The following is a 42706-nucleotide window of genomic DNA, read 5'->3' as shown; positions in this document are numbered from 1 at the left end:
AATAGCTCAGTTGGTAGAGCACGACCTTGCCAAGGTCGGGGTCGCGAGTTCGAGTCTCGTTTCCCGCTCCAAATTTTTAAGTTACGTAGATTCAAAGATTTAAGCCGTAAAAAGCAGTGCCATGCGACGCGGGAATAGCTCAGTTGGTAGAGCACGACCTTGCCAAGGTCGGGGTCGCGAGTTCGAGTCTCGTTTCCCGCTCCAGTTTTCTTCTTCAGTTCAAAATCATTTCTTAACGCTTTCTTCCTGCATTTTCTGTGCATAAATGACGTGATCATTACACGATTTGTAGTAATGTTTTAAACAGACTTATCCACAGGTTTAGTTGTTTTTTTACACTGTCTGTTTTTTGCGCCCGCCATATTGCCAAAATATAACTTGTTGATTTAAATCAATATAAATTTATAAAGAAACGTTATGACGATCACTTGCTCTTTTTTTTGCACTTGATTGGCAAAGCATTTTTATTTTTATGCACAGAAAATATCGCTTTTCTCATGCATTGCTTTGGGGAATGGTTATGCATCCCTTGGCAAACCCTTTTCCACTGCGCGGATCAGGCGTTTTTGCTGTGAAGTTTGCACTTCTATCCGATGTTCATTCCTTCTTTCTGTCTGCTGTGCGATTGCCCAATTGATATGTTCATCCAGCAACGCATTTTCCCCTTCCCGCGACTGTAAGGCATTAAGCACGTCTTCCGAATAGGGCGCATTGCCCAGCGCCACTGCAATATTGCGCAGCCAGCGCAGATGTCCGATACGCCGGATCGGCGAACCTTCCGTGATACGCAAAAATTTTTCTTCCGCCCAGCTAAACAATTCAATCAGCTCTGGTGCATGCAGCGCGGCGCGCGGGCTGAAATCTTCTTCATCCGTCAGTTGCGAATAGCGATTCCAGGGGCAAATCAGCTGGCAATCATCGCAGCCGTAGATACGGTTACCCATCAGCGCGCGGAATTCTTCCGGTATTGCGCCTTCCAGCTCAATGGTCAGATAGGAAATACAGCGGCGGGCATCGACGGTATAAGGCGCAACAATGGCACCGGTCGGGCAAGTGGTGATGCAGGCCACGCACTTTCCGCATTTCTCTTCCTGCGGCTGATCGACAGGCAGGGGCAAATCAATCAGTAGTTCGCCAAGAAAGAACCATGAACCGGATTCACGGTTAAGAATGAGTGAGTGTTTACCAACCCAGCCAAGACCGGCTTTCGCCGCCAGCGGGCGTTCCATCACGGGGGCGGAATCGACAAAAGGGCGAAAGGTGACGGTCTGATCAGCGTGTTCAGTACAATGCGCCTGAATCATATCGCCAAGTTTTTTCAGGCGCTGGCGCAAGACTTTGTGATAGTCACGTCCAAGGGCATAGCGGCTGACGTAGCCGAGTTGAGGATTATTCAGGATTTTGGCAAAGGCTGCTTTGGCGGGTAAATAATTCATGCGCACGCTGATCACCCGCAATGTGCCGGGCAGAAGTTCATGCGGCCGTGCGCGTAACATGCCGTGGCGCGCCATCCATTCCATCTCGCCATGATATTGTTTATCAAGCCAGTCTTGCAGTTTAGGCTCTTCGGCAGATAAGTCTGTATCGCAGATGCCAACCTGCTGGAAGCCTAGCGATTGGCCCCATTGCTTGATATGTTGAGCCAGTTGAACGAGATCGAGAGGGAGTGTCATGACGAACCAACGTGAAAAACGAAACGAGGCGAGTTTACCACATTCTGTGTTTTCTGCTGACTGGCTGCGACAGGCTGAACGCCAGGCGGCGCAGGAAACGGGGATTTCTCTGTTTACACTGATGCAACGTGCGGCAAAAGCCGCTTTTTTACTGGCGCAGCGTGAGTTTCCGCAAACCCGCCACTGGCTGATTTTGTGTGGCCACGGTAATAACGGTGGCGACGGTTTTGAAGTTGCGCGTCTGGCGAAAACTGCAGGCATAAGCGTGACGCTGCTGGCCGTGGCAGGCAGCAAGCCGCTGCCAGAAGAGGCAGAAACAGCGCGGCAGGATTGGCTGAAAAGCGGCGGCACGGTTAACCCTGCGGACTTTGCATGGCCGCAGGACGCTGATCTGATTATCGATGGTTTGCTTGGCACCGGTTTATCTTCCGCGCCGCGAGCACCTTATGACGGGCTGATTGAAGCCATTAACTCGGCGTCTTTGCCTGTCATCTCTTTAGATATCCCTTCCGGTCTTGATGCGCAAACAGGTCAGACTGCGGGGAAGGCGGTTCACGCCACGCATACGATCAGTTTCATCGCCCTGAAACCCGGTTTACTGACCGGGCAGGCGCGCGACTACACCGGCAAATTACACTGCGATGCGCTGGGGCTGGAAAGCTGGCTGGGCGGGCATCTTGCTCCCTTACAACGGTTGGATGCGTCACAATTAGGCGCATGGCTGCACCCGCGTCGCCCTTGTTCTCACAAGGGCGAACACGGGCGTTTGCTGGTAGTGGGCGGCGATACCGGTTTTGCGGGGGCGATCCGCATGGCTTCGGAAGCCGCGTTGCGAAGCGGGGCCGGACTGGTGCGAGTACTCACTCACAAAGAAAATACCGGACCGTTACTGACCGCGAGACCTGAGCTGATGGTGGAAGAACTCACCGCAGAGTCGCTCGATGAAGGGCTTGAATGGGCGGATGTGTTAGTTATCGGCCCCGGTCTGGGTCAGAAAGAATGGGGCAAACAGGCGGTAGAACGCGCAGAAAATTGGGATAAACCGGCCTTATGGGACGCTGATGCGCTTAACCTGCTGGCAATCAATCCGCGGAAACGGCAAAATCGTGTGCTGACGCCCCATCCGGGCGAAGCGGCACGTTTGCTAGGTTGCAGCGTGAACGAAATTGAAAGTGACCGCTTACTTTCAGCGAAGAAACTCACGGAGCGATATGGCGGCGTGGTGGTGCTCAAAGGTGCCGGCACTCTGATTGCCAGTGAGCGTGGCGAGATGGCGGTCGCGGATGTCGGCAATGCCGGTATGGCATCCGGCGGCATGGGCGACGTACTTTCTGGTATTATCGGCGGCCTGCTGGCTCAGAAACTAAATAGTTATGATGCGGCCTGCGCGGGCTCAGTAGTGCATGGTGCTGCCGCAGACGAAATTGCCCACCGGCAGGGAACGCGCGGTATGCTGGCAACTGATCTTTTAGCGGTGATTGCCCCGTTAGTTAATCCAGACCTGAAGAAATAGATATCACTGAATGAATCAACTTAATATCTCTTTACCCGACGAAGCGGCAACGTTGCAACTAGGTGCTTCCCTGGCGAAAGCCTGTGAAGGTTCAACGGTTATCCATCTTTATGGCGATCTGGGAGCCGGTAAAACAACCTTTAGCCGGGGATTTCTTCAGGCATTAGGGCATCAGGGCAATGTGAAAAGCCCGACCTACACGCTGGTTGAGCCTTATCAGCTGGAAAAGATTGCCGTGTATCATTTTGATTTATATCGCCTTGCTGATCCGGAAGAACTGGAGTTTATGGGGATCCGCGATTATTTCGCACAGGACGCTATTTGTCTGGTGGAATGGCCACAGCAGGGGGCAGGTGTGTTGCCAGAACCGGATATTGAACTGACGCTGGATTATTCCCTGACCGGTCGCACCGCGAAGCTGGTGGCGGTTTCTGAATCTGGCATAAAATTGCTGCATCGTGTTCAACAGCAAGGATGATCACGCGATGAACTCACGTTTTACCTCTCTTTATATTTCAGCCGCGATGTTGTTATCGACGCTGATATTGTTTGCTGTGCTCGCCTCACCGGTTCTTGCAGCAGGCATGAAAAACATCAATGTTTCCAACGGTGCCACGCAATCTACCGTTACGATTACATTTGATGGCTCACCGGATTACTCTTTTTTCCCTCTGCACAACCCTGAACGCGTAGTGATGGATATCCGTCAGGACGGCGTGATGAAAGGCTTGCCGTTGAATTTCAACGGTCAGAATCTGGTGACGCGTGTGCGTGCCAGTACGCCGCCCAATGCGCAGAGTCAGCGTCTGGTATTTGAACTGAATCAGAAAGTCAGAACCAACGCCACCAAACAAAAAGACGGCAGCCAGTATACCGTGGTGCTGACCATGAACGCCTCTGCTCCGGCACGTCAGCGTGCACCGGTTGCCGTGGCGACCAACACGCCATCGCCAAATGCGGGCAAAATGATTACGCCTTCCGAAAAATCAAACCCGTTTACCAATGATCAGACTAAAGTCGTAGCTACTACGGTGGCGCCGGATAACTCACGCTCTTCTACCGTGTCGACCAGTGACAGCAGGATAATTGTCGCGATTGACGCCGGTCATGGCGGGCAGGATCCGGGCGCAATTGGCGCGGGCGGGCTGAAAGAAAAAAATGTCACCATCTCTATCGCCCGTAAATTACAGGCGATTCTGAATGCCGACCCGATGTTCCAGCCGGTCTTGACCCGCGACGGTGATTACTTTATTTCCGTCATGGGACGTTCCGATGTGGCGCGTAAGAAAAACGCTAATGTGCTGGTTTCCATTCACGCAGATGCCGCGCCAAGCCGCAGCGCACGTGGTGCATCAGTCTGGGTGCTGTCGAACCGTCGTGCTAACAGCGAAATGGGTAACTGGCTGGAGCAGCACGAGAAACAATCAGAACTGCTCGGCGGCGCCGGGGATGTGCTGGCGAATACCGCTTCAGACCCGTATCTCAGTCAGGCAGTGCTGGATTTACAGTTCGGTCATTCACAACGTGTGGGTTATGACGTCGCGACCCGTGTTCTGCGCGAACTGCGATCCGTTGGCTCTTTGCATAAAGCGAAGCCTGAGCACGCCAGTTTAGGCGTGTTGCGTTCGCCGGATATTCCTTCACTGCTGGTGGAAACCGGCTTTATCAGTAATTCAACTGAGGAGCGGCTGCTGGGCAGCAGCGCGTACCAGGATAAAATTGCGAGGGCTATCCACATCGGCCTGCGTAATTATTTCCAGTCGCATCCGATACAAAACGGCCCAAAGGTCGAAAACCGTCCGCTGCTGGCCTCATCAGCAGCAGCGGCGGCAGACAGTAGTGCGACAACCCGCTCTGCCGTGAGTCAACCGGGTCCGATTGAAGTGACTGCCGGGGCAGCCGGTGCCACGCAGATCCATAAAGTGACACGGGGTGAAACCCTGACCGGGATCGCGAACAGCTATGGCACGACAAATGCGGCACTGCGCGACCTCAATAAGTTGAAAAAAGACGGCGTCTGGGTCGGCCAGCGATTGAAAGTCCCTGCGGGAACCCGCACATCTTCAATAGCCGCAGCACCGGATTCGACAGCAAAAACGGCGAAGAAACCCGCGAAACATAAAGTGAAACGCGGCGATACGCTGTCGGCGATCGCCAGTAAATATGGTGTCAGCATGAACGACATCAGAACCGCAAATCATATGAAGTCTGGCGAGGTACAGCTCGGCCAAACCTTAACTATTCCACAGTCATAGGCGGGAATAACCGTCTGCCACAGGAGCCGCTATGCCGATCAAGGTACTGCCGCCGCAACTTGCTAACCAGATAGCAGCGGGCGAAGTTGTCGAAAGACCGGCTTCCGTGGTGAAGGAACTGGTGGAAAACAGCCTTGATGCGGGCGCGACGCGTATTGATATTGATATCGATCGCGGTGGCGCCAAGCTTATCCGCATTCGCGACAACGGCTGCGGGATTGGCAAAGACGATCTGGCGCTGGCGCTGGCACGTCATGCCACCAGTAAAATCACCTGTCTTGATGATCTGGAAGCGATCCTGAGCCTCGGATTTCGTGGCGAAGCGCTGGCCAGTATCAGCTCGGTATCGCGCCTGATTTTGACATCGCGCACCGCAGAGCAGAATGAAGCCTGGCAGGCCTATGCCGAAGGACGGGATATGGCGGTGACGATCAAACCGGCGGCGCATCCGCAAGGCTCGACGGTTGAAGTGCTGGATCTGTTTTACAATACGCCCGCCCGCCGTAAATTCATGCGCACTGAGAAAACCGAATTCACCCATATCGATGAAGTTGTCCGGCGAATTGCGCTGGCGCGCTTTGACGTGTCCGTCAATCTCAGCCACAACGGCAAACTCATCCGTCAGTATCGCGCGGTGAAAGACCGTTCACAGTTCTCCCGCCGTCTGGCCAGTATTTGTAGCCCGGCGTTTGTCGAGCACGCACTGGAAGTGGAATGGAGCCACGGTGATCTGGCGATCCGTGGCTGGGTCGCCGATCCGGCGGGTTCGCGCAGTCTGACAGATATGCAGTATTGCTATGTGAACAACCGCATGATGAAAGATCGCCTGATTAATCACGCGATCCGTCAGGCGTATCAGGATCAGCTCAAAGATGATCAGCAGCCCGCGTATGTGCTTTATCTGGATGTCGATCCGCATCAGGTGGATGTGAATGTGCATCCGGCAAAACACGAGGTGCGTTTCCATCAGTCGCGGCTGGTACATGATTTTATTTATCAGGCGGTGATGTCCGTATTGCAGCAGGCCGGGGCACCCGTTCTTGACGAGCCACAGCTTCAGGAAGATACGCCGCGATGGCAGCAGGAAAATCGTCAGGCGGCGGGTGGCAATCATTTCTCGCAGCCGGCAGAACGCAAAGTGCCGGCATCGCGGGAAAACAATTCCCCGCGCGAAAATGTGTTTCCTGAAACTGCCCGCGCCAGCCAGCCACGTGAATCTGCTTATCGCAGCACGGAACCTGCTTACAATCCTTCAGAAAGCAAAGCTTACGGACGTTTGCTGCAGCCCGCGCCGGAGTCGTTTTCCTTACAGGAACCGGCACCTGCTGTGGCACAGCCCGCTAAGCCCGCCGTTTCAGTGGCCCGTACACTGACGGAACCGGCGCTGGAATCGCACAGCCAGAGTTTCGGGCGCGTGCTGACGGTATGTTCCGCGGAATATGCGTTACTTGAGCGCGGCAAACAACTGGTGTTGCTGGCGTTACCGGTGGCCGATCGCTGGCTGAAATGGGCGCAGCTGACACCACCCGAAGAAGGATTGCGGCCGCAGCCGTTATTAATTCCGCTGAAGCTGACAATGCAGAAAGAAGAGACCGCCGTGCTGGCGCGCCATCAGGCGTTATTACAGCATTTTGGTTTAGAAATGCTCAGTGAGTCACAGCGTGTGACGGTTCGCGCGGTACCTTTACCATTACGCCAACAAAATTTACAAAAGTTGATACCTGATCTGTTAGGTTACCTTGCTGTTCAGCAGGAGGTGACTTCTGATGCGGTAGCTATGTGGTTTGCCCGCCACTGCGGCTGCGAGCATGAGGTCTGGACGATTTCGCAAGCCATACAATTACTCACGGATGTTGAGCGTCTTTGCCCGCAATTGGTGAAATCGCCCCCGTCCGGCCTTCTGCAACCTCTTGATTTACAGTCCGCGCTGGCGGCTTTTAAGCATGACTGATTCTGAAAACAACGCACTTCCCCCGGCAATCTTTATTATGGGGCCGACTGCCTCCGGTAAAACAGCATTGGCGATGTCGCTGCTGAAACACCTGCCTGTCGAGCTTATCAGTGTCGATTCCGCCCTGATTTATCGCGGGATGGATATTGGCACGGCGAAACCCACGGCAGAAGAGCTGGCTGAAGCACCGCACCGGTTGATTAATATTCTTGACCCGACGGTGGCTTATTCGGCGGCTGACTTTCGTCGAGACGCATTACGCGAAATGGCAGAAATAACCTCGCGCAATAAGATCCCGTTATTGGTAGGTGGGACTATGCTTTATTTCAAGGCATTGCTTGAAGGTCTTTCCCCTTTGCCACCTGCTGATCCTGTCGTGCGCGAGCGTATCGAAAAGCAGGCTGCAGAACAGGGTTGGGAGGCGTTACATGACCAGTTGCGCAAAATAGATCCCGTTGCGGCTATGCGAATTCATCCGAATGATCCGCAGAGACTGTCCAGAGCACTGGAAGTTTTTTTTATTTCGGGTAAAACTTTAACGGAACTGACTAAAATTTCGGGTGAAACATTACCCTATCGCGTACATCAGTTTGCGATTGCGCCGACCCGCCGGGAATTATTACATGCGCGGATCGAGGAACGTTTTAGTCAGATGTTGTCCAATGGTTTTGAAGACGAAGTCAGAACGCTGATAGCCCGGGGCGATTTGCATACAGATTTGCCTTCCATTCGTTGTGTGGGTTATCGCCAGATGTGGTCATATTTGTCTGGTGAATTCGATTACGATGAAATGGTTTATCGTGGTGTTTGCGCGACACGACAGCTGGCCAAACGTCAGATGACCTGGTTGCGAGGTTGGGAGAGTGTCGAATGGCTCGATTCTGAGAAGCCAGAAGAGGCCTTAAACCGTGTAATTCAGGTTGTTAGTGCATAGGTTGGGTGATTGTGTACAATTGATCAGTACTCAGCGCGCAAATTTTTTATGTGATTTATTTTCGAGCCGATAGGCTCAAAGTTACAAACAACAAACTAATAAGGAAAAGATAGAATGGCTAAGGGGCAATCTTTGCAAGATCCGTTCCTGAACGCATTGCGTCGTGAACGTGTTCCGGTTTCTATTTACTTGGTGAATGGTATTAAGCTGCAAGGCCAGATTGAGTCTTTTGACCAGTTTGTCATTCTGTTAAAAAATACGGTTAGCCAGATGGTGTATAAACACGCTATCTCCACCGTAGTGCCTTCCCGCCCGGTGTCACACCATAGCAATAATCCAGGTTCGGGCAGCACCAACAATTATCACCAAGGTAGCACTCCGTCTGCGCAACAGCCGCAGCAGGAAAACGATGACGCTGAATAAAGCGCAACGTTGGTCAACCACGAAGGGGTTCATAAGTATTCCGATTATGCTTATGCACCCCCGGCTGGCGAATTTTTCCCAAATGAGAGGTCGCAAGCTTGTTTGACCGTTATGAAGCCGGTGAGCAGGCCGTACTGGTTCATATCTATTTCTCGCAGGACAAAGACACGGAAGACCTGAGCGAATTTGAATCGCTGGTATCTTCTGCAGGTGTAGAGGCGTTGCAAGTCGTCACCGGGAGCCGCAAGGCACCGCACCCAAAATACTTTGTCGGTGAAGGAAAGGCCCAAGAAATCGCAGATGCCGTCAAAGCAACGGGCGCCTCTGTCATCCTGTTTGATCACGCCTTGTCTCCCGGCCAGGAAAGAAACCTGGAAGCCTTATGCGAATGTCGAGTTGTCGACCGCACCGGATTGATATTAGATATTTTTGCCCAGCGGGCCCGAACACATGAAGGTAAGTTACAAGTAGAACTGGCGCAATTACGCCACATTGCTACCCGACTGGTTCGCGGCTGGACGCACCTTGAGCGGCAGGGCGGCGGCATTGGCGCGCGTGGCCCAGGTGAAACCCAGCTCGAAACTGACCGCCGTTTGTTGCGGGACAGAATCACTTTGATCCTCAGCCGTCTTGAAAAAGTGGCTAAGCAGCGTGAACAGGGGCGTCGTTCACGCGTTCGTGCGGATATTCCGACGGTGTCTTTGGTTGGGTATACCAACGCCGGGAAATCCACACTCTTTAACCGTATTACTCAGGCCGATGTCTACGTGGCCAATCAGTTGTTTGCTACGCTGGATCCTACGCTGCGCCGTATTATAGTGGCAGATGTCGGGGAGACGGTTTTGGCGGACACCGTAGGGTTTATTCGTCACCTGCCCCATGATTTGGTTGCGGCTTTTAAAGCAACGTTGCAGGAAACCCGACAGGCATCTCTGTTACTCCATGTGATTGATGCAGCGGACATCCGTGTTCAGGAAAATATTGACGCGGTGAATACGGTGCTGGCAGAGATCGAAGCAGATGAAATTCCTGCGCTGTTAGTGATGAACAAAATAGATATGCTGGATGACTTTGTTCCGCGTATCGACCGCAACGAGGAGAATTTGCCGGTCAGGGTCTGGCTCTCAGCCGTGACAGGTGAAGGTATTCCGTTGCTTTTCCAGGCATTAACGGAGCGACTCTCTGGCGAGATTGCGCAGCATGAATTGTGCTTACCGCCGGAAGCAGGCCGACTTCGTAGCCGTTTTTACCAGCTTCAGGCCATTGAAAAAGAATGGATTGAAGAGGATGGCAGTATTGGTCTGATGGTGCGAATGCCCATCGTTGACTGGCGTCGCCTCTGCAAACAAGAGCAGGAACTGGAAAGCTATGTCCGCAACCAGAGTCTGTCTGATTTGGCCTGAAGAACACCAATCATAGAATAATGGAGCTATAACATGGCGTGGAATCAGCCCGGTAATAACGGACAGGACCGCGACCCCTGGGGCAGCAGCAATAATAATAGCGGCAACTCTGGTGGAAATTCTGGTGGAAATAACGACAACAAAGGCGGCCGCAATCAGGGGCCACCTGATCTGGATGATATCTTCCGTAAGCTCAGCAAAAAGCTGGGGGGCTTCGGTGGAAAAGGTTCAGGCAACAACAATAACAGCAACAATGGCGCACCAACGGGTTCCGGTCATGGGATGAGTGGTGGCCGGATTGTTGGCATCGCGGTCGCAGCGGTGGTGGTGATCTGGGCAGCAACGGGTTTCTATACCATTAAAGAAGCCGAGCGTGGCGTTGTGACCCGTTTTGGTAAGTTCAGCCATCTGGTTGAGCCTGGCCTGAACTGGAAACCGACCTTCATCGATCAAGTTCGTGCAGTAAACGTAGAATCGGTACGTGAACTTGCTGCGTCTGGTGTAATGCTGACGTCTGATGAGAACGTTGTGCGCGTTGAAATGAACGTGCAGTATCGCGTGACGGATCCTGAAGCTTATCTGTTCAGCGTCGCCAACCCTGACGACAGCCTGAGCCAGGCGACTGACAGCGCATTACGTGGCGTTATCGGCAAATACACGATGGATAAAATCCTGACGGAAGGCCGTACTACCGTGCGTAGCGATACCCAGCGTGTACTGGAAGAAACTATTCGTCCGTACAAAATGGGTATTACCATTCAGGACGTCAACTTCCAGACCGCGCGTCCGCCGGAAGAAGTGAAAGCTTCCTTCGATAACGCGATCGCCGCCCGTGAAAGAGAACAACAGTCTATTCGTGAAGCAGAAGCTTACGCGAACCAGATTCAGCCTCTGGCAAACGGTGAAGCACAGCGCTTACTGGAAGATGCTAAAGCCTATAAAGATCGTACGGTTCTGGAAGCGCAGGGTGAAGTGGCCCGTTTCTCCAAACTGTTACCTGAATATAAAGCCGCGCCGGAAATTACCCGCGAGCGTCTGTATATCGAAACCATGGAAAAAGTCCTCAGCCACACCCGTAAAGTGCTGGTGAGTGATAAAGGGAATAACCTGATGGTCTTGCCGCTGGATCAAATGCTGCGTGGAAATAACGCAGCAGCCAACGACACCAGCAAAAATGATGAAACAGGTTTGTTGCCTTCCGTTCCAGGTTTAACCAGCAGTAACAGTAAAAGCAGTGCCGATAACAGCAGTTCCCGTTCGTCTGGCAGTGTCATGGACCAGCGCCGTGCAAATGCACAGCGTGACGATACACTTCGCGTAGGGAGAGAATAACAATGCGTAAGTCATTTTTACTTATCGTCGTTGTGGTGCTGGTGGCGCTTTATGCTTCACTGTTTGTTGTTCAGGAAGGTCAGCGCGGTATTGTGCTGCGCTTTGGTAAAGTCCTGCGTGACAGCGATAATAAACCGCTGGTGTATGCGCCGGGCCTGCATTTTAAAGTTCCATTCGTGGAATCCATTAAAATGCTCGACGCGCGTATCCAGACCATGGATAACCAGGCTGACCGCTTCGTCACCAGCGAGAAGAAAGACTTAATCGTCGATTCTTACCTGAAATGGCGTATCAGTGATTTCAGCCGCTACTACCTGGCAACAGGCGGTGGTGATGTATCTCAGGCAGAAATTCTGCTGAAACGTAAATTCAGTGACCGTCTGCGTTCTGAAATTGGTCGTCTTGATGTGAAAGATATCGTGACCGATTCCCGTGGCCGTCTGACGCTGGATGTGCGTGATGCCCTGAACACCGGTAGCGTAGGCGATGAGCCTGAAGCGACCACCGAAGCCGATGATGCGATTGCCTCTGCAGCAAAACGTGTTGAGCAGGAAACCAAAGGTAAACAACCTGCGGTGAACCCGAACAGCATGGCGGCATTGGGGATCGAAGTGGTGGATGTACGTCTGAAACAAATCAACTTGCCGGAAGAAGTGTCCAGCGCGATTTACGATCGTATGCGTGCTGAGCGTAATGCGGTGGCATTGCGTCACATCTCTCAGGGTAAAGAAGAGGCGACCAAAATTCAGGCTGCTGCGGATTACGAAAGAACCCGTACTGTTGCTGAAGCAGAGCGTACTGCCCGTATCACCCGCGGTGAAGGAGATGCCGAAGCGGCGAAACTGTTTGCTGATGCGTTCAGCCAGGATCCTGACTTCTACGCATTCATCCGTAGCCTGCGTGCTTACGAGGCCAGCTTTAAGAGCGGCAACGACGTCATGGTGTTAAGCCCTGACAGCGATTTCTTCCGCTTTATGAAGTCACCTGAAAAAAATAAATAATTGCTTCTGCAATTTCCAAAAGGCCCTTCAGGGGCCTTTTGTCTTTTCTGAAATCCTTCTTTCTTTTAGGGAAGGGGTGCAATGAGAACGATTCATCATGAATGCGACAATCTGGCTGGCGCTGGCATTAGTTTTGGTTCTTGAAGGCCTAGGGCCGATGCTTTATCCAAAAACATGGCGAAAAATGATCCTCTCGCTGGCGAATCTTCCGGACACGGTTTTACGCCGTTTTGGTGGGGGTCTTGTGGTCGCAGGCTTCGTAATTTACTACATGTTGCGTAGTCGTCTGGGTGGATGAGGGTTTGTTACGCCGGGCTTGTCACGTCTCGCTGAGACCGGTAGCACGCAATTAAAATTTTTCCCGCAAACGTGTGCTAAAAGTGCTGGAAAGCACAGAATGAGATGTTAGAATCCTTTTTTAAGCAACCTGGTGATTCTTGAGATGGGTAAGAACGTCGTCGTACTCGGCACTCAATGGGGTGATGAAGGAAAAGGCAAGGTCGTAGACCTGCTTACTGAACGGGCTAAATATGTTGTGCGCTATCAGGGCGGTCACAACGCCGGTCACACTCTGGTTATCAACGGTGAAAAAACCGTTCTTCATTTAATTCCTTCTGGCATTCTGCGTGAAAACGTGACCAGCATCATCGGCAACGGTGTTGTACTGGCGCCTGACGCGTTGATGAAAGAAATGGGCGAACTTGAAGCTCGTGGCATCCCTGTACGCGAACGTCTGTTACTGTCTGAAGCTTGCCCGCTGATCCTGCCTTATCATGTCGCACTCGACATGGCGCGCGAAAAAGCGCGTGGCGATAAAGCGATCGGCACCACCGGTCGTGGCATCGGTCCGGCTTATGAAGATAAAGTAGCCCGTCGCGGTCTGCGCGTAGGCGATCTCTTCAACAAAGAAACTTTCGCTATCAAGCTGAAAGAAATCATCGAATACCATAACTTCCAGCTGGTGAACTACTACAAAGTAGAAGCCGTTGATTTCCAGAAAACGTTGGATGATGTGATGGCGATTGCCGACATCCTGACCGCAATGGTTGTTGACGTCTCTGAGCTGCTGGATGGCGCGCGTAAGCGTGGCGATCTGATCATGTTCGAAGGCGCGCAAGGTACGCTTCTGGACATCGACCACGGGACTTATCCGTACGTAACCTCTTCCAACACCACTGCTGGCGGCGTTGCTACCGGTTCAGGTATTGGTCCACGTTATGTTGATTATGTGCTCGGCATCGTGAAAGCCTACTCTACCCGCGTGGGTGCAGGTCCGTTCCCGACTGAACTGTTTGATGAAACCGGCGAGTTCCTGCGCAAGCAAGGTAACGAGTTTGGCGCGACCACTGGCCGTAGCCGTCGTTGTGGCTGGCTGGACATCGTGGCGGTTCGCCGCTCTGTGCAGATCAACTCCCTGTCTGGTTTTTGTCTGACTAAACTGGATGTGCTGGACGGTCTGAAAGAAGTGAAGCTGTGTGTCGGTTACCGCATGCCTGATGGCCGTGAAATGACGACTACACCGCTGGCTGCTGAAGGCTGGGAAGGTATCGAGCCAATCTACGAAATCATGCCCGGCTGGACCGAAACCACCTTTGGGGTGAAAGAAGTCGAAAACCTGCCGCAGGCAGCGCTTAACTATATCAAGCGTATCGAAGAGCTGACTGAAGTGCCGGTTGATATTATCTCTACTGGCCCGGATCGTAGCGAAACGATGATTCTGCGTGACCCGTTTGATGCATAACAGTCAGAGCTGATTGTGTAAAAACGTCATAACCGGGCAAAATTGCCCGGTTTATTTTTTTCTGAATCCCTTCACTTGTTTACTTTCCATAAACCATCCACTATCTAAATGATTAGCTGCAAAGTTCGCGGCTGGTTTATCATCAAAGTGTCATAATAAACAATCATCTTCACCCTGTTGTCATTGCTGGTGTGGAAAGACCGGGTAATAGCTACCCAGAGGTATGTGTGCAGTTAACGAGTTTTACTGATTATGGTTTGAGAGCGTTGATTTATATGGCTTCGTTGCCTGACGATCAGATGACCAACATTTCGCAGGTCACCGAGGTTTACGGTGTATCGCGCAACCACATGGTGAAAATCATTAATCAGTTGAGCCGTGCTGGTCTGGTCACTGCCGTTCGCGGAAAGAACGGAGGTATTAAACTGGGCAAGCCCGCAGAGACCATTCGCATTGGCGACGTGGTGCGCGAACTGGAACCTCTTTCGCTGGTCAATTGCGCCAGCGACTTTTGTCACATCACGCCTGCATGCCGACTAAAACAAGTCCTGCACACTGCTGTAGAACATTTTCTTGATGAGCTGAATCAGTACACTCTGGCCGATATGGTCAAAGACAACTCAACGCTCTATAAATTATTGCTTGTTGAATGAAAGACTTTCAACAAACTGCTGATGACAACGGAGGAACCGCTATGTCACAAGATCCATTCCTGGAACGAGAAGCAGAAAAATATGAATCACCTATTCCCAGCCGTGAATTTATTCTGGAACATCTCGCGAAACGTGAAACCCCAGCCAGCCGGGAAGAAATTGGTAACGAACTGAATCTTTCCGGAGAAGAAGCGCTGGAAGCCCTGCGTCGCCGTTTACGCGCCATGGAGCGTGACGGCCAGTTAGTCTTTACCCGCCGCCAGTGCTACGCGCTGCCGGAGCGTCTGGACTTGCTGAAAGGCACGGTTATCGGCCATCGTGATGGTTACGGTTTCCTGCGCCTGGAAGGCGTGAAGAAAGACGATGTGTATTTGTCTGCTGAACAAATGAAAATGTGCATCCACGGTGACGTGGTCCTGGCACAACCAGTTGGAACCGACCGTAAAGGCCGCCGTGAAGCGCGCATCGTGCGTGTTCTGGTGCCTAAAATGAGCCAGATTGTGGGCCGTTACTTTACCGATGCGGGTGCCGGTTTTGTGGTACCCGACGACAGTCGTCTGAGCTTTGATATTCTGATCCCGGCCGATGCCATTAACGGCGCACGCATGGGATATATGGTGGTGGTCGAGCTGACACAGCGTCCGACCCGCCGTACCAAAGCGGTCGGTAAAATCGTTGAAGTCCTCGGCGATAAAATGGGCACCAGCATGGCGGTAGATATCGCCCTGCGCACCCATGAAATCCCGCATGTCTGGCCGCCACAGGTTCTCAAACAGGTCGAAGACCTGAGCGAACAGGTGCCGGAAGAAGCGAAAAAAGGTCGCGTGGATTTACGCAGTCTGCCGCTGGTCACCATTGATGGTGAAGATGCCCGTGACTTCGATGACGCCGTGTACTGTGAGAAAAAACGTGGTGGTGGCTGGCGCCTGTGGGTGGCAATCGCCGACGTGAGCTATTACGTCCGTCACGGCACCGCGCTGGACGATGAAGCCCGCAGCCGCGCTACGTCGGTGTATTTCCCGTCACAGGTTGTGCCGATGCTGCCGGAAGTGCTGTCTAATGGCCTGTGTTCGCTGAACCCACAGGTAGACCGCCTGTGTATGGTCTGTGAGATGACTATCTCCGCGCAGGGCAAACTGACCAGCTCTAAATTCTACGAAGCCGTGATGAGCTCTCACGCGCGTCTGACATACAACAAAGTCTGGCGCATCATCGAAGGCGATCCGGAACTGCGCGAGCAATATTCGCCGCTGGTTAAGCATCTGCTTGAACTGCACACCATGTACAAAGTGCTGGATCAGGCGCGTGCAGAACGTGGCGGTATCGCGTTCGAAACCGAAGAAGCGAAATTTATCTTCAATGCTGAGCGTCGTATCGAGCGTGTCGAACCGACCGTACGTAACGATGCCCACAAACTGATCGAAGAGTGCATGATCATGGCGAACATTGCTGCGGCGCGTTTTGTTGAAAAACATAACGAACCGGCGCTGTTCCGCGTGCATGACCGTCCAAGCGATGACCATATCTCCGCGCTGAAAAGCGTGCTGGGTGAATTGGGTCTGGTGATGGGCGGCGGCATGAAACCTGAGCCAAAAGATTATGCTCAGATCATGGATGAACTGGCCGATCGTCCTGACCGCGAAATGCTGCAAACTATGTTACTGCGTTCAATGAAACAGGCGATTTACGATCCGGAAAATCGTGGCCACTTTGGTCTGGCATTGCCTTCTTACGGGCACTTTACGTCGCCAATCCGTCGTTATCCGGATCTGGCATTGCACCGCGCGATCAAGTATCTGCTGGCGAAAGAGCACGGCACGTTGAAAGATCGCTGGACGCCAACCGGCGGCTGGCACAGTGATTACGAAGATATGTTGCAGCTCGGCGAGCATTGTTCGATGGCAGAACGCCGCGCGGACGAAGCCACCCGCAACGTGGCGGACTGGCTGAAGTGCGACTTCATGCAGGATCATGTGGGTGAAGTCTTCACCGGCATTATCGCCAGTGTCACCGGCTTCGGCTTCTTCGTACGCCTCAACGATCTGTTCATCGACGGCCTGGTGCACGTGTCATCGCTCGACAACGATTATTACCGTTACGATAACATCGGTCAGCGTCTGGTGGGTGAATCCTCCGGTGCGGTTTATCGCCTGGGCGATACGGTAGAAATTCGTGTTGAAGCCGTGCATATGGACGAGCGTAAAATCGATTTCGCGCTGGTTTCCAGCACCCGCAAAGCACGGGGTGAAGGCAAAACCGCGCGTGACCGCGCCAAAAAAGGTGGCGAACGTACCATGCGTTCTGCCGCGCCAGCTAATGCTGGCCGTCGGCGTACCGCTAAGAAAAACGTGAATTTTGAGCCGGACAGCGCGTTCCGCAAAGATGACGCAAAACCAGCCAAACCGAAGAAAGAGAAAGCGGTCAGTGCTGTGGGTAAAGACGGTAAACCGAAGAAAGCCAAAAAGCCTTCTGACAAAACTGCAAAAATTGCGGCGGCCACCAGAGCCAAACGCGCGAAGAAAAAGCAGTCTGACAGCTAGTCCTTTCTGACGATTCTTCTATGATAGAATCGTCTGTAACCTTACTAAATTGCGGACAGCTTGCTGTCCGCAAGTCTATTTTAAAGAGCATCATGAGCGAAATTATCTACGGTATTCACTCCGTTAAAGCCTTACTCGACAACGATCCGCAACGCTTTCTGGAAGTCTTTATCCTGAAAGGCCGTGACGATAAACGCCTGAAGCCGCTGATCGACGAGCTGGAAGCCAGCGGTATCGTGATCCAGGTGGCGAGCCGCCAGTGGCTGGATGAGAAATCCGAAGGTGCTGTGCATCAGGGGATTATTGCGCGTGTGCGCGAAGGCCGCCAGTATCAGGAAAATGACCTGCCTGCGTTGCTGGAAAGCCTCGATTGTCCGTTCCTGCTGGTGCTGGATGGCGTAACGGATCCACATAACCTGGGTGCCTGTCTGCGTACCGCGGATGCGGCGGGTGTTCACGCGGTGATTGTTCCGCGCGACCGTTCCGCGAAACTGAACGCCACCGCCAAAAAAGTTGCCAGCGGCGCCGCTGAAAACGTGCCGTTGATCAACGTGACCAATCTGGCGCGTACGTTGCGCGTATTGCAGGAACATAATGTCTGGATCGTCGGCACGGCCGGTGAAGCGGATCATGACCTGTTCCAGAGTAAAATGACCGGCCCGATGGCGCTGGTGATGGGCGCAGAAGGCGAAGGTATGCGCCGTCTGACCCGCGAACATTGCGACGAACTGATCAGCATCCCGATGGCGGGGAGCGTCTCTTCCCTGAATGTTTCCGTAGCCACCGGTGTTTGCCTGTTCGAAGCGGTACGTCAGCGCGGCCTGAAGAAAAGCTGATTGTCGTTTATTGATCCGCTGATTAAACGGGAGCCTCAGGGCTCCCGTTTGCATTTCTGCCTTTGTGATCTGTCCGCCTGTTAATTCCCCGTTTTTTACCATACTTACGCCATATCCTTTTAACAGGGAGCAGGCGATGGACTGGGAAACACACCGGGTTTTCAATCAACCCAAACCACTGAGTAACAGCAATTTATTCCTTTCCGACACCCCGTTGCGCGAAGCGGTTTCCCGCCAGCAGGCGGGCTGGGATGCCGATGTCCTGGCGTCCCTCGGGCAGCAGTTAGGCTCTGCAGAATCGCTGGAGCTGGGAAGGCTGGCGAATACCAATCCGCCCGATCTTTTGCGTTATGACACCACCGGTGAACGTCTTGATGACGTGCGTTTCCATCCTGCGTGGCATCTGCTGATGCAAGGGTTGATCGCCAACCGCGTGCACAATTTACCCTGGCAGGAAGATGCGCGTATCGGTTCGGTGGTGGCGCGTGCGGCGCGTTTTATTCTTCACGGTCAGGTTGAAGCGGGGACGTTATGCCCGGTGACGATGACATTTGGCGCGATCCCGTTGCTGCAAAAATATCTGCCGCCGGAGTTCAGTGGCTGGATGAAACCGCTGTTATCTGACCGTTATGATCCGCATCTGCAATCCGGCGATCAGAAGAAAGGCGTGCTGATCGGCATGGGCATGACGGAAAAACAGGGCGGCTCTGACGTGCTCAGCAACACCACGCGGGCGACGGAGCTGGAAGGACGCGGCAGCGGAAAACCTTATCATCTGGTGGGCCACAAATGGTTCTTCTCCGTGCCGCAAAGCGATGCGCATCTGGTGCTGGCGCAGACTGATGGCGGACTGTCCTGCTTCTTTCTGCCGCGCGTATTGCCAGACGGAACGCGCAATGCGATCCGCATCGAACGCCTGAAAGACAAATTGGGTAACCGTTCGAACGCCAGCAGCGAAGTGGAGTTTCAGAATGCCACCGGCTGGCTGCTGGGCGAAGAAGGCGAGGGCGTCCGCCATATACTGAAAATGGGCGGTCATACGCGCTTTGACTGCGCGCTGGGAAGCCACGCTATGATGCGCCGGGCGCTGTCGGTTGCGCTGTACCACGCCTTCCAGCGGCAGGTTTTTGGTAAACCGCTTATCGAACAACCGCTGATGCGCCAGACGCTGAGCCGCATGGCGCTGTTGCTGGAAGGGCAGACGATGTTGCTGATGCGTCTGGCCGCGGCGTCCGATGCGCAGGATAATCCGGCGGAACAATTGTTATGCCGCCTGCTGACGCCCGCTGCAAAGTTCGAAGTGTGCCGCCAGGGGATGCCGTTTGTGGCAGAGGCGATGGAAGTGTTGGGAGGGATTGGCTATTGCGAAGACAGCGAATTGCCGCGTTTGTATCGCGAAATGCCGGTCAACAGTATCTGGGAAGGATCGGGAAACGTTATGTGTCTTGATGTGCTGCGCACGCTGAAAAAACTGCCTGCCAGCGCGGAAATGGTTCAGCAGATTTTGCATCAGGCGCGCGGACAAAACCGCGTCTTTGACCGGGCGTCGCGCCAGTTTTTACAACGGTTGCGCAGGCCGGAAGAAGCGCAGGGTCGCTGGCTTACCGGTCAGCTATTTAACCTGCTGACCGCGACGCAAATGCTGGAGTTTGCGTCGCCACCGCTAGCAGACGCGTGGTGCCGTATGGTGCTTGATCCGCGTGGAGAAACGCTGTTGCCGGAACGTTTGTGCCAGTTGTTGCTTAACCGGGCGATCGGCGCTGAATAATCAGCGGTAGAGTGTGGCCTGTGAATACCAGCGGCCGGGAATAATAGTTTCGCTGTTAAACATGATCACGTAGTAATGCGCACCCGCCGCATCGGCGCGGCGCTGCACTTCTGCTTCTGCATCCATCGGACTGCCAATCACATCGACCGTGATGCTGCCAATTTTGGTGAGAGTGAAAGTCTGCGCACGGGTAATTTCCTGCGCTTTGGTTGTCACGGCAGGCGGCGGAACCGGCGTGGTTTGCATCAGATTACTGCAACCGCTTAGCGCAACCAGTAACAACAGCGCAGCGGAGATTCGGAGGGATTTCATCGTGATATCCGGTAAAAGGGCGATACCCTGAAGTGTAGCCCTTTCACCGGTGTGCTGGCGAGTCCGCGCGGTGTATATTGCCGCGCAATTCACGTCTTACCGTTCGGAAATTTTAAAGACGCTGACCAGTTGTGAGAGATGGCGGCCTTGTTCGCTGAGCGCCGCCGCAGTTTGCTGTGAATTCTCCACCAGCGTGGCGTTCTCCTGCGTCGCTTTACCAATCTGCATAATGGCAATGTTTACCTGTGAAATACCGGACGACTGCTCGTGCGAGGCCAGATCGATATCGCTCATCAGCACTTTGACCTGGCGAATACCCTGCAAAATATCGTTCATGTTTACCTGCGTTTTGGCTGCGCTCTGGTGGCCGTCCTCGACTTTGCTCAGGGAATCCGCGACCAGATTTTCAATCTCCTTCACCGCATTTGAACTGCGCTGTGCCAGCGCCCGGACTTCTGCAGCGACAACCGCGAATCCGCGCCCGTGCTCACCGGCTCTGGCGGCTTCTACGGCGGCGTTAAGGGCCAGAATATTGGTCTGGAAGGCGATGCCCTCGATGACGGTCGTGATATCCGCGATACGCGTTGAGGCGTGCTTAATGGCCTCCATGCTCTCAACCGACTGATTTACTGCATCAGCACCGACAGTGGCCGCTTTGTCGGTCTGTTGCACCAGTTGAGTGGCCTGTGTGGCATTGTCCGCCGTGTTCTGTACGGTAGCGGTGATCTGCTCCATGCTGGCTGAGGTTTCTTCCAGACTGCTGGCTTGCGTGCCGATCTGATGATTAATCTGCTCGCTGTCGTGCGCAAGTCCTTGCGTATTCATCATAATTTCAGAGGAAACCTGCCGGACTTCACCGACAATTTTTTCCAGCCCGTGGCCGATGCCGTCGATCGCATGCATCAGGGCACCAATTTCATCAACACGCTGGGTTTCAGCCCGCGCGCGCAGGTCACCGCTGGCATATTGTTGTGCAATACTCACGACGTCGCTCAGCGGGCGGCTGACCAGCTTGCGCGTCAGCCAGATAAACAGTGCAGCGAAACATGCCAGCGCCAGCAGGCTCACCATCAGGAAGTGATTACGCGTGCTGTTGACCTGTTCCACCAGGCTGTTTTTATCGGTACTGCCGACCACCACCCAATGCCAGGCCGGCACATTCGCATATACCATGAATTGCTGATGCTGGCTGGTTGCGTCAGTGTATTCACGCTGGCCTTTTGGCTGTGACATGACCTGCTGCAGTTCGCCTTCAGGCCACGCTGGCGTTTTTCCTTCATCAGTGAAATGCACCAGATATTTACCGAGATCTTTACCGGGTGCGCTGTTCAGCACAAAGAAATAGCCTTTCTCGCCAATGCGTTTGGACAGGATCTTCTGGCGCATATCAGCATATTCCTGGGTGATATCGACACCCACAAATAAAATCCCAATCACGCTGCCCTGCGTATCGCGCACCGGCTGATATTTGGTGATGTATTTCTTGCCGAACAGTGTCGCCAGCCCGTTGAAGGATTGTCCGGCCATAATCTGTGCGTAAGCCGGGCTGCTACTGTCGAGTAAGGTGCCGATGGCGCGGGTGCCGTCCTGTTTTTTCAGGGACGTGGTTACGCGGATAAAGTCATCGCCGCGGCGTGCAAACACTGTGGAAATTGCGCCGGTGCGCGCCAGAAAATCATCGGGGATTTTGCTATCCAGATTCAGTGGCGTACCGCCTGCTTTTATGACAGGTGCTGACTGATCGCCCACCATCATCGGGCTGGTAGTATCAAGTTCGAAATCCGATGGCAGAAAATGGCTGAACAGACGCGTATAGCTGTCCACTTCCGCATTCAGGCTGGCATTGTACATTTCGATCATGTCTACCACACCGGTCACCTGCTCGGAAATGGCGTTAACGGCCAGTTCATTGACCTGCTTTCCGGCGGAGTGAGTCAGTGACAAAGTGAAAATAATAAATAAGGAACCGACCAGCAGGGAGGCGATGCTGGCCAGTTTTGCGCCTATGCTCCACCGTCGAAATGAGCGTTTTGATGCCGTTTTCATGGGTTTTTCCCGTTAGCTTCTGATAGCGCACTAACGGCGGAGAACGGGAAAGGATTAACGATCAAATGTAACTATTTATTTCATGTAAAATTGATCTGAATCAATGAAATAAATATAAATGTGTGAATTTGAATTAAGGTCAGCCAACTGAAAAATGCGGATTTTGAATAACGGGTTATAAATCATACGAAAAAGGTTGTGGTCGCCGTTTTGCAGACCCGTAGAATGTCAAAACTCACAGAGGCCGATATTTTTTCTAAATGCACAGGGGAAAGCACGATGGTTGAGATGTACGAAGAAAATATTGAAGGGATCCAGATCATTCATGCCGTGCCAGCCGGACAGTATCAGCAACAACTTCCGACGATTTTTTTCTATCATGGTTTTCTGTCTTCCAAAGAGATTTACTCATATTTCGGCTACACGCTGGCAAAGGCGGGTTTTCGCGTGATATTGCCTGATGCATTAATGCACGGTGCGCGCGCAGAAAACGACGAAGCGCGATGTCTGGCGAATTTCTGGAGCATTTTGCAGAACAACATTGATGAACTGGCGTGTCTGAAAGACGAGTTTGTCGGACGCGGTCTGGCGGATCCGCAGCGTTTAGGCGTCGCTGGCGTTTCGATGGGGGGCATGACCACCATGGCGGCGCTGATCAAATTCCCATGGATTAAAGCGGCGGCTAACCTGATGGGCTCTGGTTATTTCGCGCGTTTATCTCACCACCTTTTTCCAGCTTACAACGCCGGTGGCATTGTGCAGCGTGACGTATTTGAACGCGAAATCGCGCCTTTGCTGAGTCTGGATTTCACCGGGAAAGCGGCGTTAATCGCAGATATTCCGTTGTTTGTCTGGCACGGTGAAGAAGATGATGTGGTGCCTTTTGCTGAAAGCCAGCGCTTGCGGCAGGAACTGGCTGAAAGCGGTGCAGATGATAATCTGACCTTTATTTCTGAAGCTGGCGCGAAGCATAAAGTCTCGGTTCATGCGCTGGCAGAAGTCACGGCATTCTTCGCTGCAAAGCTGTAGAGAAATTAATCTGCCTTTCTCCTTGAGTTTCCCACAGGCTGTACATATAATTGCGCGTCATTTTTTCGACCGCACACAAACACGTTCCTTGCTTCCATGGGCCGCGGTTGACCCTGACAGGAGGCTGAATAATCCGTAAGGAGCAATTCGATGCGTCATTACGAAATCGTTTTTATGGTTCACCCTGACCAAAGCGAACAGGTTCCGGGCATGATCGAGCGTTACAGTGCAGTAATCACTAACGCAGCTGGTCAGATTCACCGTCTGGAAGACTGGGGCCGCCGTCAACTGGCTTACCCGATCAACAAACTGCACAAAGCCCACTACGTTCTGCTGAACGTTGAAGCTCCGCAGGAAGCGATCGATGAGCTGGAAACTAACTTCCGCTTCAACGACGCCGTTATCCGTAGCATGGTTATGCGTACTAAACACGCGGTAACTGAAGCATCTCCAATGGTTAAAGCAAAAGACGAGCGTCGTGATCGCCGCGAAGACTTTGCTGAAGCTAACGATGATGCTGAAGCTGGGGATTCTGAAGAGTAATTGCCGTGACGGCGAATCGTCTGGTGTTGTCGGGCACTGTGTGCAAGACCCCCATTCGTAAAGTCAGTCCTTCGGGCATTCCACACTGCCAGTTTGTGCTAGAGCACAAATCGTCGCAGCAGGAAGCCGGATTTAACCGACAAGCATGGTGCAGAATGCCCGTGGTTGTCAGTGGACAAGCGTCACAAGCATTAACTCACAGTATAACGGTCGGCACGCAACTCACTGTGACCGGATTCATTAGCTGCCATCAAGGGCGCAATGGTCTGAATAAAGTGGTGTTACATGCCGAGCAGATTGATTTGATAGATTCTGGAGACTAGCCTAATGGCACGTTATTTCCGTCGTCGCAAGTTCTGCCGTTTCACCGCGGAAGGCGTTGTAGAGATTGATTACAAAGACATCGCTACACTGAAAAACTACATTACCGAAAGCGGTAAAATTGTCCCGAGCCGTATTACCGGTACTCGTGCAAAATACCAGCGTCAGCTCGCTCGTTGCATCAAGCGCGCTCGCTACCTTTCATTGTTGCCATACACTGATCGTCATCAGTAATCGGCCACTGTCTATTAACGACTTTGAGAGGATAAAGTAATGCAAGTTATTCTGCTTGATAAAGTAGCAAACCTGGGCAGCCTGGGTGATCAAGTTAACGTTAAAGCGGGCTACGCTCGTAACTTCCTGGTACCACAGGGCAAAGCTGTTCCTGCTACCAAGAAAAACGTTGAGTTCTTCGAAGCACGTCGTGCAGAACTGGAAGCCAAACTGGCTGACGTTCTGAACGCTGCTGAAGCTCGCGCAACTAAAATCAACGAACTGGGTTCAGTAACCATCGCGTCTAAATCAGGCGACGAAGGCAAACTGTTCGGCTCTATCGGTACTCGCGATATTGCTGATGCAGTAACTGCTGCTGGCGTTGAAGTTGCTAAAAGCGAAGTTCGTTTGCCGAATGGCGTTCTGCGTACCACTGGTGAACACGAAGTTGAGTTCCAGGTACACAGCGACGTATTCGCTAAACTGAACGTAGTTGTGGTTGCTGAAGCGTAATAGCGCTGAAGTTAACCTGTGAAACGCCGGCCATGTGCCGGCGTTTTGCTTTTCTGCATGATGAACAATGCAAAGATAAGAAGCCGATCAGTTACCGCGCTGGAAACTGCCGTCCGGCTGACGGGTAAACGTCACGGTAACATTTTGATCCGTTGTCACTTGCAGGGCCATGACCACCCCCTGCGCATCACGCTGTATCTTCACTTCCTGCCCGGTTTTCAGGGTACTCAGCGGTTTGTCCGCCCCTTCTACCCGTGCCATCGAAAATACGTCATTTACTGCCATATTATTATCGCGGAACAACTGCGCCAGCGTCTGACCCGACTGCACCTGATAACTGCGCCACGTGCCGCTGTTGTCATTACTCTGCGGCTGAACAGGCTCAGGCTGCGCCATTTGCGTCGTGCGGCCCTGATCGTTACGCAAATCGGCCTGCATCGGGATACTTGCCGGTTGTTGCGGTTGCGACGGCGCATAGGTGTTTTCTGGCGTATAGGGCCACAGTAATGCCAGCAGGATGACCAGCACAGCCAGAATAATGCCGCGGCGGTGCGCATACGGCAGGGGCGACAACCAGTGGAAATCGTCGCTCATGTGCCAGATTTTGCTCAGCAGCGTTTTGCCCCGGGCGGCGGAAGAAGTACCGGTTTCCGTTTCTGCAGAAGTGATTTCACTCTCGCTTTCACTCTGCGGTGCTGTGGTGTCTCGCATCGGCCTTTTCATAATGGCAATCCAGGATCTCAACATGGGTTGATAAATACGGATGGCTTTCCTTCTCCTGGGCGGGATTCTGCCCATGACGACCTCTCTTGTTAACTGTCGTAATGTCGACTGCCTGTTGCTGCCTAGTATAGCCGTTTAACTGCTTGATGCGGAAAGGGACAAAGCACAAATATCACCCGAACGATGTCGTGAATGGCGTCAAATGCGAAAAATTTACCGAAAAGGGAAAGGAACTGCGCCTGCCGTCATGTTGCCTCACAGAGAATTTTACCCAAAAGCCTTGCGCTGCTATGCTGCGCGTTCGACATTTTTAAGAGCTAAGGAAATTTCATGACTACCCCTTCATTTGACAGCGTAGAAGCGCAGGCAAGTTACGGTATCGGCCTGCAGGTCGGTCAACAGTTGCAGGAATCAGGTTTGCAGGGTTTAGAGCCTGACGCACTGCTGGCAGGCTTACGCGACGCGCTGGAAGGGAATACGCCAGCCGTTCCTGTTGATGTGGTTCACCGCGCACTGCGTGAAGTCCACGAACGTGCTGATGCTGTTCGTCGTGAACGCCAGGAAGCTCTGGCTGTTCAGGGTCAGGAATTCCTGGCTGCAAATGCACAGCGCGAAGGCGTGAGCAGCACCGAGTCTGGTCTGCAATTCTCTGTCATCACCCAGGGCGAAGGCACCATTCCGGGCCGTCAGGATCGCGTACGTGTTCATTACACCGGTAAACTGATCGACGGTACCGTGTTTGACAGCTCCGTACAGCGTGGCGAGCCGGCTGAATTCCCGGTTAACGGCGTGATCGCGGGCTGGATCGAAGCACTGACCCTGATGCCTGTCGGTTCTAAGTGGGAGCTGTATATCCCGCATAACCTGGCTTACGGCGAACGTGGCGCGGGGGCTTCCATCCCTCCATACAGCGCGCTGATCTTCGAAGTTGAGCTGTTGGAAATTCTGTAATTCCTTCCGGATAGCAGAAACAAGAAAGGGCGCATATGCGCCCTTTTTTACCTCTGAAACCTGAATTATTCGCCACGCAGCGCGCGCGGGAACAACAGGTTGTTTTCCAGATGGATATGCTCCATCAGGTCGGTGATGAATTCGTTGATCCCGGCGTACAGCGCCCGCCAGGTCACACACGCCCCTTCCGGCGGCGTCACGTTATTGGTCAGACGTTTAATCTCTTCAAGAATCTGTCCCGCATCATCGTGCTCACGTTCCATGACTGAAATCGGACCGGCAGCCTGACGGCCCATTCCGCCGCGGATCATCGGGAACAGGATCTGTTCTTCTTTCATCATGTGGCTGGTCAGTTCTTCCAGAATCAGTTGCAGCTGAACCGCCAGACCATGGGGGCAAGGCAATTTGTCACCATGTACCCGTTCCACTTTCTCTGCCATCAGAACCAGTTCAGGCAGCTCCTGACGGTGGCGGTCATGGTAGCGAGGAATAATAAAATCGATAATTTGCGCCAGCGGTGCGGTTTTCCAGTCAGTGGAGGTATCCGGCAGCCGGGCAATTTCAGCAATCTGCTGTTCGATGAGATCAATATCCAGCTCTTTTTTGGTGACGGCGCGCAGCAGGGTTTGTTTACCGCCACAGCAGAAATCGAGATCGTACTGACGGAACAGACGGGTAGCGCGCGGAATGGCAACAGCCAGAGCGCCAAGGGGTTGGTCGCGATAGTCCATGATGAAGCCTCGTTAAATGAAAGAATTTATAACATGTATTATAAATACATGTTTAAGGCGCGGCTATAGCTCAAAGGAAGTACAGAAAGAAAAAACGCCCCAGGCGGGGCGTTTGACAGGGCATTATTTTTGCAAATCGACCTGATAAATCTGAAAACCTATGGCGTCGGTGCCTTTGGCCGTCATCGGGTATTGCGCGTGAGACTGAATAAAGGCCGCCGCTTTGTCGCCAGGAGACGTTTCGAAACGGATATCCAGCGGTTGCGGTGCTGCAATTTTCGCCAGCTTCCAGTTGTTGTCCGCCGTTGGCGTGACCGCGCCTGCTTTTTTGGTTTCGGCACTGATGTACGCCGCAACCACGGAACGGTTTTCATCCGGTGACGCGAAAGCAATGTGTTTATCGCCGGTGCCCGCGAATTTTCCGCCGTAAGCCCGGTAATTATTCGTGGCGACCAGGAAGGTGGCTTTCAGGTCTATCGGCTTACCGTTGTAGGTCAGGTTTTTAATGCGTTCTGCATCTTTATTAATCAGTGCGCATTCACCATCGAATTTTGCCGGCTGGCTGACATCAACTTCATATTTCACGCCGTCGATAACGTCAAAATTATAAGTACGGAAGCCATCCCAGTTGATCAGCGGTTGTGGTTTGGTGCTGTGAATATCGATTTGATTAAACTGTCCGGCAGAACATTCCAGCCAGTCTTTGACTTCCTGTCCGGTGACTTTCATCACCACCAGTGTATTCGGATACAGATACAAATCTGCCGCATTGCGGAAAGTCAGCTCGCCTTTTTCCACTTCCACGAAACTGGCCGGATCGTTTTTACGTCCGCCGACTTTAAAAGGTGCAGCAGCAGAAAGTACCGGCAGATCGGCTAAATCCGGGTCGCCCTGAATGAAATGTTCGGTATAGGCTTTCTGCGCATTATTGACGATTTGTACCGTCGGGTCGTCCTGAACCAGTGCCAGATAGCTGTACATGTTGTCGGTGGATTTGCCGATTGGCTTGCTGACAAATTTACGTGTTGCGTCATGAGAAGGGGCGAGCACTTTCACCAGACTCTGATCTTCCGCCGCCAGAGATTTCTTCTGCTCTTTATCGTAGATCGGGCGCGCTTCAGCTTTAGCCGTTTCGACTTTCCAGCTGCCACTGTCGTTGTTCAGCACCATATCCACGACACCAAGATGGTCGCCCCACATGCCGGGCATCACGGCAGGAACACCATTCAGCGTGCCTTGTCTGATGTCCGCGCCTTTGATGCTGGCGAATTCCTCACTCGGGAAAACCGCGTGCGCATGGCCGAACATAATGGCGTCGATGCCTTTCACCTGGCTCAGGTAATACACCGAGTTTTCTGCCATGGTTTTGTATGGGTCGCCGGAAAGACCAGAGTGCGGGATGGCGACAATGATGTCGGCACCTTGCTTACGCATTTCGGGGATCCACTTTTTAGCGGTTTCGGTGATATCCGCCACAGTGACTTTGCCTTGCAGATTAGCTTTGTCCCAGACCATGATTTGCGGCGGCACGAAACCGATATAGCCGATGCGCAGATTATGGGTTTTACCTTCCCGGTCTTTTACCGCGTTATCGGTGATCAGGAATGGCGTGAACAGCGGCTTACCGGTTTTATCATCAATGACGTTGGCATTTACGTAAGGAAACTTCGCCCCGGCCAGCGCTTTTTTCAGATAATCCAGACCGTAGTTAAATTCGTGATTACCGAGATTACCGACCGCATAATCGAGTGTATTCATCGCCAGATAAACAGGATGGACGTCGCCCTGTTTCAGGCCTTTCGCCGCCATGTAATCGCCCAGCGGGCTGCCCTGTATGATGTCGCCGTTATCGACTAATACTGAGTTGGTGACTTCGTTCCGTGCCGCATGGATCAGGCTCGCGGTGCGCACCAGTCCAAATTTATCGGTCGGTTTATCTTTGTAGTAATCGAAGTCCATCATGTTGCTGTGCAGGTCCGTGGTTTCCATAATGCGCAGATCCACCTGTGACGCCTGAACGGATGCTGCCGTCAGTACCGCCAGCAGGGATAACGTCAGATGACGTTTATTCATTGCCTTGCCTCCAGAGAAAGGGATGATGCCCGTAAGAGAAAACCGGATATGTATCTCAAAATTTGCTGAGAATGTAATCAGTTGTCATGGATAAATGTGAGATGTAACAGCTTTATGACGTGTTCACATTACGGGATGGCTATTCGCGGCAAAAAAAACTAGGCTTGAGAAATGAGAATCAAAGCACTGAGGTAAACGATGTTAGAGCAAATTTGTCAGTTAGCGCGCGATGCGGGTGACGCGATCATGGCGGTGTATGACGGTGAACAACCGCTTGATGCGCGCCATAAAAAAGATGATTCGCCGGTCACCGCAGCAGATATTGCAGCGCACAACGTGATTAAAGCCGGCCTGCAAACGCTGGATCCGCAAACGCCGATGCTGTCGGAAGAAGACCCGCAAAGCTGGAGCGAGCGTCAGAACTGGACGCGCTACTGGCTGGTTGATCCGCTGGACGGTACCAAAGAATTCCTGAAACGTAACGGTGAATTCACCGTTAATATTGCGCTGATCGAAGACGGTATCCCGGTGTTAGGCGTGGTGTACGTGCCGGTGACCAAGGTGATGTACAGCGCCGCAGAAGGCAAAGCCTGGAAAGAAGAGCAGGGCGAACGTCAGCAGATTGCAGTGAAAGAAGCGCATCCGCCGCTGGTGGTCGTCAGTCGTTCACACTTCAGTAATGACCCTGAATTGCAGGATTACCTGGCGCAACTGGGCGAACATCAGACGGTAGCGATCGGCTCGTCGCTGAAATTCTGTCTGGTGGCTGAAGGTGCGGCACAACTTTATCCGCGCTTCGGACCGACCAATATCTGGGATACCGGCGCCGGTCATGCTGTCGCGCTGGCTGCCGGTGCGCAGGTACATGACTGGAAAGGGCAGACGCTGAACTACGTGCCACGCGAATCGTTCCTGAATCCGGGCTTCAGAGTGTCTTTATTCTGATATGACACCCCGGTTTACGCCGGGGTTTTTACGTTTTATTCTTTTACCAGCTGATCCACCAGCGTAATCACCTGCTGGACTTCCTGCGGTGACAACTGCCCGTCTTTGGCGAATTTAATTACCCCGTGTTTATCCAGAACCACCACCGCTGAACTTTCCGGTTGCAGGTCCCATGCCTTTTTCACCGCACCGTTGCTGTCGACAATTACCTGCGACCACGGGAATTCACGTTTGCCGCTTTCTATGCTTTTACGCACAAACATGCCGGTACCGATAATAGCGTCGTCGGTATTGACGATAGTCGTGGTCTGATAACGGTCATGGGGCAAATTCGCGGCTCTGATCGCCGTAATTAGCGGTTCGTTCAGGGCCTTGGCGCTGCTTCTTCCCGCCATGTGCTGCACAATACGCACTTTTCCAGGAAGTTTTGCGCTGTTCCATTTGCTGTAACTGAATGCATCCTTAACGTCATTCAGTTCGCCTTTATCATCCACCCCGACCGGTGCCAGACGCTGGCCGACGGTAAAGTTGTGGGCAGATGCAAAAAGCGAAAATGTCATAAAAGTGATCACAAAAAGACTTCTTAAAAGCATAGATTCTCCGGGGCGCAAAAGAACAGTCACGCCAATCATAGGACGCCCTAAGTGGTCTGTCCTGTTGGTATGTTAAATTTGTGTTGCTGATTACAAAATTGCCACATAAAGCAGGGTTATACTGTGTTTGAATGTCAGGGTTTAAGACAATACTGAAAATCAATGTAAAAGCAGTTAAATCCACTGGCAATACCTGAGTGCCCTGCTATGTTATAGGTCTCTTCACTGCAAAACACTTTTCTGTCCCGGTATCTGTCGCCTTGCGACGTGGCCGGTACCTGCAGTGATTTAACGGAGAACAATAGAAAAATGAGAATATTCCAGCGTTACAATCCGATGAAAGTCGCAAAGTACGTTAAGACACTGTTTCGTGGACGTTTGTATATCAAGGACGTCGGCGCTTTTGAATTCGACCAAGGCAAGATCCTGTTGCCTAAGGTACGCGATAAGCGCCACTTTAGCGTGATGTCTGAAGTTAACCGTCAGGTTACGCATTTGCAGGCAGAAATGGGCTAAGTGTGCCCTGCGTGTTGTCACTGCTTTATAGCAGTGTGCGCAAAAAGAAACGGCTCCCTGAAGGAGCCGTTAGTGTTTCTGGCGTTTGAATTTTCCACGCTTGAAAAAGCGCCTTACCCCTGCGCTTTCTTGTCGTCTTTAATTTCCTGCGGCGTTTTTGGCAGCAGCGGTGCAGCAGGCTGGTCGACAATACGCGTCACCAGCAACTGATCAATCTTATAGCTGTCGATATCGACCACTTCAAATTTGAAGCCGGAGAATTTCACAAAATCCGTACGCTTAGGGATCTTGCGCAGCATGAACATCATGAAGCCGCCGATGGTTTCATAGTTACCGGATTGCGGGAATTCTTCGATATGCAGCACGCGCATCACGTCTTCGATTGGCGTACCGCCTTCAACCAGCCATGAATGCTCATCACGGGCCACAATCTGTTCTTCCATACCCTGACCCACCAGATCCCCCATCAGCGTGGTCATCACGTCGTTAAGCGTGATAATACCCACCACCAGCGCATATTCGTTGAGGATCACGGCAAAGTCTTCGCCTGCCGCTTTGAAGCTTTCCAGTGCTTCGGAAAGCGTCAGCGTATCCGGCACAATCAGCGCATTGCGGATTTGCACACCGCTGCTCAACATTAAGCTCTGATTACCCAGCACACGGTTCAGTAAATCTTTCGAATCAACATAACCGACGACCTGATCAATATGACCGTCACACACCAGGAATTTGGAATGCGGGTGTGTGGCGATTTTCTCTTTAATACTTTCTTCGCTTTCACGCAGGTCAAAATAAATCACGCTTTCACGCGAGGTCATTGACGACGGAACGGTACGGGATTCCAGCTCGAACACATTTTCAATCAGTTCATGTTCCTGCTTACGCAGTACGCCCGCCAGCGCACCGGCTTCAAAGACGGCATAAATATCGTCGGAAGTGATGTCGTCGTTACGCACCATGGGCAGCTTGAACAGACGGAAAATCATGTTCGCCATACCGTTGAAGAACCACACCATCGGGCGGCAAATCATCAGACAGAAACGCATCGGGTTGACTATACGGACGGCAACCGACTCAGGTGAAATCATACCGATGCGCTTCGGTGTCAGGTCAGCAAACAAAATGAACAGGCTGGTGACCAGCACGAACGAAAAGATAAAGCTGATCTGATCCGCCATTTCAGGCGACATAAAGCGGATAAAAAAGGTCCGGAAAGCCGGGGAAAATGCGGCATCACCCACGATACCACCGAGGATGGCGACGGCATTGAGGCCAATCTGCACCACGGTAAAGAACAGGCCAGGGGTTTCCTGTAACTTCATGACACGGGAGGCATTGACGTTTCCTTCGTCTGCCAACTGTTTGAGTTTTATTTTGCGGGAAGCGGCCAGCGATATCTCTGACAGCGAGAAAAAGGCACTGATCGCGATTAATAAGAGAATCAGTAAAATACTGTTTAACATAATCTATCCGTTTAACACCGGAATTAACCGGCAGAGAAAGGCACTCATTATTTTTGTTGCTTAAAGAACACCCTTTTTAAAAAAACATTAAAAAGCTGTTCAGAAGAAAAAAGCGTTAAGGATGAAAAACAAAGATAATTGCCAGAAATAGTTTTCAAGGGCCACTTTTGTGACCCGCATAGTATAGCAGCAGCACTGAGACTGCCGCCAGCGCTTAAAAATCCCGCATTATTGCGGCGGCAGACAGACGCCTATGCCGCCTAATCCGCAGTAACCTTCCGGGTTTTTGAACAGATATTGCTGATGTTCATCTTCCGCATAATAGAACGGCAGGGCTTCGGTGATTTCCGTGGTAATAGTGCGCTTATCGTTCGCTTCGTCCATAGCCTGCTGGAAACTCGCCAGACTTGCCAGCGCCTGATCCTGTTGTTCTGCGCTCAGCACATACAGCGCGGAGCGATATTGCGTGCCAATATCGCCGCCCTGACGCATACCCTGCGCCGGGTCGTGATTTTCCCAGAAAATCTGCAACAGTTTTGTGTAGCTGATAATCGCCGGGTCAAAGACTACGCGCACGACTTCCGCATGACCGGTCTGGCCGGTACACACTTCACGGTAGGTCGGGTTGGGAGTGAAACCGCCGCTATAACCGGCTGCCGTACTGTAAACCCCTTCCTGTTGCCAGAACAAACGCTCTACGCCCCAGAAGCAGCCCATCGCAAAAATCGCGACTTCCATGTTGTCAGGAACATGCGTCATTGAGTGGCCACTTACTGCATGAAGGGTTGCCACCGGCATCGGGGTTGTACGGCCAGGTAACGCTTCTGCCTGCGTGACAGACTGCGTTTTATCGGAAAGTTGCACCACAGAAAACTCCAGTTGTTGCTTTAGTGAACGAGGTTTGTCACAAAAGGTTTGTACGAATAACAACGACCAACAGGTCAGTGTTAGTTGTATCTGATTGCGTCTTTGCACACAATACGAAGGACGTTGCTTCGTCGTTGAACATTTTCAGGGGATTAGCACTAAAATGCTTTCATCAGACTTTAAAAAGATGAATCTGCCAAAGATGGGCAGATAATCTCCGGCGGGCATCTGATATTTTAACAGGACAGTAAAATTTAGCAGGAGTGCGTGTGCCACGATATCGTGAACTGGGTTTGTTATTTGTACTGCTGGCCCCCTCACTTTCCATGGCAGCGAAGGTGCGTTTGCAACTGGAAGGCCTGGATGGCGATTTAGAAAGGAACGTCCGCGTCCGTTTATCAGCCATTCAAAGCGATGAAGTCGGGGCTAACGGACGGTTCCGTGCCCGCGTCAGTGCCGCTATTGAACAGGGTTTACGGCCGCTGGGGTATTATTCGCCGACCATCGATTTTGATTACCGCGAAACACCGCCGCCGGGGCGTCCGGTGTTGATTGCCAAAGTGACACCAGGGATACCGGTGAAAATCGCTGGCACGAGTGTCGTGATTGAAGGGCAGGCAGACAAAGATAATGAATTCGAACAGCTCAAACAGCGTGATGTGCCTGCGGTAGGGACGATTTTAAACCACGGGACGTACGATAATTTCAAAAGCTCACTGACCGGCATTGCCCTGCGCAAAGGTTATTTTGACGCCACGATGCGTAAAAGCCAACTGGGCGTCATCGAAGACGAGCACAAAGCGTTCTGGGACATTCAGTTTGACAGCGGCGAGCGTTACCGCTTCGGTGATGTGCATTATCAGGGATCGCAGATCCGTGATGAATATCTGCAAAATCTGGTGCCATTTCATCAGGGTGATTACTACACCACGGCGCAACTGGCTGAGCTTAACCGCCGCCTGTCTGCTACCGGCTGGTTTAACTCTGTTGTCGTGTCCCCGGATTTCACGGATGCCAAAGCCACGAAAACCCTGCCGCTGAATGCCGTGGTGTCGCCGCGCACCGAGAATACCATCGAAACCGGTATCGGTTATTCCACGGACATTGGCCCGCGGGTGACGGCCAACTGGAAGAAACCATGGGTTAACGATCGTGGCCAGAGTTTTGAAACCTCAACCACGCTCTCCGGCCCGGAGCAGTCTTTAGATCTCAGTTATAAAATTCCGCTGCTGAAATCCCCGCTGGAGCAATATTACCTGGTGCAGGGCGGTTTCAAACGTGAAGACCTGAACGATACCAATTCAGATTCCACCACCGTCAATCTGGCGCGTTATTGGGATCTCTCGAGCGGCTGGCAGCATGCGGTCAATCTGCGCTGGAGCCTTGATCACTTTACGCAGGGTAGCGTGACCAACACCACCATGCTGATTTATCCGGGTGTGAGCCTCAACCGTACGCGTCAGCGCGGCGGTCTGATGCCAACCTGGGGCGATTCTCAGCGCTACTCTCTTGATGTGTCCGATACTAGCTGGGGTTCTGACGTCGATTTCGCCGTGATTCAGGCGCAAAACGTCTGGATCCGCACCCTGGCTGACAAGCACCGTTTTGTGTTCCGCGGCAATCTGGGGTGGATTGAAACCAATGACTTCGAACGTGTGCCGCCATCCTTGCGCTTCTTCGCCGGTGGTGACCGCAGTATCCGTGGTTACAAATACAAATCCATTTCTCCACGTGATGACGAAGGCAAGCTGACCGGTGCGTCCTATCTGGGCACCGGTTCTGTGGAATACCAGTACAACGTGACCGGAAAATGGTGGGGCGCCGTGTTTGTCGATTCCGGTGAAGCGGTTAATGACATTACACAAAACGATTTTAAAACCGGCGCGGGTGTGGGTGTGCGCTGGGCTTCACCGATCGGCCCGGTGAAATTAGATGTTGCCGCTCCGGTTGGCGACAAAGATGAGCATGGATTGCAGTTTTACATCGGTTTGGGTCCGGAATTATGAGTTTATTTAAAAAAATCTGCCTGGGATTCCTGATTTTCCTGGTGCTGTTAATCAGCCTGGTGGCCTTTCTGGTCGGCACACAAACCGGTTTGCACCTGATGATCAACGGTGCCAACCGGTTCGTACCGGGCCTGAACATAGCCAGTACCGAAGGCGGATGGCGCGACCTGACACTGAAAGGCGTGCATTACGAAATGCCGGGTGTGGACGTTAAAGCCGGGGAGTTTCACCTTTCCCTCGATTTCTCCTGCCTGAAAAACAGCGCGCTTTGCGTCAATGCGTTGCGGGTGAAAGACGTGAATGTGGTGGTCAATACCAAAGAAATGACGCCAGCCGCCGCGCAACCTGAGCCGGAAAACAGCGAGCCGCTAACCAATCTCAGCACGCCGTATCCGATCACGCTGCGTTTGCTGACGCTGGATAACATCAATATTACGCTGGATGACCGGGCTATTTCGCTGGCGTCATTCCGCACAGGGGCGCACTGGGAAGGCCGCGCAATTCAGCTGATGCCAACGCGTATCGGCGGATTACTGATTGCGCTGCCGAAAACGCCGGTCAGCCCGTTACCGGACGTGGTGCAGGCCGCGCAGGACAAAGCCGTCGAAAAAGCGACGGGCAAACCGGCACAACCGCCGGTGGTCGTGCCGGAGAAACCGCTGGGTGAAACATTGCAGGAGTTGTTTGCTAAACCGCTGCTGCCTGAGTTACCGGATTTCCGTCTGCCGGTTGATCTGGATATTCAGCAAATTCTCGCCGAAAACCTGCGTCTCACCGGCGATACCGATGTGCTGATCACCCGTTTCGAGCTGAAAGCCAATACGCAAAATCAGATTGTAAAACTGGATAAACTGATGGTGCGCTCGCCACAGGGTTCCGTGGATGGTATGGGGCAGGCGACGCTCAACCAGAACTGGCCGGTCGATATGACCCTCAATACCGCCGTGAATATCGATCCGCTGAAAGGGGAGAAGATCAAACTGAAAGTCGCGGGCGGGCTGCGCGATAAGCTGGATGTTGGCCTCAATCTTTCCGGCCCGGTGCGTGCTCAGCTGGCCTTGCAAACTCAGCTGGCGGAAGCCGGTTTGCCGTTGGATCTGCAACTTACCAGCGATGCGCTGCAATGGCCGCTGACCGGCACGCCGCAGTATCAGGTGAAAGGCTTCAAATTTAACGTGAGTGGTAAAGCGACCGATTACGCGCTGTCACTGCGTTCAGATTTCAAAGGCGAGCAGATACCGCCTGCGACGCTGACCCTTGACGGTAAAGGCAACGTGGAGCAGTTCAAACTGAGCCTGCTGCGCCTTGCCGCGCTGGAAGGCAATACCGACCTGACCGGCGTGGTGGACTGGAGTAAAGCCATCAGCTGGAACAGTGAACTGAAGCTGACCGGCATTAATACCGCTAAACAGTATCCTGACTGGCCGGCGAAATTGCAGGGTAAGATCACCACGCGCGGCAGCCTGTATGGCGGCACATGGCAGATTCAGGTGCCGGTGCTGGATCTGACCGGTAACGTGAAGCAAAACGCGGTCAAAGCGCAGGGTAATGTGCGCGGCAACAGTTATGGCCAGTGGGATATCCCGCAACTGCATCTTGAACTGGGGCGCAATAATCTGGATGTGAAGGGGACGCTCGCTGATACCTGGAATCTCGACGCTAAAGTCGATGCCCCACATCTTGACGGTGCATTGCCGGGTCTTGGCGGTGTAGTGAAAGGAATGCTGCAACTGCGCGGTGATCTCAAGGCACCGAAGCTGCTGGCGGATATAACAGCGACGGGCCTTAAATGGCAGGCGCTGACGGTGCGGCGCGTGGATATTAAAGGCGACGTCAGCTCTACCGATCAGATCCAGGGGAATTTTAGTGTACGCGTTCAGCAGCTTAAACAGGATGCGCTGGATATCACTGACATTAATCTCGAGGCCAAAGGTAACGAGAAAAAGCATGAACTGACGTTGAAAGTCGATGGCAAACCGGTTTCAGGCCGTCTGGCGCTGAGCGGCAGTTTTGACCGTGCAACCGAGGAATGGAAAGGCGACATCACCAATACCTTGTTTGATACGCCAGTCGGGCAATGGCGACTGAACCGTTCGATTGCACTGGATTACTTTAATAAAGAGCAACGGATCACCGTTGGCCCGCATTGCTGGCAAAATCCGAATGCTGATTTGTGTGTACCGAAAACGATTGATGCCGGTGCCAGCGGGCAGGCGAGCGTGGTGCTCAACCGCTTTGACCTGGCGATGATCAAACCTTTCCTGACCGATGACACACAGCTGAGCGGCGTGTTCAGTGGGAAAGCCGATGTGAGCTGGAAAGCGGAAGGCGGACTGCCGCAGGCCAGTGTTTCACTGGTGGGTAAAGGCGTGAAAGTTCAGCAACTGGTGCAGGGCAGCCCGCTGCCGGTGGCGTTTGATACGCTGAATCTGAACGCCGGGCTGAACAACGGTCGTGCCAGTCTCGACTGGCTGATTAAAATCACCCACAACGGTCAGCTTGACGGCAGCATCCAGATTGCCGATCCGCAGGGAAAACGTAACCTCAGCGGTAATGTGAATATTGCCCGTATCTCGATGGCCTTGCTGCAACCCGCGCTGATGGACGGCGAAAAAGCCTCGGGTATTTTGAATGCCAATCTGCGCCTCGGCGGTAACGCACAGAAACCGCTGGTGTTTGGCAGGCTTGCGCTGACCGGTGTTGATTTCGACGCGCAATTTATGCCGTTTGATATCACCGATGCCAATATCGGCATTAATTTCAACGGTATGTCATCCATCATGGAAGGGGTGATCAAAACCGCGCAGGGTCAGCTTGAGCTGAACGGTAACGCCGACTGGAGTGAAATTAATGCCTGGCGCGCCCGCATCGCGGCGAGAGGCAACAAAGTGCGGGTTTCCGTGCCACCGATGGTACGTCTGGACGTTTCACCGGATTTAGTGTTTGATGCCACGCCGCAGTTGTTCTCGCTTAACGGAACCGTTGATATTCCGTGGGCGCGCATTACGGTGCAGGAATTGCCGGAAAGTGCAGTGGGCGTGTCGTCGGATGAAGTAATGCTCAACGACCAGCGTCAGCCTATCGCACCGGCTTCTGCTTCTATTCCGATCAACAGCAATCTGATGGTGAACATTGGTAAAGATGTTCGTCTCGATGCCTTCGGTCTGAAAGCCCGGCTGGAAGGTGCGCTGAAAGTGGCACAGGACAGCCGCGGCCTGGGGCTGAACGGGCAAATTAATATTCCGTCCGGGCGCTTCCATGCTTACGGGCAGGATCTGATTGTGCGGAAAGGCCAGTTGCTGTTCTCCGGCCCGGCGGACCAGCCGCTTCTGAATCTGGAAGCGATCCGTAACCCGGACGCGACAGAAAACGATGTGGTTGCTGGTTTGAGAGTTACCGGTGAGGCCGATGCGCCTAAACTTGAAATATTCTCAGATCCGGCGATGTCACAGCAGGAAGCCTTGTCCTACCTGCTTCGCGGGCAAGGATTAGACAACTCCGGCGGTGACAGTGGCGCAATGACTTCCGCTCTTATCGGGTTAGGGGTTGCACAAAGTGGTAAACTTGTGGGTAAAATCGGCGAGGCATTCGGTGTCAGCAATCTGGCGCTGGATACTCAGGGCGTGGGAGACAGCTCCCAGGTCGTGGTCAGTGGTTATGTTTTACCGGGTTTACAGGTGAAATATGGCGTCGGGATATTCGACTCGCTGGCAACGCTCACTCTGCGCTACCGGTTGATGCCCAAGCTTTACCTGCAGGCTGTATCGGGCATCGATCAGGCATTGGATTTGCTCTATCAGTTTGAGTTTTAATTCATGTGACTTTTACTATACGAATATAAACATGCGAATAATTGTTTACGGTAGCTTACGACGCAAGCAAGGCAACAGTCATTGGATGACGAATGCTCAATGGTTGGGTGATCATGAGCTGGAAGGTTACGCCCTGTATAATCTGGGTCACTATCCTGCTGTTATACCAGGGGAAGGCAAAGTCTATTGCGAAGTTTACCGCATTAACTCGTCCATCATGGCTGAGTTAGATGAGCTGAAAAGTAATACGAAAGATTATCGTCGTGAGCTGATTTCGACACCTTATGGCAGCGCCTGGATTTACCTCTACATTCGTTCACTGGATGGTGTGCCGAGAATTGAGGGTGGTGACTGGGTTAAGCGTAACGAAGCAGTAAGTGAGTAATCTGAGCAAGGTCGTCGGAAAATAATCGTTGTCTGACAACGCTTAATACATAAAAAAACACCGCCATCTGGCGGTGTTTTTTTGTTCAAATGGCAGAAAACTTATTTGTTTTTAGCACGTTCGAAAGAGGTCACGATTTCAGCTTTTGCAGCAGCAGCATCAGCCCAACCGTCAACTTTTACCCATTTGCCTTTTTCCAGCGCTTTGTATTGCTCGAAGAAGTGGGTGATCTGGCCGCGCAGCAGTTCTGGCAGGTCGTTCACATCTTTGATGTGATCGTATTCTTTGCTCAGTTTGGTGTGCGGAACGGCAACCAGTTTCGCATCTTCACCGGCTTCGTCGGTCATTTTCAGCATACCGACAGGGCGGCAGCGGATCACAGAACCTGGTTGCAGCGGGTACGGAGTTGGAACCAGAACGTCAACCGGGTCGCCATCCAGAGACAGCGTGTGGTTGATGTAACCGTAGTTGCACGGATAGAACATCGCAGTAGACATGAAACGGTCTACAAACAGCGCGCCGGTATCTTTATCCACTTCGTACTTGATTGGATCTGCGTTTGCAGGAATTTCGATCACTACGTAGATATCTTCTGGCAGTTCTTTGCCCGCCGGGACATTCAGTAAGCTCATTGTTGGTTTCCTTCATTGAACCAGGAATAGAGTGCCGCACATTATAGCCAACTCTCCCGCGATTTCCCGCCCTTTTCGTCGAATCGTCTGCGCGCATTTCCCGGCATGACCTGCTGTTGAACCTCGGCTAAATCTTCCGTATTGGCAGTAAAATTTACTGATCCGATACTTTTCCGCGTAACTGCCTGTTTTTGCTTTTCTTATCAAGATATTCGAGCGATTGCCGATAACAATATTCAAACAAAAAATCAGGATTAACCTGATCCCTACCCATCTGAAGTATCTCCTTTTCACCTGAATGGCTGGATAACACCGTATGTTGAATAAGTTGAGCGTAAAAGCCGGTCTGATTGGCCTGCTGGTATTTATGACGTTAATTCTCTTGCTGGTGAGCGTACTGGGGGCGAATGCCATCCGGCAAAGTGCGACATCACTGCAAAAAATTAACCAGCTTCAGGGCGATGAACTTGGTTCACTGGCCGACAGCTACAGTTTCTCGTTGCGCACGCGTGTCGCCAGCGGCGTGGCGGTACGTCAGCTGGAAATTGGCATGATGGATGATGCGAAAAATACAGCGGACCGCATGAGCGGTTATATCAAACAAGCCGATACCGATCTGGCGAAATTTATCAGCATCCAGGATGACACTCAGCAGGGCAGAGATTTATCCGACGCAGTAAAGAAAACCTACGATGCCTATAAAGCTAACGGCTTAGTGCCGCTGCTGGCAGCAATTCAGGCGCAAAGTGCAGACGGTTATTACGATGTGCTGGAAAACAAAATCACGCCTTACAGCAATGCTTATGATAAAGCGCTGGCGGATTTCCGTGCCTATGCCGTAGATAATACCAATAACCGGATTGAACAGGCCCGCGCCAATGCACGTATCCAACTGACGGTGATTGCCACCAGCTTCATCATTGCGCTGATTATCGCGGTGCTGGCATGGTTCGCCTTGCAGAAGATCATCATGCATCCGCTGACATTCTCCATTGCGCAACTGGAATACATCGCCCAAGGCGATCTGACCCATGAAATTGATGATTCCCGTAATAACGAAATGGGGCGTTTACTGAAAGCGATGAAGCAAATGCAGGATTCGCTGGCGCTTTCTGTCGGACGCGTACGCGATGCCGGGAATCAGATCGATGTCGGTTCCCGCGAACTGGCTGCCGGTAACGTCCATCTGGCGCAGCGCACCGAAGAATCCGCTGCATCGCTGGAAGAAACTGCCGCGAGCATGGAGCAACTGACCTCAACCGTGCGCATGAATGCCGCGAACTCTGACCAGGCCAATCAACTGGCGCAAAGCGTGTCAGTCATTGCCAATAAAGGCAGCGAAGTCGTCCATCAGGTAATGGATAAAATGCAGGGCATCACCGATAGCTCAAAACGTATTGGCGACATTATTACGGTCATCGACGGCATTGCCTTCCAGACCAATATTCTGGCGCTGAATGCGGCAGTCGAAGCCGCACGTGCCGGCGAGCAGGGTCGTGGTTTTGCGGTGGTGGCGGGTGAAGTACGAAGCCTGGCGCAACGCAGTGCGCAATCGGCTAAAGAGATTAAAGAGCTGATTGTGGATTCTGAAAGCCGGGTTTCTGAAGGTTCGGATATGGTGAGATCTGCCGCAAACACTATGCTGGAAATCTCCAGCGAAGTGACACGAGTGACCAGCCTGATGCGTGAGATTTCCATCGCGACGACAGAACAAACGCACGGCATCGAACAGGTGAACGTGGCGATTACGCAGATGGATCAGGTAGCGCAGCAAAACGCCGCACTGGTGGAACAGGCGACAGCGGCCACACGTTCACTGGAAGAGCAGGCGCAGTTACTGGCAAAAAGCATGGCGGTGTTTAAACTCAATCGAGCCGATCATTTCTGAAAAAATCCTGAGCGGTAAACAATAAAAAAGGTGGCTTTTAAGCCTAATGCCGATCGTTTAAGGATCAGTTGACCGATCCGGTGGCTCGTGTAAAAAGGGTTCATGCTCATCATGGACCCTT

Annotated in this window: 37 protein-coding genes and 1 tRNA gene; 28 read left to right on the top strand and 10 right to left on the bottom strand. The window is 52.5% G+C overall.

Annotated features, from left to right (window positions below):
* Positions 1-128 precede the first annotated feature (128 nt).
* A tRNA-Gly gene (locus HGO41_RS23175) sits at positions 129-204 on the top strand.
* Positions 205-518: 314 nt separating this feature from the next.
* On the opposite strand, the gene queG is transcribed toward HGO41_RS23175, so the two are convergent.
* On the bottom strand, positions 519-1673 hold the full coding sequence (gene queG / locus HGO41_RS23170; protein WP_014411559.1) for a tRNA epoxyqueuosine(34) reductase QueG: 1155 nt from the start codon (positions 1671-1673) through the stop codon (positions 519-521).
* On the opposite strand from queG, the gene nnr reads away from it, so the two are divergent.
* The 15 genes from nnr to HGO41_RS23095 all read left to right on the top strand — a co-directional run bounded on the left by nnr (position 1672) and on the right by HGO41_RS23095 (position 20023).
* On the top strand, positions 1672-3186 hold the full coding sequence (gene nnr / locus HGO41_RS23165) for a bifunctional ADP-dependent NAD(P)H-hydrate dehydratase/NAD(P)H-hydrate epimerase (protein WP_112198119.1): 1515 nt from the start codon (positions 1672-1674) through the stop codon (positions 3184-3186). The genes queG and nnr overlap by 2 nt on opposite strands.
* Before the next feature lie 10 nt (positions 3187-3196).
* Positions 3197-3664, top strand: coding sequence for a tRNA (adenosine(37)-N6)-threonylcarbamoyltransferase complex ATPase subunit type 1 TsaE (tsaE, locus tag HGO41_RS23160; RefSeq protein WP_013573759.1), 468 nt, complete (start codon positions 3197-3199; stop codon positions 3662-3664).
* Positions 3665-3671: 7 nt separating this feature from the next.
* Positions 3672-5441, top strand: coding sequence for an N-acetylmuramoyl-L-alanine amidase AmiB (amiB, locus tag HGO41_RS23155; RefSeq protein ID WP_241916757.1), 1770 nt, complete (start codon positions 3672-3674; stop codon positions 5439-5441).
* A 31-nt stretch (positions 5442-5472) separates the two neighbouring features.
* A complete protein-coding gene (mutL, locus tag HGO41_RS23150) occupies positions 5473-7392 on the top strand; it encodes a DNA mismatch repair endonuclease MutL (RefSeq protein WP_131638412.1) in 1920 nt (639 codons plus the stop codon).
* Positions 7385-8326 carry a tRNA (adenosine(37)-N6)-dimethylallyltransferase MiaA gene (gene miaA, locus HGO41_RS23145; RefSeq protein ID WP_013573762.1) on the top strand — a complete coding sequence of 314 codons (942 nt, stop codon included), beginning with the start codon at positions 7385-7387 and terminating at the stop codon, positions 8324-8326. The genes mutL and miaA overlap by 8 nt, the downstream gene beginning before the upstream one ends.
* Before the next feature lie 114 nt (positions 8327-8440).
* Entirely contained in the window at positions 8441-8749 is a 309-nt protein-coding gene (gene hfq, locus HGO41_RS23140) for an RNA chaperone Hfq (RefSeq protein ID WP_013573763.1), read from the top strand.
* Between the two features lie 98 nt (positions 8750-8847).
* Positions 8848-10152 (top strand): ribosome rescue GTPase HflX, encoded by a 1305-nt coding sequence (gene hflX / locus HGO41_RS23135; protein ID WP_013573764.1) that lies wholly within the window; start codon positions 8848-8850, stop codon positions 10150-10152.
* Between the two features lie 33 nt (positions 10153-10185).
* Complete coding sequence (gene hflK / locus HGO41_RS23130; protein WP_013573765.1) at positions 10186-11484, top strand: FtsH protease activity modulator HflK; 1299 nt, start codon at positions 10186-10188, stop codon at positions 11482-11484.
* Between the two features lie 2 nt (positions 11485-11486).
* Complete coding sequence (hflC, locus tag HGO41_RS23125; RefSeq protein ID WP_013573766.1) at positions 11487-12485, top strand: protease modulator HflC; 999 nt, start codon at positions 11487-11489, stop codon at positions 12483-12485.
* A 97-nt stretch (positions 12486-12582) separates the two neighbouring features.
* Positions 12583-12783 carry a DUF2065 domain-containing protein gene (locus HGO41_RS23120; RefSeq protein WP_013573767.1) on the top strand — a complete coding sequence of 67 codons (201 nt, stop codon included), beginning with the start codon at positions 12583-12585 and terminating at the stop codon, positions 12781-12783.
* 144 nt (positions 12784-12927) lie between these two features.
* Positions 12928-14226: an adenylosuccinate synthase gene (locus tag HGO41_RS23115; RefSeq protein ID WP_013573768.1), complete on the top strand. Its 1299-nt coding sequence runs from the start codon at positions 12928-12930 to the stop codon at positions 14224-14226.
* Positions 14227-14453: 227 nt separating this feature from the next.
* The gene (gene nsrR, locus HGO41_RS23110) at positions 14454-14879 is read left to right on the top strand and encodes a nitric oxide-sensing transcriptional repressor NsrR (protein ID WP_013573769.1); all 426 of its coding nucleotides are present in this window, start codon (positions 14454-14456) and stop codon (positions 14877-14879) included.
* Between the two features lie 41 nt (positions 14880-14920).
* A complete protein-coding gene (rnr, locus tag HGO41_RS23105; protein WP_013573770.1) occupies positions 14921-17419 on the top strand; it encodes a ribonuclease R in 2499 nt (832 codons plus the stop codon).
* Positions 17420-17511: 92 nt separating this feature from the next.
* Positions 17512-18255 (top strand): 23S rRNA (guanosine(2251)-2'-O)-methyltransferase RlmB, encoded by a 744-nt coding sequence (gene rlmB / locus HGO41_RS23100; RefSeq protein WP_014411562.1) that lies wholly within the window; start codon positions 17512-17514, stop codon positions 18253-18255.
* 136 nt (positions 18256-18391) lie between these two features.
* Entirely contained in the window at positions 18392-20023 is a 1632-nt protein-coding gene (locus tag HGO41_RS23095) for an isovaleryl-CoA dehydrogenase (protein ID WP_250981501.1), read from the top strand.
* Here the strand turns inward: HGO41_RS23095 and bsmA are convergent, their stop codons facing one another.
* Positions 20024-20335, bottom strand: a complete 312-nt coding sequence (gene bsmA, locus HGO41_RS23090; protein ID WP_250981500.1) for a biofilm peroxide resistance protein BsmA — start codon at positions 20333-20335, stop codon at positions 20024-20026.
* A 96-nt stretch (positions 20336-20431) separates the two neighbouring features.
* A complete protein-coding gene (locus HGO41_RS23085) occupies positions 20432-22381 on the bottom strand; it encodes a methyl-accepting chemotaxis protein (RefSeq protein WP_119261160.1) in 1950 nt (649 codons plus the stop codon).
* A 279-nt stretch (positions 22382-22660) separates the two neighbouring features.
* On the opposite strand from HGO41_RS23085, the gene yjfP reads away from it, so the two are divergent.
* The 5 genes from yjfP to rplI all read left to right on the top strand — a co-directional run bounded on the left by yjfP (position 22661) and on the right by rplI (position 25000).
* On the top strand, positions 22661-23410 hold the full coding sequence (gene yjfP / locus HGO41_RS23080; protein WP_013573775.1) for an esterase: 750 nt from the start codon (positions 22661-22663) through the stop codon (positions 23408-23410).
* 150 nt (positions 23411-23560) lie between these two features.
* Positions 23561-23953: a 30S ribosomal protein S6 gene (gene rpsF, locus HGO41_RS23075; protein ID WP_013573776.1), complete on the top strand. Its 393-nt coding sequence runs from the start codon at positions 23561-23563 to the stop codon at positions 23951-23953.
* Positions 23954-23958: 5 nt separating this feature from the next.
* On the top strand, positions 23959-24276 hold the full coding sequence (gene priB / locus HGO41_RS23070) for a primosomal replication protein N (protein ID WP_013573777.1): 318 nt from the start codon (positions 23959-23961) through the stop codon (positions 24274-24276).
* A 4-nt stretch (positions 24277-24280) separates the two neighbouring features.
* A complete protein-coding gene (rpsR, locus tag HGO41_RS23065; RefSeq protein WP_002210155.1) occupies positions 24281-24508 on the top strand; it encodes a 30S ribosomal protein S18 in 228 nt (75 codons plus the stop codon).
* Positions 24509-24547: 39 nt separating this feature from the next.
* A complete protein-coding gene (rplI, locus tag HGO41_RS23060; RefSeq protein WP_013573778.1) occupies positions 24548-25000 on the top strand; it encodes a 50S ribosomal protein L9 in 453 nt (150 codons plus the stop codon).
* Positions 25001-25087: 87 nt separating this feature from the next.
* Here rplI and HGO41_RS23055 read toward each other — a convergent pair whose 3' ends face one another.
* On the bottom strand, positions 25088-25798 hold the full coding sequence (locus HGO41_RS23055; protein WP_250981499.1) for a LysM-like peptidoglycan-binding domain-containing protein: 711 nt from the start codon (positions 25796-25798) through the stop codon (positions 25088-25090).
* Between the two features lie 255 nt (positions 25799-26053).
* Between HGO41_RS23055 and bamJ the strand changes: the two genes are divergently transcribed.
* Positions 26054-26674 carry a BamJ family beta-barrel-assembly machinery protein gene (gene bamJ / locus HGO41_RS23050; protein WP_037034256.1) on the top strand — a complete coding sequence of 207 codons (621 nt, stop codon included), beginning with the start codon at positions 26054-26056 and terminating at the stop codon, positions 26672-26674.
* 65 nt (positions 26675-26739) lie between these two features.
* On the opposite strand, the gene ytfE is transcribed toward bamJ, so the two are convergent.
* Together ytfE and HGO41_RS23040 are read right to left on the bottom strand one after the other, a co-directional pair.
* Complete coding sequence (gene ytfE / locus HGO41_RS23045; protein WP_013573781.1) at positions 26740-27405, bottom strand: iron-sulfur cluster repair protein YtfE; 666 nt, start codon at positions 27403-27405, stop codon at positions 26740-26742.
* A gap of 123 nt (positions 27406-27528) precedes the next feature.
* On the bottom strand, positions 27529-29478 hold the full coding sequence (locus HGO41_RS23040) for a bifunctional 2',3'-cyclic-nucleotide 2'-phosphodiesterase/3'-nucleotidase (RefSeq protein WP_013573782.1): 1950 nt from the start codon (positions 29476-29478) through the stop codon (positions 27529-27531).
* Between the two features lie 198 nt (positions 29479-29676).
* Between HGO41_RS23040 and cysQ the strand changes: the two genes are divergently transcribed.
* On the top strand, positions 29677-30423 hold the full coding sequence (gene cysQ, locus HGO41_RS23035) for a 3'(2'),5'-bisphosphate nucleotidase CysQ (protein WP_013573783.1): 747 nt from the start codon (positions 29677-29679) through the stop codon (positions 30421-30423).
* A 35-nt stretch (positions 30424-30458) separates the two neighbouring features.
* On the opposite strand, the gene HGO41_RS23030 is transcribed toward cysQ, so the two are convergent.
* A complete protein-coding gene (locus tag HGO41_RS23030; protein WP_121020152.1) occupies positions 30459-31016 on the bottom strand; it encodes a YtfJ family protein in 558 nt (185 codons plus the stop codon).
* Positions 31017-31325: 309 nt separating this feature from the next.
* Here HGO41_RS23030 and HGO41_RS23025 point away from each other — a divergent pair, with 309 nt between their 5' ends.
* Positions 31326-31532, top strand: coding sequence for a DUF1107 domain-containing protein (locus HGO41_RS23025; RefSeq protein ID WP_013573785.1), 207 nt, complete (start codon positions 31326-31328; stop codon positions 31530-31532).
* Positions 31533-31645: 113 nt separating this feature from the next.
* Here the strand turns inward: HGO41_RS23025 and paeA are convergent, their stop codons facing one another.
* Positions 31646-32995 carry a polyamine export protein PaeA gene (paeA, locus tag HGO41_RS23020; RefSeq protein WP_013573786.1) on the bottom strand — a complete coding sequence of 450 codons (1350 nt, stop codon included), beginning with the start codon at positions 32993-32995 and terminating at the stop codon, positions 31646-31648.
* A gap of 228 nt (positions 32996-33223) precedes the next feature.
* Entirely contained in the window at positions 33224-33859 is a 636-nt protein-coding gene (gene msrA / locus HGO41_RS23015; protein WP_014411565.1) for a peptide-methionine (S)-S-oxide reductase MsrA, read from the bottom strand.
* Between the two features lie 329 nt (positions 33860-34188).
* On the opposite strand from msrA, the gene tamA reads away from it, so the two are divergent.
* From tamA to HGO41_RS23000, 3 genes are read left to right on the top strand one after another with little or no spacing between them, the layout of a single operon-like run.
* Complete coding sequence (gene tamA, locus HGO41_RS23010; protein ID WP_222940672.1) at positions 34189-35868, top strand: autotransporter assembly complex protein TamA; 1680 nt, start codon at positions 34189-34191, stop codon at positions 35866-35868.
* Positions 35865-39680: an autotransporter assembly complex protein TamB gene (gene tamB, locus HGO41_RS23005; protein WP_250981498.1), complete on the top strand. Its 3816-nt coding sequence runs from the start codon at positions 35865-35867 to the stop codon at positions 39678-39680. The genes tamA and tamB overlap by 4 nt, the downstream gene beginning before the upstream one ends.
* A 31-nt stretch (positions 39681-39711) precedes the next feature.
* Positions 39712-40065: a gamma-glutamylcyclotransferase family protein gene (locus HGO41_RS23000; protein ID WP_013573790.1), complete on the top strand. Its 354-nt coding sequence runs from the start codon at positions 39712-39714 to the stop codon at positions 40063-40065.
* A 101-nt stretch (positions 40066-40166) separates the two neighbouring features.
* Here HGO41_RS23000 and ppa read toward each other — a convergent pair whose 3' ends face one another.
* Positions 40167-40697 carry an inorganic diphosphatase gene (gene ppa / locus HGO41_RS22995; protein WP_013573791.1) on the bottom strand — a complete coding sequence of 177 codons (531 nt, stop codon included), beginning with the start codon at positions 40695-40697 and terminating at the stop codon, positions 40167-40169.
* Between the two features lie 316 nt (positions 40698-41013).
* Here ppa and HGO41_RS22990 point away from each other — a divergent pair, with 316 nt between their 5' ends.
* Complete coding sequence (locus HGO41_RS22990; RefSeq protein WP_153376583.1) at positions 41014-42585, top strand: methyl-accepting chemotaxis protein; 1572 nt, start codon at positions 41014-41016, stop codon at positions 42583-42585.
* The last annotated feature ends 121 nt before the right edge of the window (positions 42586-42706 follow it).

The organism is Rahnella sp. CG8 (assembly GCF_023701875.1).
Lineage (GTDB): Bacteria > Pseudomonadota > Gammaproteobacteria > Enterobacterales > Enterobacteriaceae > Rahnella > Rahnella aceris.
Note: the sequence above shows the minus strand (reverse complement) of the source record. Positions and strands in the feature narration are given on the sequence as shown.

Bases quoted from the DNA above. Each gene is read 5' to 3' on its own strand.
- HGO41_RS23115 (WP_013573768.1), top strand. From the start codon at position 12,928: ATGGGTAAGAACGTCGTCGTACTCGGCACTCAATGGGGTGATGAAGGA.
- HGO41_RS23040 (WP_013573782.1), bottom strand. From the start codon at position 29,478: ATGAATAAACGTCATCTGACGTTATCCCTGCTGGCGGTACTGACGGCA.
- queG (WP_014411559.1), bottom strand. From the start codon at position 1,673: ATGACACTCCCTCTCGATCTCGTTCAACTGGCTCAACATATCAAGCAA.
- miaA (WP_013573762.1), top strand. From the start codon at position 7,385: ATGACTGATTCTGAAAACAACGCACTTCCCCCGGCAATCTTTATTATG.
- nnr (WP_112198119.1), top strand. From the start codon at position 1,672: ATGACGAACCAACGTGAAAAACGAAACGAGGCGAGTTTACCACATTCT.
- hflC (WP_013573766.1), top strand. From the start codon at position 11,487: ATGCGTAAGTCATTTTTACTTATCGTCGTTGTGGTGCTGGTGGCGCTT.
- HGO41_RS23055 (WP_250981499.1), bottom strand. From the start codon at position 25,798: ATGGGCAGAATCCCGCCCAGGAGAAGGAAAGCCATCCGTATTTATCAA.
- HGO41_RS23095 (WP_250981501.1), top strand. From the start codon at position 18,392: ATGGACTGGGAAACACACCGGGTTTTCAATCAACCCAAACCACTGAGT.
- HGO41_RS23025 (WP_013573785.1), top strand. From the start codon at position 31,326: ATGAGAATATTCCAGCGTTACAATCCGATGAAAGTCGCAAAGTACGTT.
- tamB (WP_250981498.1), top strand. From the start codon at position 35,865: ATGAGTTTATTTAAAAAAATCTGCCTGGGATTCCTGATTTTCCTGGTG.
- rplI (WP_013573778.1), top strand. From the start codon at position 24,548: ATGCAAGTTATTCTGCTTGATAAAGTAGCAAACCTGGGCAGCCTGGGT.
- HGO41_RS22990 (WP_153376583.1), top strand. From the start codon at position 41,014: ATGTTGAATAAGTTGAGCGTAAAAGCCGGTCTGATTGGCCTGCTGGTA.
- bsmA (WP_250981500.1), bottom strand. From the start codon at position 20,335: ATGAAATCCCTCCGAATCTCCGCTGCGCTGTTGTTACTGGTTGCGCTA.
- tamA (WP_222940672.1), top strand. From the start codon at position 34,189: ATGGCAGCGAAGGTGCGTTTGCAACTGGAAGGCCTGGATGGCGATTTA.
- HGO41_RS23030 (WP_121020152.1), bottom strand. From the start codon at position 31,016: ATGCTTTTAAGAAGTCTTTTTGTGATCACTTTTATGACATTTTCGCTT.
- HGO41_RS23085 (WP_119261160.1), bottom strand. From the start codon at position 22,381: ATGAAAACGGCATCAAAACGCTCATTTCGACGGTGGAGCATAGGCGCA.
- HGO41_RS23120 (WP_013573767.1), top strand. From the start codon at position 12,583: ATGAATGCGACAATCTGGCTGGCGCTGGCATTAGTTTTGGTTCTTGAA.
- rpsF (WP_013573776.1), top strand. From the start codon at position 23,561: ATGCGTCATTACGAAATCGTTTTTATGGTTCACCCTGACCAAAGCGAA.
- rpsR (WP_002210155.1), top strand. From the start codon at position 24,281: ATGGCACGTTATTTCCGTCGTCGCAAGTTCTGCCGTTTCACCGCGGAA.
- tsaE (WP_013573759.1), top strand. From the start codon at position 3,197: ATGAATCAACTTAATATCTCTTTACCCGACGAAGCGGCAACGTTGCAA.
- hflK (WP_013573765.1), top strand. From the start codon at position 10,186: ATGGCGTGGAATCAGCCCGGTAATAACGGACAGGACCGCGACCCCTGG.
- amiB (WP_241916757.1), top strand. From the start codon at position 3,672: ATGAACTCACGTTTTACCTCTCTTTATATTTCAGCCGCGATGTTGTTA.
- rlmB (WP_014411562.1), top strand. From the start codon at position 17,512: ATGAGCGAAATTATCTACGGTATTCACTCCGTTAAAGCCTTACTCGAC.
- HGO41_RS23000 (WP_013573790.1), top strand. From the start codon at position 39,712: ATGCGAATAATTGTTTACGGTAGCTTACGACGCAAGCAAGGCAACAGT.
- yjfP (WP_013573775.1), top strand. From the start codon at position 22,661: ATGGTTGAGATGTACGAAGAAAATATTGAAGGGATCCAGATCATTCAT.
- mutL (WP_131638412.1), top strand. From the start codon at position 5,473: ATGCCGATCAAGGTACTGCCGCCGCAACTTGCTAACCAGATAGCAGCG.
- paeA (WP_013573786.1), bottom strand. From the start codon at position 32,995: ATGTTAAACAGTATTTTACTGATTCTCTTATTAATCGCGATCAGTGCC.
- bamJ (WP_037034256.1), top strand. From the start codon at position 26,054: ATGACTACCCCTTCATTTGACAGCGTAGAAGCGCAGGCAAGTTACGGT.
- ppa (WP_013573791.1), bottom strand. From the start codon at position 40,697: ATGAGCTTACTGAATGTCCCGGCGGGCAAAGAACTGCCAGAAGATATC.
- hfq (WP_013573763.1), top strand. From the start codon at position 8,441: ATGGCTAAGGGGCAATCTTTGCAAGATCCGTTCCTGAACGCATTGCGT.
- cysQ (WP_013573783.1), top strand. From the start codon at position 29,677: ATGTTAGAGCAAATTTGTCAGTTAGCGCGCGATGCGGGTGACGCGATC.
- rnr (WP_013573770.1), top strand. From the start codon at position 14,921: ATGTCACAAGATCCATTCCTGGAACGAGAAGCAGAAAAATATGAATCA.
- ytfE (WP_013573781.1), bottom strand. From the start codon at position 27,405: ATGGACTATCGCGACCAACCCCTTGGCGCTCTGGCTGTTGCCATTCCG.